Source organism: Stygiolobus sp. CP850M, from assembly GCF_037389425.1.
Lineage (GTDB): Archaea > Thermoproteota > Thermoprotei_A > Sulfolobales > Sulfolobaceae > Stygiolobus.
The window spans coordinates 5,001-60,883 of sequence record NZ_JBBHKR010000041.1 but is presented as its reverse complement, the minus strand read 5'-3'; the positions used below and the strand labels follow the sequence as shown (position 1 = coordinate 60,883).

At 37.3% G+C, this 55,883-nt stretch carries 69 protein-coding genes, 1 rRNA gene and 4 pseudogenes (1 of these 74 only partly in view); 40 read left to right on the top strand and 34 right to left on the bottom strand.

Features of this window, described 5'->3' with window-relative positions:
* Positions 1-9 precede the first annotated feature (9 nt).
* The 3 genes from WIW89_RS02360 to WIW89_RS02350 form a co-directional block, all read right to left on the bottom strand.
* On the bottom strand, positions 10-147 hold the full coding sequence (locus WIW89_RS02360) for a hypothetical protein (protein ID WP_337719621.1): 138 nt from the start codon (positions 145-147) through the stop codon (positions 10-12).
* Positions 148-225: 78 nt separating this feature from the next.
* Positions 226-672, bottom strand: coding sequence for a hypothetical protein (locus WIW89_RS02355; RefSeq protein ID WP_337719620.1), 447 nt, complete (start codon positions 670-672; stop codon positions 226-228).
* A complete protein-coding gene (locus WIW89_RS02350) occupies positions 673-924 on the bottom strand; it encodes a hypothetical protein (RefSeq protein ID WP_337719619.1) in 252 nt (83 codons plus the stop codon).
* 117 nt (positions 925-1,041) lie between these two features.
* On the opposite strand from WIW89_RS02350, the gene WIW89_RS02345 reads away from it, so the two are divergent.
* Entirely contained in the window at positions 1,042-1,302 is a 261-nt protein-coding gene (locus WIW89_RS02345; RefSeq protein ID WP_337719618.1) for a hypothetical protein, read from the top strand.
* On the opposite strand, the gene WIW89_RS02340 is transcribed toward WIW89_RS02345, so the two are convergent.
* Both WIW89_RS02340 and WIW89_RS02335 read right to left on the bottom strand, forming a co-directional pair.
* Entirely contained in the window at positions 1,287-2,084 is a 798-nt protein-coding gene (locus WIW89_RS02340) for an MBL fold metallo-hydrolase (RefSeq protein WP_337709205.1), read from the bottom strand. The genes WIW89_RS02345 and WIW89_RS02340 overlap by 16 nt on opposite strands.
* Positions 2,071-2,784, bottom strand: coding sequence for a DUF3834 domain-containing protein (locus WIW89_RS02335; protein ID WP_337719617.1), 714 nt, complete (start codon positions 2,782-2,784; stop codon positions 2,071-2,073). Before WIW89_RS02335 ends, WIW89_RS02340 begins: the two co-directional genes overlap by 14 nt.
* Positions 2,785-2,818: 34 nt before the next feature.
* Here WIW89_RS02335 and WIW89_RS02330 point away from each other — a divergent pair, with 34 nt between their 5' ends.
* The 4 genes from WIW89_RS02330 to WIW89_RS02315 all read left to right on the top strand — a co-directional run bounded on the left by WIW89_RS02330 (position 2,819) and on the right by WIW89_RS02315 (position 6,530).
* Positions 2,819-3,196, top strand: coding sequence for a thioesterase family protein (locus WIW89_RS02330; protein ID WP_337719616.1), 378 nt, complete (start codon positions 2,819-2,821; stop codon positions 3,194-3,196).
* A 31-nt stretch (positions 3,197-3,227) separates the two neighbouring features.
* Positions 3,228-3,806 (top strand): alpha/beta hydrolase family protein, encoded by a 579-nt coding sequence (locus tag WIW89_RS02325; RefSeq protein ID WP_337719615.1) that lies wholly within the window; start codon positions 3,228-3,230, stop codon positions 3,804-3,806.
* Positions 3,799-4,440 (top strand): maleate cis-trans isomerase, encoded by a 642-nt coding sequence (locus tag WIW89_RS02320; protein ID WP_337702871.1) that lies wholly within the window; start codon positions 3,799-3,801, stop codon positions 4,438-4,440. The genes WIW89_RS02325 and WIW89_RS02320 overlap by 8 nt, the downstream gene beginning before the upstream one ends.
* Positions 4,441-5,549: 1,109 nt before the next feature.
* Positions 5,550-6,530, top strand: a complete 981-nt coding sequence (locus WIW89_RS02315; protein ID WP_337719614.1) for a metallophosphoesterase family protein — start codon at positions 5,550-5,552, stop codon at positions 6,528-6,530.
* Here WIW89_RS02315 and WIW89_RS02310 read toward each other — a convergent pair.
* The 4 genes from WIW89_RS02310 to WIW89_RS02295 all read right to left on the bottom strand — a co-directional run bounded on the left by WIW89_RS02310 (position 6,509) and on the right by WIW89_RS02295 (position 11,234).
* Positions 6,509-6,631: a hypothetical protein gene (locus tag WIW89_RS02310; protein WP_337709201.1), complete on the bottom strand. Its 123-nt coding sequence runs from the start codon at positions 6,629-6,631 to the stop codon at positions 6,509-6,511. The two genes, WIW89_RS02315 and WIW89_RS02310, sit on opposite strands and share 22 nt — an antisense overlap.
* A 223-nt stretch (positions 6,632-6,854) precedes the next feature.
* Entirely contained in the window at positions 6,855-8,129 is a 1,275-nt protein-coding gene (locus WIW89_RS02305; RefSeq protein ID WP_337709200.1) for a TldD/PmbA family protein, read from the bottom strand.
* Positions 8,130-8,131: 2 nt separating this feature from the next.
* Positions 8,132-9,514: a TldD/PmbA family protein gene (locus tag WIW89_RS02300; protein WP_337719613.1), complete on the bottom strand. Its 1,383-nt coding sequence runs from the start codon at positions 9,512-9,514 to the stop codon at positions 8,132-8,134.
* 154 nt (positions 9,515-9,668) lie between these two features.
* On the bottom strand, positions 9,669-11,234 hold the full coding sequence (locus WIW89_RS02295; RefSeq protein WP_337719612.1) for an ammonium transporter: 1,566 nt from the start codon (positions 11,232-11,234) through the stop codon (positions 9,669-9,671).
* A gap of 264 nt (positions 11,235-11,498) precedes the next feature.
* Between WIW89_RS02295 and WIW89_RS02290 the strand changes: the two genes are divergently transcribed.
* Positions 11,499-12,011: a zinc ribbon domain-containing protein gene (locus tag WIW89_RS02290; protein ID WP_337702880.1), complete on the top strand. Its 513-nt coding sequence runs from the start codon at positions 11,499-11,501 to the stop codon at positions 12,009-12,011.
* Positions 12,012-12,059: 48 nt separating this feature from the next.
* Here WIW89_RS02290 and WIW89_RS02285 read toward each other — a convergent pair whose 3' ends face one another.
* Positions 12,060-12,743 (bottom strand): peroxiredoxin, encoded by a 684-nt coding sequence (locus tag WIW89_RS02285; protein ID WP_337702882.1) that lies wholly within the window; start codon positions 12,741-12,743, stop codon positions 12,060-12,062.
* 145 nt (positions 12,744-12,888) lie between these two features.
* On the opposite strand from WIW89_RS02285, the gene WIW89_RS02280 reads away from it, so the two are divergent.
* From WIW89_RS02280 to WIW89_RS02270, 3 genes are all read left to right on the top strand, one after another.
* A complete protein-coding gene (locus WIW89_RS02280) occupies positions 12,889-13,299 on the top strand; it encodes a hypothetical protein (protein WP_337702884.1) in 411 nt (136 codons plus the stop codon).
* Positions 13,300-14,051: 752 nt separating this feature from the next.
* Positions 14,052-14,360: a hypothetical protein gene (locus WIW89_RS02275; RefSeq protein WP_337719611.1), complete on the top strand. Its 309-nt coding sequence runs from the start codon at positions 14,052-14,054 to the stop codon at positions 14,358-14,360.
* Positions 14,361-14,421: 61 nt separating this feature from the next.
* The gene (locus WIW89_RS02270; RefSeq protein WP_337719610.1) at positions 14,422-14,745 is read left to right on the top strand and encodes a hypothetical protein; all 324 of its coding nucleotides are present in this window, start codon (positions 14,422-14,424) and stop codon (positions 14,743-14,745) included.
* A gap of 2 nt (positions 14,746-14,747) precedes the next feature.
* Here the strand turns inward: WIW89_RS02270 and tenA are convergent, their stop codons facing one another.
* The 7 genes from tenA to WIW89_RS02235 all read right to left on the bottom strand — a co-directional run bounded on the left by tenA (position 14,748) and on the right by WIW89_RS02235 (position 20,859).
* Entirely contained in the window at positions 14,748-15,413 is a 666-nt protein-coding gene (tenA, locus tag WIW89_RS02265; RefSeq protein ID WP_337719609.1) for a thiaminase II, read from the bottom strand.
* Between the two features lie 873 nt (positions 15,414-16,286).
* A complete protein-coding gene (locus tag WIW89_RS02260) occupies positions 16,287-16,895 on the bottom strand; it encodes a trimeric intracellular cation channel family protein (protein ID WP_337719608.1) in 609 nt (202 codons plus the stop codon).
* A 152-nt stretch (positions 16,896-17,047) separates the two neighbouring features.
* Positions 17,048-18,109, bottom strand: coding sequence for a hypothetical protein (locus WIW89_RS02255; protein WP_337719634.1), 1,062 nt, complete (start codon positions 18,107-18,109; stop codon positions 17,048-17,050).
* Positions 18,099-18,263: a hypothetical protein gene (locus tag WIW89_RS02250; RefSeq protein WP_009071800.1), complete on the bottom strand. Its 165-nt coding sequence runs from the start codon at positions 18,261-18,263 to the stop codon at positions 18,099-18,101. Before WIW89_RS02250 ends, WIW89_RS02255 begins: the two co-directional genes overlap by 11 nt.
* Positions 18,264-18,478: 215 nt before the next feature.
* The gene (locus tag WIW89_RS02245; RefSeq protein ID WP_337719607.1) at positions 18,479-18,796 is read right to left on the bottom strand and encodes a hypothetical protein; all 318 of its coding nucleotides are present in this window, start codon (positions 18,794-18,796) and stop codon (positions 18,479-18,481) included.
* 197 nt (positions 18,797-18,993) lie between these two features.
* Positions 18,994-20,430 (bottom strand): MFS transporter, encoded by a 1,437-nt coding sequence (locus tag WIW89_RS02240; RefSeq protein ID WP_337719606.1) that lies wholly within the window; start codon positions 20,428-20,430, stop codon positions 18,994-18,996.
* A gap of 93 nt (positions 20,431-20,523) precedes the next feature.
* Entirely contained in the window at positions 20,524-20,859 is a 336-nt protein-coding gene (locus tag WIW89_RS02235) for a zinc ribbon domain-containing protein (RefSeq protein WP_337719605.1), read from the bottom strand.
* A 340-nt stretch (positions 20,860-21,199) separates the two neighbouring features.
* Here WIW89_RS02235 and WIW89_RS02230 point away from each other — a divergent pair, with 340 nt between their 5' ends.
* Positions 21,200-21,832: a hypothetical protein gene (locus WIW89_RS02230; protein WP_337719604.1), complete on the top strand. Its 633-nt coding sequence runs from the start codon at positions 21,200-21,202 to the stop codon at positions 21,830-21,832.
* 100 nt (positions 21,833-21,932) lie between these two features.
* On the opposite strand, the gene WIW89_RS02225 is transcribed toward WIW89_RS02230, so the two are convergent.
* Positions 21,933-22,358: a PaREP1 family protein gene (locus WIW89_RS02225; RefSeq protein WP_337719603.1), complete on the bottom strand. Its 426-nt coding sequence runs from the start codon at positions 22,356-22,358 to the stop codon at positions 21,933-21,935.
* A gap of 242 nt (positions 22,359-22,600) precedes the next feature.
* On the opposite strand from WIW89_RS02225, the gene WIW89_RS02220 reads away from it, so the two are divergent.
* A complete protein-coding gene (locus tag WIW89_RS02220) occupies positions 22,601-23,173 on the top strand; it encodes a hypothetical protein (protein ID WP_337719602.1) in 573 nt (190 codons plus the stop codon).
* A gap of 18 nt (positions 23,174-23,191) precedes the next feature.
* Here the strand turns inward: WIW89_RS02220 and WIW89_RS02215 are convergent, their stop codons facing one another.
* On the bottom strand, positions 23,192-24,559 hold the full coding sequence (locus tag WIW89_RS02215) for a dihydrolipoyl dehydrogenase (protein WP_337719601.1): 1,368 nt from the start codon (positions 24,557-24,559) through the stop codon (positions 23,192-23,194).
* A gap of 32 nt (positions 24,560-24,591) precedes the next feature.
* Positions 24,592-26,307: a serine/threonine-protein kinase gene (locus WIW89_RS02210; RefSeq protein WP_337719600.1), complete on the bottom strand. Its 1,716-nt coding sequence runs from the start codon at positions 26,305-26,307 to the stop codon at positions 24,592-24,594.
* A 22-nt stretch (positions 26,308-26,329) separates the two neighbouring features.
* Between WIW89_RS02210 and WIW89_RS02205 the strand changes: the two genes are divergently transcribed.
* Together WIW89_RS02205 and WIW89_RS02200 are read left to right on the top strand one after the other, a co-directional pair.
* Complete coding sequence (locus WIW89_RS02205) at positions 26,330-26,482, top strand: hypothetical protein (RefSeq protein ID WP_337719599.1); 153 nt, start codon at positions 26,330-26,332, stop codon at positions 26,480-26,482.
* Positions 26,483-26,709: 227 nt separating this feature from the next.
* Positions 26,710-27,873: a family 1 glycosylhydrolase gene (locus tag WIW89_RS02200; RefSeq protein WP_337701219.1), complete on the top strand. Its 1,164-nt coding sequence runs from the start codon at positions 26,710-26,712 to the stop codon at positions 27,871-27,873.
* Between the two features lie 312 nt (positions 27,874-28,185).
* Here WIW89_RS02200 and WIW89_RS02195 read toward each other — a convergent pair whose 3' ends face one another.
* From WIW89_RS02195 to WIW89_RS02180, 4 genes are all read right to left on the bottom strand, one after another.
* Positions 28,186-29,184 (bottom strand): zinc ribbon domain-containing protein, encoded by a 999-nt coding sequence (locus WIW89_RS02195; protein ID WP_337701217.1) that lies wholly within the window; start codon positions 29,182-29,184, stop codon positions 28,186-28,188.
* A 73-nt stretch (positions 29,185-29,257) separates the two neighbouring features.
* Complete coding sequence (locus WIW89_RS02190; RefSeq protein ID WP_337701215.1) at positions 29,258-29,833, bottom strand: hypothetical protein; 576 nt, start codon at positions 29,831-29,833, stop codon at positions 29,258-29,260.
* Positions 29,834-30,066: 233 nt separating this feature from the next.
* Entirely contained in the window at positions 30,067-31,974 is a 1,908-nt protein-coding gene (locus tag WIW89_RS02185; RefSeq protein WP_337719598.1) for a protein kinase domain-containing protein, read from the bottom strand.
* Positions 31,975-31,982: 8 nt separating this feature from the next.
* Positions 31,983-33,275: a cryptochrome/photolyase family protein gene (locus tag WIW89_RS02180; protein ID WP_337719597.1), complete on the bottom strand. Its 1,293-nt coding sequence runs from the start codon at positions 33,273-33,275 to the stop codon at positions 31,983-31,985.
* Positions 33,276-33,479: 204 nt separating this feature from the next.
* Here WIW89_RS02180 and WIW89_RS02175 point away from each other — a divergent pair, with 204 nt between their 5' ends.
* From WIW89_RS02175 to WIW89_RS02165, 3 genes are all read left to right on the top strand, one after another.
* Positions 33,480-33,755, top strand: coding sequence for a DUF4898 domain-containing protein (locus WIW89_RS02175; RefSeq protein ID WP_337719596.1), 276 nt, complete (start codon positions 33,480-33,482; stop codon positions 33,753-33,755).
* An 84-nt stretch (positions 33,756-33,839) separates the two neighbouring features.
* Positions 33,840-34,505: a hypothetical protein gene (locus tag WIW89_RS02170; protein ID WP_337719595.1), complete on the top strand. Its 666-nt coding sequence runs from the start codon at positions 33,840-33,842 to the stop codon at positions 34,503-34,505.
* 103 nt (positions 34,506-34,608) lie between these two features.
* Positions 34,609-35,139 carry a hypothetical protein gene (locus WIW89_RS02165; RefSeq protein ID WP_337719594.1) on the top strand — a complete coding sequence of 177 codons (531 nt, stop codon included), beginning with the start codon at positions 34,609-34,611 and terminating at the stop codon, positions 35,137-35,139.
* On the opposite strand, the gene WIW89_RS02160 is transcribed toward WIW89_RS02165, so the two are convergent.
* On the bottom strand, positions 35,117-35,443 hold the full coding sequence (locus WIW89_RS02160; RefSeq protein ID WP_337701204.1) for a hypothetical protein: 327 nt from the start codon (positions 35,441-35,443) through the stop codon (positions 35,117-35,119). The two genes, WIW89_RS02165 and WIW89_RS02160, sit on opposite strands and share 23 nt — an antisense overlap.
* A gap of 125 nt (positions 35,444-35,568) precedes the next feature.
* Between WIW89_RS02160 and WIW89_RS02155 the strand changes: the two genes are divergently transcribed.
* Both WIW89_RS02155 and WIW89_RS02150 read left to right on the top strand, forming a co-directional pair.
* On the top strand, positions 35,569-35,874 hold the full coding sequence (locus WIW89_RS02155) for a DUF4364 family protein (RefSeq protein WP_337701202.1): 306 nt from the start codon (positions 35,569-35,571) through the stop codon (positions 35,872-35,874).
* A gap of 129 nt (positions 35,875-36,003) precedes the next feature.
* Positions 36,004-36,399, top strand: a complete 396-nt coding sequence (locus WIW89_RS02150) for a helix-turn-helix domain-containing protein (RefSeq protein WP_337719633.1) — start codon at positions 36,004-36,006, stop codon at positions 36,397-36,399.
* An 11-nt stretch (positions 36,400-36,410) separates the two neighbouring features.
* Here WIW89_RS02150 and WIW89_RS02145 read toward each other — a convergent pair whose 3' ends face one another.
* On the bottom strand, positions 36,411-36,623 hold the full coding sequence (locus tag WIW89_RS02145) for a CDGSH iron-sulfur domain-containing protein (protein ID WP_337701197.1): 213 nt from the start codon (positions 36,621-36,623) through the stop codon (positions 36,411-36,413).
* Positions 36,624-36,690: 67 nt separating this feature from the next.
* On the opposite strand from WIW89_RS02145, the gene WIW89_RS02140 reads away from it, so the two are divergent.
* Positions 36,691-37,011, top strand: coding sequence for a winged helix-turn-helix transcriptional regulator (locus WIW89_RS02140; RefSeq protein WP_337719593.1), 321 nt, complete (start codon positions 36,691-36,693; stop codon positions 37,009-37,011).
* Here the strand turns inward: WIW89_RS02140 and WIW89_RS02135 are convergent.
* Positions 37,000-37,221, bottom strand: a complete 222-nt coding sequence (locus WIW89_RS02135; protein ID WP_156005822.1) for an LSM domain-containing protein — start codon at positions 37,219-37,221, stop codon at positions 37,000-37,002. The two genes, WIW89_RS02140 and WIW89_RS02135, sit on opposite strands and share 12 nt — an antisense overlap.
* Positions 37,222-37,386: 165 nt before the next feature.
* On the opposite strand from WIW89_RS02135, the gene WIW89_RS02130 reads away from it, so the two are divergent.
* Entirely contained in the window at positions 37,387-38,478 is a 1,092-nt protein-coding gene (locus tag WIW89_RS02130; protein WP_337719592.1) for an RsmB/NOP family class I SAM-dependent RNA methyltransferase, read from the top strand.
* Positions 38,475-38,735: a zinc-ribbon domain-containing protein gene (locus WIW89_RS02125; protein WP_337701191.1), complete on the top strand. Its 261-nt coding sequence runs from the start codon at positions 38,475-38,477 to the stop codon at positions 38,733-38,735. Before WIW89_RS02130 ends, WIW89_RS02125 begins: the two co-directional genes overlap by 4 nt.
* Here the strand turns inward: WIW89_RS02125 and WIW89_RS02120 are convergent.
* Complete coding sequence (locus tag WIW89_RS02120; protein WP_337701189.1) at positions 38,718-39,338, bottom strand: stage II sporulation protein M; 621 nt, start codon at positions 39,336-39,338, stop codon at positions 38,718-38,720. The genes WIW89_RS02125 and WIW89_RS02120 overlap by 18 nt on opposite strands.
* Before the next feature lie 166 nt (positions 39,339-39,504).
* Here WIW89_RS02120 and WIW89_RS02115 point away from each other — a divergent pair, with 166 nt between their 5' ends.
* The gene (locus WIW89_RS02115; RefSeq protein ID WP_337719591.1) at positions 39,505-39,894 is read left to right on the top strand and encodes a hypothetical protein; all 390 of its coding nucleotides are present in this window, start codon (positions 39,505-39,507) and stop codon (positions 39,892-39,894) included.
* Here WIW89_RS02115 and WIW89_RS02110 read toward each other — a convergent pair.
* A complete protein-coding gene (locus WIW89_RS02110) occupies positions 39,891-41,324 on the bottom strand; it encodes an elongator complex protein 3 (RefSeq protein ID WP_337719632.1) in 1,434 nt (477 codons plus the stop codon). The genes WIW89_RS02115 and WIW89_RS02110 overlap by 4 nt on opposite strands.
* An 83-nt stretch (positions 41,325-41,407) precedes the next feature.
* Here WIW89_RS02110 and WIW89_RS02105 point away from each other — a divergent pair, with 83 nt between their 5' ends.
* The 14 genes from WIW89_RS02105 (at position 41,408) to WIW89_RS02040 (ending at position 50,645) form a co-directional block, all read left to right on the top strand.
* Positions 41,408-42,733 (top strand): MFS transporter, encoded by a 1,326-nt coding sequence (locus tag WIW89_RS02105; RefSeq protein WP_337719590.1) that lies wholly within the window; start codon positions 41,408-41,410, stop codon positions 42,731-42,733.
* Between the two features lie 219 nt (positions 42,734-42,952).
* Positions 42,953-43,489 (top strand): peptide-methionine (S)-S-oxide reductase MsrA, encoded by a 537-nt coding sequence (gene msrA, locus WIW89_RS02100; RefSeq protein ID WP_337719589.1) that lies wholly within the window; start codon positions 42,953-42,955, stop codon positions 43,487-43,489.
* Between the two features lie 972 nt (positions 43,490-44,461).
* A complete protein-coding gene (locus tag WIW89_RS02095) occupies positions 44,462-44,752 on the top strand; it encodes a hypothetical protein (protein ID WP_337719588.1) in 291 nt (96 codons plus the stop codon).
* Positions 44,753-44,964: 212 nt separating this feature from the next.
* Complete coding sequence (locus tag WIW89_RS02090) at positions 44,965-45,252, top strand: hypothetical protein (protein ID WP_337719587.1); 288 nt, start codon at positions 44,965-44,967, stop codon at positions 45,250-45,252.
* 143 nt (positions 45,253-45,395) lie between these two features.
* Positions 45,396-45,737: a hypothetical protein gene (locus WIW89_RS02085; RefSeq protein WP_337719586.1), complete on the top strand. Its 342-nt coding sequence runs from the start codon at positions 45,396-45,398 to the stop codon at positions 45,735-45,737.
* Positions 45,709-46,893, top strand: a complete 1,185-nt coding sequence (locus tag WIW89_RS02080) for a hypothetical protein (protein ID WP_337719585.1) — start codon at positions 45,709-45,711, stop codon at positions 46,891-46,893. Before WIW89_RS02085 ends, WIW89_RS02080 begins: the two co-directional genes overlap by 29 nt.
* A gap of 241 nt (positions 46,894-47,134) precedes the next feature.
* On the top strand, positions 47,135-47,539 hold the full coding sequence (locus WIW89_RS02075) for a HEPN domain-containing protein (protein WP_337719584.1): 405 nt from the start codon (positions 47,135-47,137) through the stop codon (positions 47,537-47,539).
* Positions 47,527-47,853, top strand: a complete 327-nt coding sequence (locus WIW89_RS02070) for a nucleotidyltransferase domain-containing protein (RefSeq protein ID WP_337719583.1) — start codon at positions 47,527-47,529, stop codon at positions 47,851-47,853. Before WIW89_RS02075 ends, WIW89_RS02070 begins: the two co-directional genes overlap by 13 nt.
* A gap of 370 nt (positions 47,854-48,223) precedes the next feature.
* A complete protein-coding gene (locus WIW89_RS02065; protein ID WP_337719582.1) occupies positions 48,224-48,448 on the top strand; it encodes a HEPN domain-containing protein in 225 nt (74 codons plus the stop codon).
* Between the two features lie 172 nt (positions 48,449-48,620).
* On the top strand, positions 48,621-48,944 hold the full coding sequence (locus WIW89_RS02060) for a nucleotidyltransferase domain-containing protein (RefSeq protein ID WP_337701164.1): 324 nt from the start codon (positions 48,621-48,623) through the stop codon (positions 48,942-48,944).
* A gap of 219 nt (positions 48,945-49,163) precedes the next feature.
* Positions 49,164-49,391, top strand: a complete 228-nt coding sequence (locus WIW89_RS02055) for an AbrB/MazE/SpoVT family DNA-binding domain-containing protein (RefSeq protein ID WP_337701162.1) — start codon at positions 49,164-49,166, stop codon at positions 49,389-49,391.
* Complete coding sequence (locus WIW89_RS02050; RefSeq protein WP_337719581.1) at positions 49,375-49,767, top strand: PIN domain-containing protein; 393 nt, start codon at positions 49,375-49,377, stop codon at positions 49,765-49,767. The genes WIW89_RS02055 and WIW89_RS02050 overlap by 17 nt, the downstream gene beginning before the upstream one ends.
* A gap of 475 nt (positions 49,768-50,242) precedes the next feature.
* Positions 50,243-50,440, top strand: a complete 198-nt coding sequence (locus WIW89_RS02045; protein WP_337719580.1) for a HEPN domain-containing protein — start codon at positions 50,243-50,245, stop codon at positions 50,438-50,440.
* Positions 50,394-50,645: a HEPN domain-containing protein gene (locus WIW89_RS02040; RefSeq protein WP_337719579.1), complete on the top strand. Its 252-nt coding sequence runs from the start codon at positions 50,394-50,396 to the stop codon at positions 50,643-50,645. Before WIW89_RS02045 ends, WIW89_RS02040 begins: the two co-directional genes overlap by 47 nt.
* Positions 50,646-50,685: 40 nt before the next feature.
* On the opposite strand, the pseudogene WIW89_RS02035 reads toward WIW89_RS02040, so the two are convergent.
* Positions 50,686-50,886 (bottom strand): annotated as a pseudogene (locus tag WIW89_RS02035) (RNA-guided endonuclease TnpB family protein); the annotation flags it as partial.
* 214 nt (positions 50,887-51,100) lie between these two features.
* Here WIW89_RS02035 and WIW89_RS02030 point away from each other — a divergent pair.
* From WIW89_RS02030 to WIW89_RS02015, 4 genes and pseudogenes are all read left to right on the top strand, one after another.
* Positions 51,101-51,556: a hypothetical protein gene (locus WIW89_RS02030; protein WP_337719578.1), complete on the top strand. Its 456-nt coding sequence runs from the start codon at positions 51,101-51,103 to the stop codon at positions 51,554-51,556.
* Complete coding sequence (locus tag WIW89_RS02025) at positions 51,553-52,008, top strand: hypothetical protein (protein ID WP_337719577.1); 456 nt, start codon at positions 51,553-51,555, stop codon at positions 52,006-52,008. Before WIW89_RS02030 ends, WIW89_RS02025 begins: the two co-directional genes overlap by 4 nt.
* Positions 51,981-52,406, top strand: coding sequence for a hypothetical protein (locus WIW89_RS02020; RefSeq protein WP_337719576.1), 426 nt, complete (start codon positions 51,981-51,983; stop codon positions 52,404-52,406). Before WIW89_RS02025 ends, WIW89_RS02020 begins: the two co-directional genes overlap by 28 nt.
* Positions 52,407-52,645: 239 nt before the next feature.
* Positions 52,646-52,738: pseudogene (locus WIW89_RS02015) on the top strand (IS1 family transposase); the annotation flags it as partial.
* 35 nt (positions 52,739-52,773) lie between these two features.
* Here the strand turns inward: WIW89_RS02015 and WIW89_RS02010 are convergent.
* From WIW89_RS02010 to WIW89_RS01995, 4 genes and pseudogenes are all read right to left on the bottom strand, one after another.
* Positions 52,774-52,955, bottom strand: a pseudogene (locus WIW89_RS02010) (RNA-guided endonuclease TnpB family protein); the annotation flags it as partial.
* A gap of 169 nt (positions 52,956-53,124) precedes the next feature.
* Positions 53,125-54,606 (bottom strand): hypothetical protein, encoded by a 1,482-nt coding sequence (locus WIW89_RS02005; protein ID WP_337719575.1) that lies wholly within the window; start codon positions 54,604-54,606, stop codon positions 53,125-53,127.
* 296 nt (positions 54,607-54,902) lie between these two features.
* Positions 54,903-55,265 (bottom strand): annotated as a pseudogene (locus tag WIW89_RS02000) (restriction endonuclease); the annotation flags it as partial.
* A 198-nt stretch (positions 55,266-55,463) separates the two neighbouring features.
* A 23S ribosomal RNA gene (locus WIW89_RS01995) occupies positions 55,464-55,883 on the bottom strand (it continues 2,609 nt past the right edge of the window).

Genomic DNA, 55,883 nt, shown 5'->3' with positions numbered 1-55,883 from the left:
TTATATTTTTTACTGTTTCAAACGGGTTATAGCAAAGATTAAAGACGCATGACCTACAACACTCGAAGCTATTACTGCAGCATTATAACCTACTATTAGATGAACTGTAGACCATATTGCTGCTGAAACACCTACAATTATCCTCAATATCTTTTCATTACGCTTCCTACTCGGTTGGACATTAAGGGGATTTAGAGCTTAAATATTATTAGACTATTTCCCAACTCAGGATAACCTAACTTCATACTCTAAACTTCCACTTTTAACCCTTAACCTATCTCCCTTTTTAACGTTAGTGGGTCCTACAAACACTCCTGAAGATACATAACCGTTTATGTAACCTACCCTCCTCAATAACCACTTCACCATATCATCTACAGTTCCGTAAATATATCTAGGTCTGCCCTTGCCTACTTTATGACCGTTAAGGTAAAGCTCCACTTCCTCGTTGTAGGGAAGTTTAATACCCTCCCCGACGAATAACCTACCAGCAGCACTATCATCTGCTAAGATCTGGTAAGCCTTCAGATTCCAAGTGTCAAACCTCGTAGCGGGTAATTCAATACCGAGGTAGACACCGTTTACACAAGTTGGATAAGATTCAACAGTGCAATGATCCATCTCGAAGACAATTTCGACCTCAGCCATATGATTCTCGAACCATAACTCCACTTAGCTATCAGTTTCAATCATTGGTTTAGTTAATATCCCATATAACGGTTCAGTGGAACCGAAACGTTTAAGTGTTTCTTCAGTAGTGAGGGATATTTTATATCCTCCAAATCCCTCTGATTGAACTAGCATCGAAGAAAACACGTTAAAGACCCTTTTTGCTTGGGCCATAGTCACTTCGAAGGGTTTAACAGATTTCCTCTCTTGGTATGCTTTATAAAGCGTTTGGGCTAGAACATCTTCCAAAGACATGATATATAGTGATAAATATTACATCTTATTAAGAATAACTATACATTAATTTTACTTCGAATTATAAACAAGCGTAATAACTTAAACTTAATTATGCGTACTGATTATTCCTTTATTATGGGTTGGAAATTTAAGGTCGGTAATAAAGTGGAAGCAAAGAAGTCCATTTGTACCGTTGACGAGTTAGCTGACGAAATAAACAAAATAGTAGGGAACGCTGAATTCTCTCAACAACTGGCTACCGAACTACTGGTTAAAGTCTTCACTGAAAAGAAGGAAACTTTAGAGGAATTTAAGCAAAAACACAAAGATTTAGGCCCAGATAGACTTCAGAAGATTATTAACATAGCTAACTCCAAACTTCAAGGTGATCTGTAAGCATACACGATCCCTTTTTCACTCACTTTCACTTCATTTGCTATCCCCATCAATATGCTCTTCACTGTTACGGAATTTAGCATTATGTTTGTGATCTCTTTAGATCCTGAAACTAAGTAAGTCACTTCCTCTGCCGTCCTCTCTTTATTGGTTATCAATTCCTTAATTTTTTGAACAAGTTTCAGATTAAATTGTATATTAAAATCTAATAATTCCTCCATTTTCTTTCTATTGTTATACACGGGACCATGAGAGATAACTACTTGTTCTACACCTTTTATTATCTCCTTTAAGGACTCAAGTGTGTCCGTAGCCTTCCAAAAGTCGCTGTAGAAAGGTACGCCGAAAGACTCTAAGACCTTTTGGCCGAAAAAGGAATCACCCGCGTAAAGAACTCCCCCTAAGATATAACCAACTTGACCCGGCGTGTGCCCCTGCAATTTAACCTTTTCTACCTCAGTTTCACTGAACTCATCCCTTAAATCCTCTTTAACCAGATCAAAAGTAAAGTATCTATCTTCCTTAGAACTAAAGCCGTAAATCATACACCTCCTACCCATTAAAGTCAGAGACCAGTAGTCTTCTTTAGGTAGATACTTAATTTTCGCTTTTTTATCTAGTAACCCGGCAATGTGATCTGCGTGCCCATGGGTTGCAAGTTGAACTTCAGCGTTCAGTGTCAAGTTAGCGTTTTTCCCTCCTTGATCAACAACCACTCTTCCTTGGTAAACAAGGGTGTTAGGACTTCCCGGGATAACTTCAACGTCTTTATTTAGCTTCAATTTTCAGATCCCTCACGTTTGGTTCAACAACACTATAAACTCTTATTGCCTTTTCCAGTTCTTCCCTGGAAGTTGTTAGCATATGTGAATAAATGCCTATTATCTTCCTCATAATATCCAACGAATAGTACTTACTAGCAGAAGAAATTATCATTGCAGCTTCTTCCGGTTTTTCCCTAATCATTTTTATGCCCTCTGAATAAGCTTTGAGAACTTCAGAGGCATTAATTTTTGCATAAATTACGCATTGGGGTACTAAGTAACCTAACGTCTTCATCTCGTCTTCAAAGATCTCCCCTAATTTAACTTCTATCCCTACAAGACCTATTCCTTTTCCAGCTTCAGCCATTTTCACAGCCTCATCTGCAGTAGTGTTAATTACCTCATTAATTCCTCTTATAACAGCGTAAAGCCTTGCATTATAATCTGCTAGAGTCCCTTGCTTGATCGTGAAGATCTTTGAAGGCCTCTTAGTCTTATCTCCTATTAAAGAATACATCCTGATGTAAACTCCCGCAACTATCGAATAGCCCTTTACATTAAGTTTCGCAACGTTAGTTATTGAGTCGAGAACTACTTCACTAAGTTGAGGATTTTCACAACTGTTTCTTAACTCGAATGAGGACTTTCCGCCGCTCAATACTTTATAAACCAATAGAGGGAACGATACTGGTCCGGCAAATGGTGCACTAACTATCATAAAAAATATTTGGCTTAATGACTATAAATATTGTATGCAAGTAGGAGAGACACTAGAAAAAGTATTTAAAGTTCTTCCAGAACATTCTGCATCATCAATCTCTAGCGGTGCTGTTTATGTCCTTTCTACTCCATGTATGATAGGCTTTATGGAAGACGTTTCTTTCACTCTATCTCAAAAACACCTGGAACAAGGACTGACTACTGTAGGTTATCACGTAGACATAAAACACTTAGCACCTGCACCAGTAGGGGGCGAAGTAAGAGTGAAATCAACTCTTATCGAGATAAACAAGAGGAGGTTAAAATTTAAGGTCGAAGCATATTATAAAGACGTCAAAATAGGGGAAGGAATTCACGAGAGAGTTATTGTAAACGAGAAGGAATTCATGGATAGAGTGTCGAAAACTTGATTTTTTAATTTCGAGATGTAGTGTAAACTCTATGAAATCCCTAGTCTTACACGGTAAAGGATCGTCGCCAGAGAAAGTAGAATGGTTAGCAAAACCTTTGCACCAATTCGGAGAAGTAATAATACCTGAGTTCGAGATCGAGGCTAAAGAAGGTGTTCAAAAAGCTTTAACTTACGACTTTGACCTAATCGCAGGTCATTCTAGAGGAGGCTTAGTAGCTCTAATTGCTGCGGCTTTAAAGGGAAAAAGTGCCATAGCTGTTTCTGCCCCCTCGGATAGGAGAAAACAAAAGGAATACCTTTCGAAATTCCCGCCCGGCACTATTCAACGTAAGATATACGAGGACATAAAGAACTTACCTGAGGAGGAGTTAGAGTGGTACCCGTTAAAGTACGCTGACAGAATTAAAAATGCGCTGTTAATACACGGAGAGAATGACGACATAGTATTGAAAGAGCACTCGATTATTTTGTGCGATGAGATACGTAAATACGGAGGTAAATGTCAACTATATATAATAAAAGGAATGAAGCATTCGCCTCTAGGACAACACTACAACGAGATCTGGAAGATAATAACAGAGTGGGTTAAGGCGAATAACTATGCCTAAGACGGCTTCCCTGATAATATCTGAAGAAAACCCGACATTACCAAGGGACGTTAATTACCTCTACCCCGGGAGGTTTAATATCTTTAATATGAAGTTCTACCCCGGGCACGGTATAAGGAAGGACGAAATGGAAAGGATGTATAAAGAATTAAGCCAGATCAAACATGAAGTCGAAAAGAGCGACGTGATCTTCTATGCTAGATCTTACGGAGTCTTCTTCAAAAATCAGTGGGAAAGAATGAGGAAGTTCTTCTCCAAACCGACGATAATCGCAACAGAAGCGATTATAACTAGGCTCAGGGAGTTAGAAGCTAAAAAAATCTACTTGGTCACACCTTATAACCAGAGGAGGCATGACTACGAAATAAAGTGGCTTAAAGATTTCGGATTCGAAGTGATTGGTTCAATAGCCCTCGGAAGGACTGGAGGGAAGGAAATAGCTTCTACACCGCATGAACTCACGTTACAAGCAGTTAAGGTAGCTCAACAGTCTTCAGCTGATGCCGTTTACATCGCTTGTACCATTCTTTCTACTCTTCCAATACTTCAGGAAATGGAAGGCAGACTTCCCGTTATTACCGCTTCCGGTGCTATGTTTGAAGTCGCAAGGGAAAAGGAGTTGATTGATTTCTAACAATATCATTAAAAGATCCCTAGCCCACACGGTAAAAACTTTCTCTTTGGGCAAATCCGTAAACCCGTAAGGGTGTAAAACTCGTGACAAATTAGCGTAAATCTTGAGGAGGGAGTTAGGTTTCTTGCCTACCGTTTCGCAAGCTAGAGCTATTAACGCACTAGCTTTAGGCATTGCCAACGTGAAATACTTAGCCTCTTGTTTACAGTATTTACACTTTATATCCTCCTTGCCCTTCTTTTTCTTAAAACCTAGTTCTTTATACAATTCATGGATTGAAAGCGAATATCCATCCCATTTCAAATGTTTTTCACACACAGGTTTCCCGGCAAAATAGATAGTTATACCGTTGACCTCCCTGCCTCCAGTGAACTTCCTTATCCTAGTTAATCCTTCTCCTCCAGACCTAATTATAAAACCGTCATCGACTAGTTTGTGCCACTCCCTTCTCTCCAACGCTCTTTTGTAAGCCTCGGTAGTATTTTTCACAAAGACCGAAAGAGAGGCCCTCTCTATAAGAAACCTGTTATTTTCCTCAGCAGAGTGGAGATAACCGAGTATCGCGGTCTTGTACCCAGCCTTCATGGCGGTAACCATGTCATCACCGAATAGAACGCTATTCAGTCTCTCACTTTCGTCAATAATTATTCTCTTTATTAATTTCCTGAAGGACTCGTCGCTAGGTGGAGCTTTAGTTATGGCTTCTATCGTTCCTGATGTGTTCTTTAGAAATTTAAGTATGTACTTATCCACGCATGTACTCATTGAATCACGGTTTAATATTTATTTACTTAATTACATAATAACTAGTTCATGATAGTGACACGAATTTAAGCCAAATTTTACTTTAACGAAACCCACAGTGTGGAGCTAAGATAGTTATATTCGAGTTATACTTCAAACTCCACGATTTGCAGACTTAACGTAAAACGGAAATAAGTGATCTATGGCTCTCCCGTAGCATTATTAATTGTTTATGAAAATTTAGTGAGAAATGTCCATTAACAGAAGGAATTAAAAGTAGTAGACCTGAGGCAGTTAAGACGAATCCTGAAACATAAAACCTTTAATAGGACAACTTTAAAAACTAACAAACAAATAGTCAACTCGTGGGTCTGTTTAGGAGGAATTCTGATAAGACCATTGACAAGAAAAGCAGCCAAGTTAAAATATTATTTACAAGTGACATTCACGGTTCCGATATTGTATTCAAAAAGTTTCTCAACGCCGGACTCCAATTCAAAGTTGACGCCTTTATAATTGGCGGAGATCTGGCAGGAAAAGCGCTTTACGCAATTGTTGACCTTGGAAACGGCAAATACAGAATAGAAGAAAAAGAGGTAGGAAAAGAAGGTTTAGCACAATTAACAGAGGAAATTAGAAAGAGAGGGGAATATTACACTATAGTTAGTGAAAAAGAGTACGAGGAAATGCAGTATAATAAAGACCTCGTAAACCAGAAGTTTAAGGAGGCTATGGAGAGTGTTGTGAGAGGTTGGATGAAGATTGCGGAGGAAAAGCTCAAAGGGGCTAACATTCCTATTTATGTGAACCTAGGGAATGATGATCCAGAATATTTATTTCGAGTAATAGAGGAGTCTGATATAATGAAGAGATGCGAAGGAGAAATAATCGACATAGGAGGACATGAGATGATCTCGTACGGTTATGTAAACCCTACACCTTGGAAAACACCAAGAGAGAAGGACGAGAACTCGTTATATAAAGACTTGAAGGAAATGGCTGATAAGATAAAAGACCAGAGCAAGGCAATATATAACCTTCATGCTCCCCCTTATAATACTCATCTTGACAACGCGCCGTTACTCGACTCGAATCTGAAACCAGTAGTAAAGGGAGGAGAGATCGTGTTTACTCATGTAGGTTCTATAAGTGTTAGAAGAATAATCGAGGAATATCAACCGTTAGTTGGGCTCCACGGTCACATTCATGAGTCTAAGGGCTTCGATAAATTGGGCAGGACTATGATATTTAACCCAGGTAGTGAATACAGCGAGGGAATTCTTCACTCCTTGTACCTAGTACTTGAGGGAGACAAAGTAAAGACCTATATGTTTAGGCATGGGTAATTAAGTAATGCTAGAAAAGGAATTATATACATGTTATCTTCTACTTTTTGTAATCCCAATAACGTCGTAACGAAGTCCCTATCTTTTAGTTCATCAAACAAAGATTGCGTAGGTAAACTCAAGTTATAAAGCTCAGAATAAGCTACATTCTCTACTTTCTTCCTGCTATTCTTCGCTTTAAATAGTCTGAAGAGTCAAAATGGAAAGAATTAATGTCAATAACAATAAGTTACCACTCAATAAATATAAAATAGCAAGTAAATAAGTAGAATTTCTTCTTAGCTTAAAATTTTAAAAAATAGAAATAGGACGCTAATTCCACCTTTACCAAGCTTTAGTTATGTTAACACCATCTACATACACATACGGCGAGATAGTAGGTATAGGTGCGTCCCACCACCTCACACTATATTTATCCTTTCCGAGTCCTTTGACATTCTTCATCAAGTTAGGGAAGGAGTCAGATATTCTTATTCTACCAGCAACACCTTGCGGTTTACCTTCCTTATAATATACTATTGCATCCCTGCCTACAGTTGAAAATGTTCCTTCATAATAGTTCTGAAACCTGGTATACCAATTGTTATTAAGAAATATCACTTCTTTGCTACTCGCCAATAACGAGTCCAGAGATTGGTCTCCCGAGTTAATCTCGAAAGAATAAGCAATGGGATATATTAACCCTGCATTACCGGTACTCTTTTCTCCGAAAATCTGGGCTAACTCATTGTTAAACAACAGCGAATTAAATACCCCGTCCTTAATTATCTCCTTATCTCTGGTATAGGTAGCCTCATCATCGAATTCTGCAATCCTACCCTTTCTGGGGACGTCGGATATTGTGAGAAGTTCACTGGCTACTTTCTCACCCTTTTTATATTTAGCGAGGAAGGATGACGCTGTCATTACGCTGAAAGCTGAAGCGAAGTCAGCAAAGAACACCATGAAATTAGCCACCACCAGAGGTGAGAGAACAACGTTATACTTTCCGTCGTCTATCCTCACTTTACCAGTTATTGAAGCGAACTCATTAGCCTTTTTCAGGGTTTCGTTAAACTCCTTAAGCGAATCAGAGAAAAATGCCCACTGACCGCTATACTCACCGTTAAAAGACCTCGCATAACCGTCAGCCCTTATTCTGGTCTCCGTTCCTTTAAACCCCTTGTTCGTCATAAGCTCAGTCGTCGTCTCATAAACGTTCACTATCCCAGAACTCGGAAACTCTGACTTCGCCAACACTGAATCTATAAAACTTACGTCTTGTCCTTCTATCACAGACCTTAACTCAGCGTTATCCTCTTTTACTTTCACTTCACCATCGTTTTCAGTCAATTGCGGGACTATATCGCTCTCAACAGTGTAATTAAATCCCTCTTTTACTCCCGTAATTATCTTATCCAGTTCTTCCTCTCCAGAGAAAGTATAGGAGTAAAATCTCTTACCTTTGACTACAGAGACAGAATATTCAACTTCATTTAACCTCTGGACTTCCGCTATTTCGCTTAAAACAAACTTTACAATTAACCTCTTAGTCTTAACTTTCTTTATTATTACACTGTCAAATCCCTTAAGACCGTCAAGTATTTTCTCCAGTTCCACGGTTACTCACCCCTTACCTTTACGGTTATATTCCTCGCCCTCATGTTAGGTCCACCAAACCACACGGGGATCGGTTGATCAGGGTCCCCTTTCCCACAAGTCCCTCTATAAAAGGAGAGAGTATTGTCCACCGCGTCTATCGAAGACAGAAGCTCAAAAGTAGTAGTCTCTAAAACGGGGAAGAGAAGTGGCTCCCCAATCTCCCCGTTTTTAATCTCATAAGCCTCAAGCCCTACGTATCTCTCCCCTACCCTCAAATCATCAATATTCCACTCCATATAAGATTTGAAGTAAACCCCATCCTTTACGTCCTCTATCAACTCCTCAAAAGTAAAGTCGCCAGGTTTAAAGAACGTATTCGACATCCTTACTAGGGGTTCTCTGTCATACGCTGAAGCCCTTGCAGATCCGTTACTGTTAACACCGAACTTATAAGCAGAGAACCTATCCTGAAGAAGCTCATTAATTACTCCTTCCTTTATGAGATATTTAGGTCTTGCTTCTATCCCCTCGTCATCTATAAGGTAGTAACCAGAACTACCGTAGATCGTAGGATCGTCTATTACAGTGACTTTATCGCTAGCTATCTTCTCTCCGAAATTCTTCCCTACTAAATAACTCAGCCCAGCTTGTGCTCCCTCCCTCCCTAAAATCCTGTCCGCTTCGAAGGGATGACCTACGGACTCATGGACAATTATCCCCGCTAACTGATTACTCAGGATTACGTCTTTTCTACTTGGCGTTACCGCTTTTCCTTTTTCCAGAACTCTATCAACTGACTCCAAAGTGCTCAGGAGGAATTCCTCAAGGTTCCAATTTTTAACGATTTCAAACCCTCCGCTACCTCCTAGATCTCCATTAGCAATAGTCGCGGATCTTTCGCCGTTCTTCAACGTTATAGAAAAGTACAGACTGACCCTAGGCACATAACCCTTTACTTTAACACCGTCCTCAAACATTATCTCCTTTTCCTCCTTTGACTCCGTGTAATAGAAATTAACTGAGACAACCTTAGACTTAAGGTTCTTATCTGAGTAGATTAATTTAGAGAGGTCTATTAAGAGTTTGACCTTCTCTTCAGTCGATATGTTGTCTAATTTTATTTTCTCTTTTACTGAATACTCTCCGCCAACCCTTTTATCAGAAGAAATTCCTTTCTCCCAACTCCTAAACCGTAAACCTTTTAGTTCTAGACCTTCAGGAGTAGGTGAAGAAGAGAATAGAAGAGATGAACCGTCAAAAGCCCTAACACTGTACCCTCTTTTAGACCATTTGTAAAGACCACTAGGTTTTCCATTAACTATCGCTATATTAAGATAAGAATTAGATTGGTATCTGAGCTCTATCTCCTTAAAGGTTGAAAAATTTCGTAGCAAATACTCCATAGTATAACTAATATGCCTAAACCTAAAAATCTAAAGTAATAAAGCAAAGCACAAATAGATATAATAGAAAACAGATAAGGTCTTAAAAAGATTTGTTGTTATTATTTATTTAATTTTAATTACTATATTTTTACTTAAATTATCTAACACTAACTTATTTCTTTTCCTTTTCTTCTTCTTTCGCTTCTATTTCTTCTTCTTTCGCTTCTACTGTTTCCTCTTTTTCTTGTTTAGCAGACTCAGGTAAGGTTGCTAATAATTCGGAGTATGCCACCTCACCGTGCATTGCGTAATCTCCTACAGCAAGCTCAGTGGGTTTGGCTTGAAGCGGTATGAACAGACCTATGAGTTTCAACAGACCGAACGTCATTGTGAAGTCATATGCAAATACTACTGCAACTCCTAACGCTTGAACAGCCAATTGGTACCAGTTACCATAGAGTGCACCAGTTAAGCCTGGATCTACGTACTGTGTGACATTAGGGTCTGCAAATACACCAGTAAGTAAACCACCAAGTATTCCAGCAATCCCGTGTGTGGAAAAGACTCCTAATGTGTCGTCTACCTTTAGTTTAGGCTCTAATTTGTATAAGGCAAGCCATGGTACCGTTCCAGACGCAATTCCTATCGCCATTGCCTCCCAACCATTCACGTATCCTGCTGCTGACGTTATAGCTACTAAACCAGTGATTGCACCTGAAGTAGCACCTACTAACGTTGGCTTCTTGAAGAATTTCATATCCATAAGCATCCATGCTATGGCACTTGCTGCAGTAGCTATGTTAGTGTTTAATACAGCTATCGCAGCATCTATTGTAGCTCCTCCGGGGTCACCACCGTTAAATCCGTCCCATCCTAGCCATATAAGCCCCGCACCTGCCAAGACTAAAGGTAAACTGTGAGCCTCTAACTTTCTCTCACTAGCTAATCTAGGACCTACAGCTAATGCAGCAGCTAGAGCACCCACACCAGCATCTACATGAATTACATAACCTCCACTGAAGTCTACAGCCCCTAACTGGTTTAGCCAACCTCCTGCGAATAACCAATACGCTACGGGGCTGTAAACAAGTAAAGACCATAGAGGTACAAACACCATCCATGCCTTAAAGTTCATTCTTTCGATAATACCACCAGCGAGTAATATTGGGGTTATAGCAGCGAAGACAAACTGGAAAAATATGAAGGTCGATGTAGGTATATCAACTAGACCGCCCCCTGGTCCGAAGACTGTCTGGTGGGCTTCATAACTACCTAACCAAGCCGGTAACGGATAACCCATAATACCGTATTTTCCAACGTGAATAAATGCAGGATAACCGAAACCTGCATTATAACCAGCGATCATCCAAACTATTAGGACAGCAGCAAATGCATAAAACACCATTAAAGCGGAATTAACAGCGTACTTCTTCTTAGAAAGGCCTGCATAGTAGAGTGCAACACCAGGAACACTTTGAAGACCTACGAATGTAGCCGCCGTAAGCATCCACGCATTACTTCCGGTGTCAAGCCAAGATGGTACCGCTGCAGAAGGATAGTCTGCAGTGTGATTCTCTAAAGCTAAAATGGATTGGTTTAAAGATTGAATTTCAGCTGTAATATTGCTAGTGGTTTGTGCTGAAGACGAATGTGAAAAAGCTATTACAAAAATTGTTAAACTTAAGATTATTGTTAACTTAATTAAGCACTTTTCATCGAACCAGATCTTTTTAGGCATCAACACCTATTAAACTTAAATTGGTTTTAAATATTTCTGAGATTTACACTTAAGGTTTTTAATTTTTTATCGACAAACAAGAAAACAGTTAAGATATCGTCAATTATAAACTAGTTGGACTTTATGAATATTTTTTATTTCAAATGTATTATCTAAAAAAATTCTCGTTGAAAAGTTTAAACCTTATAAGAAGTCCTCTCAGAATGCCGTTTCCAAATCCTAATAACAGCAACCAATATAATCATGTGAAAATAGAGTTATACTATGCAAAAAACATATACAGGGAGATATGTAAATATACCGTTATTAGTCCAAGAGATAAATAACATGTTCTTAAGCGAAGGTTGGGAAAGCCAAGTCCAACAATTATCAATGGGAATGATGCAACCAACTATGCCACAGTATGCGGATTATGAGATAAGGGCTATAAAAAGAGGACATTTTCACCACGTAGAAACCGTAATTGTAAGGGTTAAGGGTTATCCTAACGATTTCACCATAATTGTAGAAGAAGAGCATATAGGACCCATTGGTAGAGAATTGATTAACAGAAGATTATTCGGTAACATAGATAAACAGATAAACGACGGTCTCTTTGACATGCAAATGCCCATGGGAATGCAAATGGGACCACAGCCTGGAACGATGCAATCACCAATGGGACAACCAACACCTCAACAGCCAATGCCTCAAACACAAATAAGATGCCCCCAGTGCGGATATATGAACCCGCCCGGGGCTAAGTTCTGCTTAAATTGCGGAACAAAGTTAATGTAAAGAAATTAAATAAAGGCGGGGAAAATATTTTTCTTTTTGTTTAATCGTTCAGATGTATTTAGCTGTCTCCTCAGCTTCCTTCTTATCTATTTCTCTGTAAGTTAACCACCATGCATAGCCTTTATATTGCCCTAACCTCAGCTTAGCGTCTTTAACAGTTCTTGGAGGAGGATTCAACACGTTATCACCAATTATCTCGTTCTTAGGCCAATTTGCCGGCATAACAGCTCCGGTCTTGTCTATTAACTGTAAAGCTTTTATACTCCTCAGGATCTCGTTAATATTTCTTCCCAACTCGAGGGGATAATACATTATAAGCCTCACTGTGCTCTTGTCGTCAATTATGAATACTGCCCTTACTGTAGATGTGGATGACTCGGCATGAATCATTCCTAGTCTTTTTGCAACTCTGCCCATAGGGTCTGCTATTATAGGGAAAGGTATCTCCACCTTCAGAGTACTTTCTATCCAGTTAACCCATTCTATGTGGCTGATGTTAGTATCTACGGAAAGACCTATTAGTTCTGTATTTAACTTCTTAAACTCTTCATACTTTTTAGCAAAAGACACGAACTCGGTAGTACATACGGGTGTAAAGTCTCCAGGATGGCTAAACAACACAAACCATTTACCCTTGTATTGGTCTGGTAGCTTTATTCTTCCATGAGTTGTTTCAACCTCTAGTTCAGGAAACTTTTCACCTATTAAAGGCATTCTAAATTCTTCTTCCATTTTTCTTTTACCTACATTAAATTAGACTTAGTACTATTTAAAATTTATGATTATTTCTAATTTGAAGTTATTCCGATTTAAAGCTTCTTTATAAGATTGGCTTATGAACAATCTTAATAAAAGAGGAGTGTAATAACACCCTGAAATGAAAGGAGCTATAGCAGCTATCGTAATCCTACTGATATTGGCAGGTGCTACATATTACCTCTACAGTAACGGGTACTTCTACACCGTTAACGTACAAGGCATTTACGTGGAATACCAGAACAGTTTCCTGATCAATACGATCCACACGTCGTATAGTAACTCTTCCTTAACTCTCCACGGCGGTCAAACCTTTGTTATAACGCTGACTATGGCAAATAACGGCTTATTACCCACTGAAATAACCGGGATTAACGTATCAGCTCCGTTCACTCTTTTGAGTGTATCGCCATCCTTACCAACCACAATAAACCACGGACAGAGTATGAGCTTCACCTTGACTATAAAGGCACCTATGAAATCCTACACTGGATCATTACAAATCTACGTTAATGGTACCAAGACATTATGATTAAATTCCAACACTAAAAATTAACATTTAATAAAAATTTAAGATAATTAAAATATTTTTTCAAACGAGTAAATACCTGATTGTTAATTTATAATATAGCGGATTTTTAAAATGTTACAGATATTATTTCTATATAGATTTAGCTGACCGGAGATAGCCCAAAGGAGTAATTCTAACGGATAATACGAAAGTGGGGAAATACCATAACGAATTCTATTTTTCTTCAAAGTTAATGCTAAAGACTTATCTTATTTAAGATGTAAATCTAATCTATTTTAACAGTTATTTTATATCTTTTTAAATATTAACTATTATCTTTTAATAGAATTCACTCTAAACTATAAACAAAGTGAATTCTTGGAATGAATTAGGATATCGCGTATTTACAATTTCATAAATACTATTTGTAAAATAATATATTTTTTATATATATTGATATAGAATATTTAATACTAATGAGATATAGCAATCGTGGGCTAGCCCAAACTGGTCAAACTTACTGGGTATTATCTACAGTGTTATTACCCTATACATACGATCTCATTTCTACAAATGAATGCTGTGAGTTTTATATGTAAGTGATGTAAAGGACAGAAATAAGAAGCGTACCGCATTTTGTAAATCAAAGAGTTTTTATTAAGGTAAAGATACATTTACGATTAACACTTATTCAGCTGTAATGTTCAGACAAGAAAGATGATGGAGCTACTAATACAGTAATGCTTTATAACTTTCTCTAGTGATTGTAACTCATGGCTGTCATTGTAAGAAAAGTACACAAGAAAAACGATGGAGGAATAGTGTGGATCTCAATCGACGAGGTACCACCCATTATTAAAGATACTAGCGTAGTAGACGGTGCTTTCTTTGTACGCATAGCAGATGACAAAGGAGACAAGGTAATTAGGTTGACAGACCAAGAGGCGTTAGACATAGCGTATAGAATCATAGAAGCTTATAAGAGACACGTCAACGAGTACCCTAAGCTGAACCAGAGAGCTTATGAAGAGTATAAAAAGAGAAATCCTGAAGAAACGGATTCCTATGAAGACCTTGAGTAAATGAAAATGTTTTTTCATTTTGATGAAAAAATTTTTAATATAGTAAATTCTAAATAATCATATGGTTTGGAAAGAATTAATGGATGAAATGAAGAAAAACGTGAAGGAGATGATAGAGACTGGAAAGGAAGTCGGAAAAGCGTCAATGTCTGCAGCAGCAGGTGTAACTAAAGAGACAATGGAAGTAGGAAAAGACGTAATAAAGGCTTCAATGGAAGTAGGAAAAGAAGCGGAAAAGGAGTTTAAAGGGACTGTGAAGGAAGCTATAAACCACACTAAAGATGTAACTGGGACACTGACCGAAGGAGTAAAGGACGCAATGAAGGGACCTATTAGAGAAATGAAAAAGTTAGGAGGAAAAGACGAAGAGCAACAAAAGCAGTAAGCCTAATACCCTGCCCTTTTTAAGTTAAAGGGAAATCTCTCTAGCTTATATGCAGAGTCCCAGAACATGTACTCAAATATCGAAGCAGTTCTGAAATGCCTCATCATATTCTCCTCTTGTTCCTTAGTCACCTCAAATCCATCTATGATTTGAATAACAGCTCTGACTCCCTTTTCGTACTCCTCTCCGCCATAAGTGTCTATCCACTTCTGATAAAACTTGTTAGCACTGCCCATCCTCTTCAACTCCTTTCCCACCTCCATGTATATCCAATAACAAGGGAGAACTGCTGCTACCCCCTCATAAAAGGGTCTCGAGTATACTACAGATATTAAATAGGACGTATATAAAAGGTTAGTAGGCGAAACCTCATATTCCTCGGGGTTTATTCCCCACTCTTTTGTAAATCCTTGGTGAAGCTCCCTCTCTACATCGAGAGCGTGAGTTACGTGAGTTGCGAATAACTCTCTTTCCTCTGATTTCTCAGCCTTAGCGGAAAGGAGGGCTAATGCCTTAGCGAATTCCTTCAAATAATGGTAGTCCTGAATAATATAATACTTAAACTTTTCAAGAGGTAAAGAGCCATCTGTGAGACCCTTTATAAAAGGGTGAGTTAGGATACCTTCATAAACGTCTCTTATGCCGGACCAGAGTTCGTCAGACCTCATATTATTACCATCATTCTTCACCTATTTTTCTTTTTCAGTCAAACTAGAGCATTGTTAATCTCATTAAATTGAGTGTAATAAATTTGTCATTCTAGCTCTATATTTATTAAATTGTCACAATTTCTCTCCTTTTTCATTTATTTTTATTAGAAGGAGTTTAGATGTCTTGGTTATATCTTCCAATATCGGAGACTAAGGAATACTCAAGGTGTGTATTACTTTCAAATCACGTTATGAATGTCTTTACCCTTATTTCAAGTGGAAGTGACGTCTTTATTGTTCTCTTTATAGGAACCATATAATACAGTGTACAGTTAACTGCGACTTAACTGCACAAATTAACGGGGCTTACATCACTCCATAACTAAACCACGTCTTAACATAGGCATAACAGCACCATCGCGGGAAATAAGCTTTTATGAAGTTCTTTTGGACGTGGTAGTTTGTACTCAGATCTCGTAATAATAATTAAATATTTCTTGTAGTGAGTAGGTTTTACGAATTAAATATTGTTACCTCATTAATTTTTGAAAATAGGTCAGTAAGAGGAAATATAAGCCGTAAGATTTAAGGTAGGTAGACTCTAGAGTTAACAATATCACTACTACTTTACAATAGAAACATTGATGTAAAAATTTTATGATTTTGAAAAATTAGTTGAGCGTCTGATCTAGTAATGTGTATTCATAATCTATAAATAATTAAACCTGTGAAATTCTTGTATCTCATAGATATTATTAAAAAATAGAAGTACTTAATGCTCATATAGTCTTAAAAACTAAATAGAAAATAAACCTAAAAAGCTCTAACTAAGAATTATTGAAATAATAAGAAAAAAAGGATAAAAGGAGAGACCATAGAACTTTACTTAATCTAAACCTTAATTTTAGGCAACTCCCATTTATTCCTTATTGCCATAACCCTTATTACCAGAGCAATGGTGAAACTTACTATTGTCGTTACGAGATCCGAGTATCCTAATTGTCTCAGAGAGAAGTAAATTGCTGAGCCTAGAATAGCTACTGTAGCATAAAAGTCCTTAGTAAGTACCATGGGAACTTCGTTAGAGAGAAGATCCCTGATTACACCACCACCCGTAGCTGTGATAGTCCCAACAGTAATTACTAATAACACGTTTTCAGAAACCGAGTATGCCAGAGAAGAACCAGATACTGCAAAAGCTGCTAGACCTATAGCGTCAGCATAAAGTAAGGGCTTTTGAACATGAGAAAAGACCTTGTAGAACGTGAATGTGAACAAGCTCGATAGTAAGGCAACAGTAGGATAAGGCAAGTACGTTAAATTGGTAGGAGGAGTTTTGCCGAGGAGTAAATCTGCTATTATTCCACCGCCTAACGCTGTAGAGAAGCCTAACACCAGTACACCTAAAAGATCCATGTTTTTCTTAATCCCTTTAATTGCACCAGAAACAGAAAAAGCTACAATACCAATGTAATTGGTGGCATCAAGTACCAAGTTCATTAAGGTCTATTCACTAACTAATTATCGGAGTTTAAAGAGCTTTCTATATCGTCTCGTTGATTTAAATTCTAGTTATCCCGAATTGTTTAGTTGATACTGTCTCCTACTCCTAGCTCCTTCGCCTTCTCATTGTCTGTAACATTTTTACGTAACTACTTATTATTTTTAATTACTTTTAATCCTTTTAACGCTATTAAGTAAGCTGAGGCTGTATGCCTATCAAAACCCTTCTCCCTCATCACCTTGTCGTGTTCTTCCGAGTTTGTAGTACCCTTAGGATTAACTAGAATAACGTCGAAACCCAACCTAAGTGCTTTAACAACACCGTGAATTAACATTTGCCTCTTAGCGAAACGCGAAACCTTCCTATTACCGCTCTTACTCCTAGTGAACCTCCTCCTCTTAACCAGGAACAAGTCCTCAAAAACAACATAATCAACACCAATCCGTGATAGGAAATTGAGAGCTTGTGATAGAGCATTCAAACGTAAAGCCCTAGCTTTCCCTTTAGGAAAACCCGGTCTAGTAACATCCGAATACCACCACGTCTTATTAGCAATAACTTTACCATCCTTGCTAACCACAACAACGTTCAACCTATCACTGTTTAAATCAAAACCGGCAAACAAACCGTAACCCACAGGTTTTGGTGAAGAGAAGTACTTCAGATAAAGCCAGAGCGGGATTTGGAGGTGGATCATAGGGTAATGCTTGAAACTTACTACAGCACCGTAACCCTCCTCCTTTTTACTCGCTAAATCCTCTAACTCTTTAAGCAATGGTAAGTACTCCTTGCCGAAGTACGCCTTTCCGTGAACCCACTTACCCCACGGGTCTTTAACTCTAACTTCCACGTGGTCTTCAAAAACGTGGAACTTAATCCCCCTATTTCCCTTATCGCTTTTATTCCCCCTACAAGCAATCCACTTTTTTCTAACCTCAACCTTATTACCGTTATTCTCAACAAGGGCTAAGACTTGTTTATAAGCCGTTTCAGCGTAAAAAGCGTAAGGGATGATCTTGTATAACTCCTTAACAGCATCATTTAATGAAACTCCTTTTAAAGCCAAGTTAACCCCGGCCTTCACAGCCTTTGAGTAATAATAAGCAATCCTTGAGATTCTTTCGACCCCTTCAAACTCAACCCTACCATTTATAGTCACGAATTGGAAGTTATCAATTGCTTCCTTAGAACCAATTAGCTTACTCCTCATCATCTGGTAGGATAACAATTACTATCACCTCCTTACCGTATAATTCCTTCCCCTTCTCCTTGAGCTTTGAGGGGATAGTTATACCATATCTCTTATTCCCATACTTATCTGTACCATAACTTGAGACGGTTGATTTGAAAACTATTTGCTTCATAAGAGTGTTAGAAGCATTAAAATTTATAAACTTTTATGCTAACATTAAATTGGAGGGTGCCACCATGAAGTCTATGAGCAGTCGCGAGGTGGAGGAAGGCACCCAATGAAACTCCCCATGTCCTTGAAGGGAGTGGTTGAACTACCGCTCCCGTAGACGGCATGGAGAGGGAGAAGGAGTGATGAGGCTAAGTGATTAATAGTCACGAAAAGTGACTATTGGTCACGATGAAGGCCGAACTCTTGTCCTAATTGTACTAACATTAGTATTTCGTTAGTATTACTTTCTGCTGCAAAAGCTAACACCTCTCTGTCAGGGGAGATTCTGTTAAAGACCCTAACAATATTTTCAGCATCTTCTTTAGTAGGTACTACGAATATTATAGTTTTGAAAGGAATTGAATTTAACATTAGTCTGAAAAATTTACCGTAATCACGAATTATTGATTTAGGAATTCGTCTTGATATTAGTTTTCTCTTATCCACGGATAATGTTCTAAGTATTTCATCGATTTCCTCTACTCCAAAAGGCATACTAATATACTCCAGTTACCCTTATATAAAGTTAAATTAAAGAGTGTTAAAAATGAATACTGGATTAAATTTCGCTAGGGGTATTTTTAATTTGTTTAATCTTTTATCTTATATTTTCTATCTTTGGAATATATAGTTATTTTTGTAATAACTAATAAAAGTTAAAGTAATTATTAGGGAGCAATAGAAGGGATTTATCAATTTGCCCTCCTTGCAACATCAACTTGAGTAGTCCTTACTTCCTTACCCCTCACGGCCGATAACACTAACGCAACTACGAGTACTCCTACAGACACTAAAAACGCGGAATGTAAACCGTTTATAAATTTGCCAGCTACACCACCTATAAGGTCAGAAGTGCCCAGAAAGACCTGAAAAGCTACATAACGCGGAATTGTAAGGGATGCCGCTGTAATCGAGATCACGTAACTCATTAAGATACCCGTGTTGCTTAAAGTCCTTAACATACCAGAAATACTTCCATAAGAGTGTTTAGGTGTATTGGCCATTACTGAGCTGTTGTTAGCTGGGTAGAAAAGAGAAGAACCTAACCCACCTATAACGGATAAGCCTACGATATAGATTAGAGGAGTGTCTAAATTTAACGTATAGGAATAAAGGAACGATACTAATATCATCAAACCTATCCCTACTGTGGCAGGAGTTCTAGCCCCAATCTTATCCGAAAGTCTACCAGCTAAAGGACCTACCATACTCGCTATTACATATCCCGGGACAAGCAATAAAGAAGCGTTCAAAGGAGATAAGCCCCTTATTCCTTGCAAATACATGATTAACAAAAAGGCTGTAGACAAGTACCCCGTACTCTGGAAAAACGATGCCAATAAAGAAGCTGTAAGGACTCTATTTCTAAAGACAATAATGTCTATAAGCGGGGCTTTAGCTCTTTTTTCTATCACTATAAAGGGAAATAGAAGCCCTAATCCTATTAATATTAGTATCTCGTTTTTTAACGCTAATCCTTCGCCCGCCATGTCAGCGCTTCCGTAAGTTATCAGAGATAACGCCGTTCCGAAGAGGATGACCCCATATACATCAACGTCTCTTTTTACCCTATTTACGTCCTTCACTACTCTAAACCCTAAAAGGGATGCTACAACACCTATAGGGACATTAATGTAGAATATGTATCTCCATCCTATCAACGTTGTTATTATTCCACCTAGCACTATTCCTAACACAGCCCCTACATTCCAACCTATTGAAGTATAACCGAAGGCCTTGCCTCTTTCATTAGGAGGAAAGTGGTCTGAAATAATCGCTCCACTATTAGCCTGCATCATAGAGGCTCCCAGAGCTTGAATACCTCTAGAGCCGATGAGAAAATACGCTGAAGGAGATACTCCGCACAAGGCAGAACCGATGGTGAAGATAATGAAACCTGAGTTGTATACCTTAGCCCTTCCATAAGAGTCTCCTAGTCTCCCTAATTGGGTAGTTAACACAGCAGCTTCTAATAAATAAATCAATATAACCCAGATCATTGTGAAGAGATTAGAATGAAGATCTGTCACGATTGTAGGTAGTGCTAAGATGACTATAGTAGAATCCACAGCACCCATTAATACACCTAATACTACAACCAATAGAAGCAGTGTTCTGTTTGATACCATACAATATTTTTAACGTATATATTTAAATTATCTTCTGACTACTAACTTATTCTTTAATTAGTTTTATTTCAAATTTTTATTAAAAATAAAAAATTATAATGGACTTCCACAATTAGTGCAGAACCTAGCATTTCCAGGGTTCCGATATCCGCATGAAGGACATACTTTGACCTGGTTAAACTGGTAGGGTTGAGTGTAAGGTTGAGCATAATAAGGCATTGTGGTCTGATACCCATACTGATAGCCAGGCTGTGGCATAGTACTTACGGCACCACTGTTTATAAGCCTCTCTATCTCTTTCATGATTTCATGCTCTATCTCGATATTCCACAGTCCTTCTCCAGCTTCTACTAAGAGTCCTACAGGTCCTAATATTAAGTCACCTAAGAATGCCTCAGTAACGTCTTCAGCTTTCACCCAGTTAGCCACTCCCGTTTCTGCTTCAAGGTATCCCTGGCCACCAAAGAGCTTGACTGTGAAAGCCCTATCCGCAGCAAAAAAAGGCTCAAAAAACCTTCTTTTTTAGCCTGAACTATATAGTAATTCCCTGCACCGTAATACTGAGACTGATACCCTTTAAAACTAAACCACTGAAAAAGCTGTACAGCTAACATTTGAAGGTTTACATTTACACCTTGAAATACTTTCTTCATTAGCAAAATTTCCTATTTTCAAATCTATTAACTTTATCCGAATACAGCAAGGAGAAAATATTGTCAAAACTTAATATTTATTAGCGTTAGAGCTAAGACGATTAGATAGTATAAAAATGAGCTATAAAACAAGTAGTGGCAAGAATACAGTAAATATTATACTCTCTTTCGTAATTTCTATTCTAGTTATGATATCGACGTTATTCTTAGCTCCGACGCTTATCTCAATACCAATTCCACCCTCTATTAACACCGGTGCACTTAACGTAATTACGCAAGGTAACTGGACTCAAGTTGTTAGTGCTGTAGTATCTCGACAAGACTCTATGTTTGTAATTACATTTTCTAATGGGACTTCATTAACCTTAGAAAGGAATAATTTCCTCAAATCAAATTTAGGAGAAATATTTCTGAATAGTTCTAATAATCGTGATGCCATCGAGTTTACCAAGGCTTTCGTGTATTTTTATGAAGATAATTACAGTGGCAAAACCACTTTACTTATAATTAAGGCTTATTATACTCAACCTAATTTCCAAGTCCCTTACGAGATCTATTCAAGTACTCAGGGCTTCAGCGGCACTGAAGGACCTTTCTATTGGGTTGGAAATTCAAGTTATTGGGTTGGTTACTCTAACCAAACTTCCAATCTATCCGTCCTAACTATAGTTAAAACCGTTAGCTTTAACATAACTGTATATCAATATCTGTCTATTCTTCAGCTTATAACGACCTCGAACAACTTATAGCATTTTATACAAAGATATTTTAGCGAGATATGCCTTAACAAGAGCTAATTTCATTACAACCAGATTATCTCTAAGTTAACGATATTCTCCATTTAAGTTGTTATTTTAAACCTTTCATCATTTGGCATTTAATCATCTTTATTCTATCAACTTGTTCATACGTGAGATATTGTGAAACCCATTCATAGTTTAACGAGACCAGAAGTAAGATTATACTTTTTTTATCCACTTTGTTTTCCTTATATTGTTCGAATAAGGATAGAGCCATCTCCGTAAACTGATATATATTGCGATAAATTTTATCCAACTGTTTCGATACTTGTAACATTTCCTTTTTTGGCACTGCACACTTTGTATCTTTTCTATGAAGATTATGGCGCATAGCTAATGATTGTAACAGCCTCCTCTCTGCTTTATACGCCCTAAATGCTGACAATCTTAGATCGCCTTTCTCTAATCTGTAATAAGACGCAATAAAGTCGTTGTAGCTTATTCTGGCATACGTAATTTCATCCCTGATAGTCATTATGATTAATTTACCTTATGGAGGTTTTTAACTTTCGTGAAGCGACTTCTTAGCAACTTACTTTCTATGACGAACTGCTGAACCCTACGTAATTATTTAAGTGTTATAGCTCTACACTTATATTTAGATTATAATAAACTCTAGAAGGATTCTCATAACCTACAAATGAACTTTTGCAAGATTCTCAACTAGGTTTAAATTATTCGAATAACTTTTAAAGTAAGAATATTGAGTGACTACTCATGGATATAGGGTTAATAATAGGAATATTAATACTAATCTTCGATTTTGCAATCTCTATATGGAACAGTTATAATGCGGGGAAAATATCTAGTTACAGAAAAGGATTAGGAACTTTAGTATTCTTTTTGGGAGGATTCTTGCCAGTAAGTTATGTAATCGCGACAATAATCACATTTATACTAGCATACTTAGGTTACATCTCAATATCAACTACAACATTCATTTTAGGATTCGACTTCCTATTTTTCGGACTAGCAATAATAATGTGGGGAGTAATAGCTACAACCCTAAGCGTTGTAGCCACAGTAAGGGGAAGAAGCTGGACAGCTGGAATAATAAGCGTTTATAACGCCTTTGCAACTATAGCAGATACGTGGGAATATATCACGGGCTTCCTTTCAGCTTGGAAAAGCATAAGGAGAGCCGTAGATTCCAGTGACTTTTCCATTATAGACGTAATAGCCATCCTAGCTATAGCACTCGGCATTGGGTATGTAATCTCTTATGTAGCGTACAAAGAAGGTCTTAAATCTGAGATAGGATATTCTTACGCTTCAAGGAGAATTTTTTAAAAGTATTTAAAAAAAAAGTCATAGAACTTTTCTTGCAGTATATGCTATAAGTTCATTCGTCGTAGGGTGTTGGTCTGCGAATTCAGCCAAATCCCTAGCTGTCAATCCGTGGGCTACAGCTTGTCCTAACTCGTTAATAGCAAACCCTGCATGAACACCTACGATCCAGGCCCCTATTAACCTTAAACTACCACGTTCAAAGTACAGTTTTAAAACTCCGCCCATCTCGTCATACATTTGTGCCATAGGATCATTCTTTAACTCGTAAGAAGCCTCAATGAAGCTGATCCCCATTCTTTTTGCTTCGGAAGGCATAATTCCTACGTAAGAAGCTGGCGGAATTGTGAAGATAGTTACTGGAATACTCTTGAAGTCCACGTAGTCCACTGGCGTGCCATTACTCATAATATTATAAGCTGCTGCAATCGACATCCTTACAGCAGCGTGAAAATATGGAGCCTTTCCATTGACATCACCAGTTGCAAAGACATTAGGTAAGTTTGTTTTCATGGAGTCGTCGACACTTATATGACCTTTACTATCTAGTGCTAAAATTCCTCCAGCACCCTCGGGTAAAACGGGTTTCCTACCCGTAGCAAGCATAACTAGTCCAGTTTCTAAACTCTTCTTATTCCCCTTACCGTCACTATAGAAGACCTCAAACTCTTGTTCCCCTATCTTTTTGATTTCTAGGATAGGGGAGTTATACATTATTTCTAAGCCTAATAGAGGTAATAACGTGTTTACTATTTCGCTTTCGAAACCCTTGAGTACTTTATCGCTCCTTACTAGCAGTCTAACGTTGTAGCCTAACGCCTTAAGGATGGTAGCAGTCTCGAGTGCAATGTAACCTCCTCCTACTATTGTTATATCGTCAGGAAGTCTTCTCAAGGACGTTCTGTAGCCATAAAGATCGTCACTTGTTATCGAGAATTCAGACCCAGGGAATTTCGGCTTAACAGGTTCACTTCCAGTAGATATGACTAAGTACCTACCCTTAACCTCGATCATTCCATTCTCGGTTTCGGCTTCTACTGTCTTATTATCTATTAACTTTGCCTTTCCTCTTATTAGCTCTATATTGTCTCTGAATTCCTTTAATTCCTCTCTATGCTGCATATACCTTATTTCCTGAACACGATCCTTGTGATCCTGAATTAGGGAGAAGTCCGGTTTTAAATTAGCTTTCAGAATTCGGTTATTTCTCCAGACTATCTGTGCTAGTTCTCTAATAGTCTTTGACGGGATACACCCTGAAAAAAGGCAGTTACCTCCTAGTTCTCCTTTAGGATCTATGATTACTACTCTGTACCCAGATCTGGCTAGTCTGAATGCACCCGGATATCCTCCACCACCCGCCCCTATTATTATTACATCTGTTTCCATAAAAGTATGTAGAATCGTATGTGTTTAAAAAATCATTTAGAGAGAAGATAAGCGACTTGTTCACTCGTATACCTCTTCGTGAAATCGGTACTTATACAACCGTAAATAACGTTGACAAGCTCTTGAGGAGTATTAGGAGGCAATTGAGGGCGCCAAGAGGCTAGAACAACCTTAGCTTGGTTAATGTAACCCAGTGCCTCGTTTATTCTACCACTGATAAACAGATCAGAGGCTTTATTAAGATAGGGAATTGCAGGGTTATCGTTATGTAGTGTCAGGAGATAGTAAGCTGTAATCCCTAAGGAAAATACGTCCATAGACGGATTCGCCCCTTTTCCCAACACTATCGCTTCTAATTGCTCTGGAGGGCTATAAGCGGGAGTTGCTTGGTTAAACTTTTGCCCGGCTTTTACTGCAGACCCTAAATCACCTAACTTCACGTTACCTACTACGGTTAGATTCTTCAAGACCTCGTCCACTTGGTTTCCAACCTTTTTTGCGAAAAATATATTTTGAGGCTTGACATCTAAGTGAACGTACCCGTTTTTGTGTAAAAAGCTCAAAGCCATAGCTATTTCCCTAATAATTAACTTAACAATTATGGGCCATTGCGGGTAATTAACCAATTGAGTCTTTATCAGATCTGCGGCAGTACCACCTTCCATAAATTCCATAATTATTGCAGGTGGATATTTGAAGTAGGCTTCACTATTCCCCCTTAAGGCTGATGTAATGTTATTTATATCAACATATATACCGTAAATTCTCACAAACCGTGGGTTCTTAGACAACTCTTTCAGGTTCTCCGACTCACGAAATAAGTCATCAAAAGACGAGAAACTTAGCGCCCTTGTTTGTGAAGACTCATTTCTCATACTTAATACTTTTATAGCGTAGTATGTTCCGTCCTTTTCAGCCTTTAGAACGTACCCGTTTCCCCCTACCCCGAGGACGGAAAGAACATTATAACCATAGATATCATTACCGACCCATACCCTTGGATCCCACTTATCCAAAGGAGGCAATATAATGGGCCTCTTAGGCTCTACAACGCTTGTGTATGGTATAATAATCTTTTCTCCTCTGTTTATTACTCCGCTTTCTACATTAGGTTTAAAAACTACTTCACCTATTCTGATCTCTTTCGCCTTCCACGGAGCGTTTTTTGAGCCCAATATAGGAACTAAGATAGGAGACATTGAACTACTCGAAACGTAATCATAACCTCCTACGTTAACGCTCCACTGGATATTGGAAGGAAGACCCGTTACTAAAAAGGTAGCAAAACAGTGAGGATACTTATCGTATGGTATTGTACCGCTGGTAACGAAATTAATTTCAATCTTTCTCCCCTCTTTCACGTTCCCACTTATCTTGTCTGGCAAATAGTATTTACCTTGCACGAAGGAGGGACAGAGATGAAACTCTACCCTTTTCTCGTTCAACACCAGCATTCGTCCGGTGACTTTTCTGACAACACCGTTAATCTCTATCTCCCACTGAGAACCATCAGGTATACCCTTTTGTAAAATTACTATAGGATATCCTTTACCGCTAGCTGCGATTATATTTGCAAAGGCTAAAGTAGTAAATGTAGACGATAGTAATAGTAATGGCAATGTGAAATCATTAATTAACGGTTCATAAGAGGACAGCTCGTAAGCCACTAGGGCTGAAGCAATAGTAATAACTTCCCAAGCACATGGTATCGCTAAACCGGGTAAACCTAATATTACTGCAAGTAGCACAGACAGAAAAGGAATCCCTAAAATGCTCGTGTTCCCCGATGAAATAATTAAGAGAAGTGATACCGAAAATGATAGTATAAAGGCTACATACGTTAGATTACGATTAAAAGATGCTAATATAGAAATCAATGACGTTATTATTAACAATGTAACATATAGAAAGGAAAACGACTGAAAAAACAAGAGTAATAGTATAGGGGTGGAAATACTGACAATGGACGCCTTAATTAGTCTTCTATTATAGTAAGGCATAGTAGATAATACTTTTACTCGTCATAAAAAATTAAGTGATGTTAAAATACCCGAACTGAGTACATTATTAAATAGAAAATTTTCATTGTCTTCCTTAACTTTAGTCGAGTAATTTTAAAACGTTAAATATTATGAACGTTTTTATAATTTGTGAAATTCGGATTTTCTACGTCAGCTTTTCAGTTTGAAGAGACAAACACAAATTCAGACTGGTACGAATGGTTAACCGACGACGTTAACTTATCCACGGGTAAAGTGGTTCCCTACTTACCTTACATGAATGCTTACTTATCAAAGTACTCCGTTATACACGACTTAGCCTCAAAACTTAATGCGAGTATTTGGAGGTTTAACCCTAGCTGGAGTAGGCTTTTTAAAGTAGAAGATAAAATAGATAACGAAACTGTCAATAAATACAAGGAAATCTTGAAAGACTTAAAAGACAAGGGGTTTACAATCATTCTTTGCTTAAATCACTTCGACCTTCCTCTATGGATACATCAGCCCATTATCGCACGCGACTATCTTCTTACCAAAGGAAAGCTGGGTTGGTACGACGAGAACACCGTAAGAAAATTCCTATCCTTTGCAAAGTTTATCCGTGACACTTATTCAGAATATGTTGATTTGTGGTGCACTTTCAACGAACCCAATATACTGATTAACTTCTCTTATCTTAGCGGAATATTCCCTCCGGGTGTAACTAGCAAAATTGCCTATCAGAAAGCGTTATTAAACGTTATAACAGCTCATAACTTAATATATGATGAATTTAAGGGCTTAAAAGTAGGGCTTGTCTACAACTTTCCATATGTTCAGGGAAACGACAGAATGGAAGAAACTGTTTATTCCTTCCTAGAGAAGGTCAAAGTAGATTGGATAGGAGTGAATTACTACTCAAGAATAGTCTATGATAAAAACGGAAGCCCCAAGAAGGGATATGGTGTATTTTGCCAACCTAACTCAACTTCCCTAGACGGTAATCCGACCTCGGATTATGGATGGGAATTATATCCTAAAGGCTTAGAAGAAGTATTAAGAAAAGTAAGTCGATTTTACAAACCTATATATATTACCGAAAACGGAATAGCCGATTCCAAGGATAAACTAAGACCAAACTTCCTTCTTCAACATCTGGAGGCAATAAAAAATTCCAGGGTTAAAGTAGAGGCTTACATGTACTGGTCTATAATAGATAATTACGAATGGAACTTTGGCTATGAAATGAAGTTCGGCTTATTTGAATTGGACTTTAGACCCAGACCAAGTGCATTTTTGTTCAAAGAGTTGGTGGAAATCTACTCAGATATTTGAGTAAAAACAAGAGACGAGATGATAAGAAAATAATTATTACACGGTAAAATTATTTATACTCCCTTCTCTAGCTTAATAATTACATTGTTTACAAATCAGCCTTCTTCTACAACAAGTAACAACTAAGGCTAATACCAGATTAGTCCTCCTTATCCCCTACAAGCTAACAAGTTTAGGAAACTCTAAAACTGTTATTTTATAACAATCTAAAATTAACTTGAGAACTAGCGATCAACTTTTAATGAATTAAGAACGTAGCTTATTTTTATGCCCATTATAATAGTGGAAGGAATTATAACGAAGGAACACGGCTTACAAAGTTTTAGTTACTTCCATATCGGCGATTAAAGAGCTTAACTGTGAGCTAGAATAGCTTAACATAATTGAAGGAGAGGAATATATTAGCACCATCACTACCCAATTTCCGAAAGCGGTAACACCAACTAATAAGTTTCCGCCTTTTGCTATATAAACAGTATATCCATTAACTAGGGTAGTATATTTTAATGTGTTAGGAGAAGAATAATAGAGCCCATTAGATGTTACATATGCCACAATATTTTGTGCAGCTTGGTTAGTAGACGCATTAAGGTAGATGGAATAAACGTTAACTTCAGAGTTACTATATTCAACTAAACTACCTGCAATTACCCCTTGCACAGACGAAGTTTGATGACCTATGACGTAATAATATATTGTAGATAAATTACTAGTGTTCATAATTATTGACCAACCAGAAGCACCTAGTACACTGTCCAACTGGAAAATGGTGAGATTGTGCACTGAGATAGCAGGAGGAGGTATGTAAAGAGGTGGAAGTAAAATTATGTCGAAGAAATACGGTAACACAACTGAAAGGAGTAATAGCGCTATAGATACGACAGCGACGTCGGCTATTATTGCCTTAACGACCTTTTTCCTCCTATTCTTAGTAGTTTTTACACTCTCTTGATATGAAGCAGGAGCTTGAGTATTAACTGGCAGAGGTGGGGAAGGTACTTGGGGAAGAGTTTGTTGTGGTGGCTGATAAGATATTGTCTGTTGTTGAAGTGATTGGCTCTGTGCTTGTCGTGGTTGCTTTAGAGGAAATCCACACTTCTTGCAAAAGTTAGCATGAGGAACATTTAGAGTACCACATCTAGGACATTGAATTAGAGAGGAAAAGTTTACGGTCTGAGAAGAAGAATTGTCAAATTTCATAGTGGTTGGTGTGTTTTGCTGTGGAAAAGTTACAAGAAGATATCCACATCTGGGACAATACAAGGACTCGTCGTTATTTGGATATCCACATCTGGGACAATACTTAACCATAGGATGAATAAAAACAACATATTATTAAAAATTGTCCGAAGGTGTAAGAAAGTATAAGATACACAAAATCAGTTTAAATCTCTAACTCCTTACAGCTTTTCTTCAATTGTCTTCTTATATAAAACCAATTTATTAATATTAAGTAAAAGATAGCCAGAAGGTCACTTCCTATTGTGAAAGAGAGAATGTCAACTTTATAACTATCAAACTCTGGATAGAAGTTTAAGATTGAATCTGCTAGTGGTAAAGAGAATAACAAAATAGAAATGATTCTCAATTGTTCAGAAAAGATCGAAAGCTCTTTTGCTATATTGTCTATCTTAATCATTAACCTCGACAAATTATATATTTTCTTTATCTCTTCATTCATAACTTTTGCTTTATCTACTACTTCTTTCTGTATATCATCTAACTTTATTTCTTCTTCTACTCTACTAGCTATCAGTATTTCTTCCAGTAATTCTGATAGATTACTTTGAGAAAAAAATTCTACTCCTTCTTCCAAGAACTTTAAGATCAGTTTACTTTTCCCTTCTCCTAATAAGTAATTTGTGTGTCTTTTTAATTTCTTACTGAAATTGTATATAATTACACTATTAGCTAATGTAAATGTTGTGAGCCCTAATAGTGATATAAAATTTTCACTCAAACTGGTTTACCTCGTAGAATTGTTTTGTTTTCATAAACTTAATTAATCCTACTACTCTTAATTTCTTTATATTTACATAAAACGACATTGAGTATAATTCACGCCCCATTATACTTATTTCCTCTTAGGATCTATTTATACCTTATTTAGTAAATTATGTTTCTTGCTTAATTATATTTACGTTGATAAAACTTATTTTCACCTAAAATTAAAATATGTTAAAACCGCGTAAATCATAGATTTTTAATTAGATTAAACAAACTCTTTACATTATATTTTATAGAGGTTTCTATAAAGTTTCTTAAATTAGACGGTACATTAGATGGAAGGTCTATATTCCAAGATCTTAGAACAATCTTGGCTTCGTCGATACGTTTCAATGCACTACCTACATCATTTCCGTTATAAAGGTCTATTGCCTCATCTAAGTATCTACTAACGGGGGACTCCCTGCCCGTAAGCATATAATATGTGGTCATTCCTAGACTGAAAATATCAAATTCTACCTTAGCGCCTAAGCCTAATATAGCATACTCTAACTGCTCAGGAGAACAGTATGCAGGTGTAGCTTGAAAGAACTTTTCTCCTATTCTCACAGCAGAACCTAAATCACCTAGTTTAATTAAGACTTTTCCAGAACTCAACACTTTTGCTATATCATCTAAAGTTCCGCCAACTTTTTCTGACAAGAATATGTTCTGAGGTTTCACATCTAAGTGAACGTATCCGTTAGAGTGTATATAGTCTAATGCTATTGCTGTATGCTTTACGATAAACCTAACGATCTCGTACCACTCTTTGGAGCTAGAAAAATAAATTTGAAAAAGGTCTTTAGCAGTCCCTCCGTCCATAAACTCCATAACAATAGCAGGAGGGTATTTCAAATAAGTCTCAGTATCGCCCCTTAGAACCGAGCCTATTTGGTTAACATCTGCAAAGATCCCTGAGATCTTAACGAGGTAGGGACTGTTATTACTTAACTTAACTAGGTTGTTGGACTCTTTGAACAAGTCCGTAAACTCCCTAATCGCTACGGTTTGAGACCTCGAAAAATTCGGCTTAAGTATTTTTACGGCATAATACTTTCCGTCCTTTTCAGCCTTTACGACGTAACTACTACCGCCTTCGCTAACCGTGTCTACTACACTATAACCGTAAAGCATGGAGCCTACCCACGCCTTAGGATCCCAATTTTTAATGTCTAATGACCTCTTATCTATTTTCGGTTCGAACTCTAAACCTACAACAGAGCCTCTGATAGCTGTACCGGTTTTTTGTTTAGGCTCAAAAACCACGTCACCGTAGGCTATACGGTCCACTTCCCATTTAATAAATGTATGGTCAAAGACCGGGACCGTAATCCTCTCCCTTCCGGTATACTTATGGCCGTTTACTAAGATAAAGAAGTTTAACTCCTTAGGTAAGTTTACCGGAACAAAGACGACCACACATTCTTCATATTTATTCAAAGTACTCGCATCTGTAACTTTTTTGAATACGATTTCGACAGAGTCTCCAGCCCTTACAAAACCCTTGTAATTTAACGGAATATAATACTCGTTACCGTCTTTTACGGGGCATGTGACCCAAGAGCCTCCCTCACTGATTATGTTTATCTCCGAATCGGATGTAGGAATTACACTACCGTTGAGATCTACAAACCAAGATAGACCTTTAGGCAAGCCATTAGCTTTAAACGTTACAACTGTGAAGTCCTTACCTCTATATGCCCTCAAATTCATAACGGTTACATAAGTCAATGGTAAAGAAGTCACAAGACCTATAATGTAAAACGGAACCGTATAGGGAGGAATAACAGCGTATAAAGTTGATATTGCTATTAGGATAATCTCAATTATCCCAGCTATAAGAGAACCGGAATAATACTCATAAAAAGCGTAAACTACTACCAAAATAGAGAACACAAGTAAAGGACTGGGGAAACTGACAAAGCTTGAAATTGCTGATGCCAAGAACGTGTATTTCGAGAATTTTCTTTTGTAGGCAGATCTAAGACTGAGTACTACTGCTATTATTCCGGGGACCACGTAAATATCCTTGAATATCAAGCCATAAGACACTAGGATTGGTAACGAAATAAGACTAGAAATAAAAAGTTTCACATTCCCAGGTTTTTCCATAAATTGTACTATTGTTCAAATCTAAAAACTCTTTTTACAAACTCTACTCTTTCTCTCCAGTCAACAATAGGTTTAGGATAAGCTGGTATATTATACTCATATACCTTATGTATAACCGAAGGGGGGTAATCCCTTAATTCCTCTATCCACTCTTTTATAAACTTTGCTTCGGGATCAAACTTTTCTTGTTGTTTCCATGGGTCAAAAACCCTGAAAATATAATCCGTTCCGGTAGACGCTACCCATTGCCAATTCCCGTTGTTAATCGCTGGGTCATAATCGATGAGTTTAGTTGCGAAATACTTCTCCCCCCACCGCCAATCCACAAATAATACCTTCGTCAAGAAGAATGCAACTATCATTCTAAGTCTACCGTTGATAAAGCCAGAATTATTTAAAGCCCTCATAGCAGCATCGACTATTGGATAACCGGTTCTACCTTGTTTCCAAGCTTCAAAATACTCTTCATTATTCTCCCAATTTATCGAATCAAATTCCCTTCTGTAACAGTGTCCGAAAATATAAGGGTTATAATAAGCTAAGAGCGTGTAAAAATCCCTCCAATATAGCTCCCTTATAAACGCAGGATCATCCCTCTTCTTGTAATAAGTTTCCCTAATAGACAAAGTTCCGAACTTCAAATGGGGGGACAACATAGTGTAGTTCTTCTCCGCAGGATAATCCCTCCTTTTAAAATCCACCTTTCTCTCAAGTAACTTTAACCCTTCAGATCTACCTCCTTTAAGTAGTGGAGACTCAACTTTTATGAAAGATTTCAAAAAGTCCACATCCATGCTGTCTTCCATAACGGTAAAATTTACTCCATCCCTAACATCTCTAGGCTCTCTAACCTTATACTGTAATGCCTTTTTATAAAATGCTGAAAAACTCCTAGTTGGCTTTAATTCTTTAGGAGATAATAACACATCGGTAAATGAGAGAAACTTTATCCCTTTAGACAAAGCGTTTTCTCTCATTTTTTCGTCTCTTTGTATAGCAAAAGGTGTGTAATCCTCATTCACGTAGATTGCGTTTACGTCTAACTTCTTTATAACCTCTTCAGCATTACCAAAGAACACGTTTAATTTTGCATCCCATTTAGTCCTCAACTCTGTGTCAAGCTCTATCAAGGAGTTTATCATAAAAGATGACGCAAACTCCGATTTGTAATTGTTGTGTAACATTTGCCTAGGATCAACTATGAACAAAGGAATTATCTCATCGCAATCATAAGAAGCTTCAACCAACCCTGTATTATCATATATTCTTAAATCACGCCTGAATACGAACGCACATTTCACGTTACTCCTATCTCGTTCTCAATTTAAATGAGTTTGTCCTAAAACATCATATATCAGTCCGGTGGTCCTATAATCACCGCTCAGTATCCCAGCGTCTAACTAATTTTACTTATAGACAAGTTAAAATTTAGCTACCGCTTTTTATAAAAGATTTATGGAAAATACTTATATTGTGTAAACCGCTTATGTAATAAGACTACAGAGATGGAGATACTAGAAGTCATAAAGAATGACATGATTAGGGAACTCATTTCGAAATTTAATGTCACTCATGAACTATCTGTGACTATTTCACTGGTAATTGATTGGGGGAAATTCATAAACTTCATTATTCCAAAAGACGTAAAGAACGTAATTATAATTGTTCCGGAAGATTTTGATTGTAACATAAGGAGTCAAATTAAGAGTGTTAGGAGAGAACTTTCTGTAATAGTAATGAAATTGCCGGAAATTAAAGGTAAATTATACGTGCTATATTAATTTTACTATAATAAGTTAAATATTGTTAGTGTAGAATATTATCGTAAAAATTAAATACTAATATCCTAGTTAATATTATTGTAGATGCAGATTAGTAAGTGCCTAATAAAGAGAGACATTCAAGACCTAGAAATCTTTACAGTATTAAATCTAGACGATAAAGGTAGGAATAATAAATTAAAATCTCTCATAGAAAATGGACGAACCATAAACGGAGATTTACTAAGATTAAGCGATTATATAAGGATTGAAGAGGAGTTACTCTCAGAAGTAGTTAATTTAATTAAGAAGAAATATAACATCATAGGGCTTAAGTCTTCAATATCTCTTGTGTTCTTACTCTTCGGTATTGGTCTTGAAAAAAGAGATAAGTATATGAAAGAGGTAGGTGAAGAGTGGGAAAAAGTGAAAAACACAATAGGGCTATTCCCTTATGAGAAATATTTTGATTATGAATATAATGCTTACGAGTATAATATCAATACCCTTAAAAAATTAGAAGGGAACTCTGAGATATTAGAGCTACCTAAGAACGACTTCGTCCACTTACAGACATGGATAACTGCGATATTACTATCAGAATTTAAAGAAAGAGGAATAAAATTCAAGACTGTAAAGGAAGGAACAGAACTAACGGGAATAAAAGTAGAAAGCAGATATAAAGACGTTGAAGATGTATTAGAACGTCTTGAAAAGACTTACGGGAAAATAATAAAGCTTTATACAGGATGGTTTATATTCAACGAATGATACTGAAAAGAACTTTTCCTTTTCCTTATTATTTGAACCTACAAGAAATTTACAGTGTCAAGTGGTAAAATGGGTTTAAAAAGATATATTCAAAATAAGCCATATGGAATGCGAAAAAGAAGCGTTAACAGTACTTGACATTCTCTTTAATAGTAACTTGATCAAAGGGAAGGTTGTATTTGAGGATGATATAAGACATTTAATAAAACACGAGAAATTTATTTGTAAAGAGGAAGAAATAGTAAAAACCTTAAAAATATATCTTAGACCTTTAGGAATAATTATCATAAAAGGTAGCTTTGATAATTATAGAAAAATATTGAAAAACTTTGATGACGGAAGCAAGTTAATTGAGGGAGTATACGGAGTCGAATACGACTTGATAGATGAAAATGAATTGCTATATTTACGCATTATACTTTATAACGATTCAGTAATATTACTGAGAGAAAAAGAAGAGAAAAAGTACAAGATTGCTAAAGTAACTGCAATAAGAGCAATAAAAGACATTTCTGAAAGGACTAGGACAAAAGAAGATTTCACTAACATATTCGTAAATTTCTTAGAAAATAATAATGACGATAAAACTATAGAGTGGCTTAAAGACTTCCTTATTCATAAATCCTCTTCCTAAGATAGATCTTTTCGTAAAGATTTACGACCTTATCTATTAACTCCTCGCTTATATCTACGTCTTTAACTACCGGCAATCTAATCACTACTTTCGTCTTATAAAAGAATAAATAACCTACGAAACCGTCAACTTTATTATCAAGAGACCTGAACAACCAAACCTTAAATCTGTAAACCTTTCTTCTTACATCCTCAGCCACCTTGACTATATAGAAGTCATTAACAACAGAGTTATTATCTAGGAAATACTCTTCTAGTAATAACTCTACAAATTTGTTATCTATTAGCCTGAGATCTGATAGCATATAATGCACGATGTTTAATAAAGCGTTAGAGTTAATCAAAAGTAATTAATTACTATTAATACAGTGATATAATTTTGATAGATGTTAGTTTACTTTATATTATTGATCTTTCTATCACAAAACTAATGACTAAGAAAAGGAGCACAGCTGAGATAATATATAGTATCCTAAACGCGTGCAGAGAGAGGACTAACAAGACAAAAATTATGTACGCTTCGGCATTGAATTTTGCAGAGCTAAAAAAATATCTTGAAATACTTGTGAGAAACGGATATTTGAAGGAAGAGCAAGAGGGCAAAAGCTCGTATTACAGTGTAACAGAGGAAGGAAATAAACTTCTACAAATTCTTGAAAAATATGTAAATGTTATTCATGAAAAAGAAGAGCTAGAGACCAAACTACAAGACGTTCTATCAAAGTTTAAAGAATAAAGCCTATAAATTAATTTACGAAAAACTTGTAACGCTCCCTTAAACTATGTTAAAATGTACACAAATGTATATTTTTAAATATATAGTGTTTTTTAGTTTCTGAATGCAAAATAATCATTTGTGGAACAAATGGCAAGTAAGATAAAATTCCCCGATGGAAGAGAAGTAGACATTCATGAAGTAATTTCGTTCATGTACGGACTCGGAATAGGAGAAGTAGAAGTATTGCACATATTGTTAAGCAGAGGACAAGAGTATTCGGCAGACGAACTAGCGGAAGTACTAAAAGTAAGCAAAGCCTCGGTTAACAAGGCACTTAACACCTTGCTAAGTAAAGGACTAATCGAGAGAGAGAAGATAATAACTGATGGTAAGAAGGGAAGACCAGTTTATATGTATAGGGCTAACAAAGAATTAGTAAGCAAAAAACTCAGTGAAGATGTATATAAACTCATACTGAACACTAGAGATACTTTAAAGAAAACTTTAGTTGAGAAAAAGAAAGTTATTTTAGAAACTGCTTAAACATTTTTACCTTACGTCTGCGGGTAAGAGGTGGAGATTTTTACTCTATTCTCGTTGTCATATACGTATATTTCATTAGGATTCTCGTCTTGCGTCCTTTTATGAGAACCGTCACAGAAAGGCTTATTCTTAGACAAACCGCACGCACATATGTAAAAAACCTCTCCATTACTAGCCTTTACTTGATAAGGAAAGTTTTTGTCATGCCTTACTAACCTAGCCATTGCAAGTTATAATAGATAAGGAAAAATATTTATACAGTGAGTGATATACAAATAACTGACTTTCGAAATGAAAGTAAGTGAAAAAAGTAAATTATGTCCCGTAATAGAGTCAATTAAAATTTTCGGAAACGAGAGAAAAATGATAGTAATTTATTACCTATTCGACGGAGGTAAGGGATTTAACGAACTGGAAAAACTAACTGGACTAAATTCAAAGACACTTTCAACTACCCTAAAGGAATTAGAAGAATCGGGTTTAATAAAGAGAACCATAGTCAGTGATAGACCCTTTCGGGTTAAGTACGAACTAACTGAAAAAGGTAGAGAATTGAGGAGCATTTATGAGGAACTTAGAAGATGGGGAAGCAAATATGCCTTAAATGGGTGACACTAGAATAACGTTATCTCCCCTTATTATTATAGTTCCGACCTTTCTAGTACTTCCATCACTCATAACCTCTTCGGAGTTTTCTAACACCAAATTCATATGCATATCGTAACTTTTCAATGTGCCCCTCACTACTTTATCACCTTTTAATTTCACAAGAACTGTTGAACCCAAAGATTCGGCTAGCACCTTATGAGCAGTTTCCGCCAATATAACACCCAAGTTAATCACCATCGATTAGGTATTTAACTTTATCTTCACAAAGCCAAACGTCTACAATTATTAAACATAGAAAAAGGCCTACACTCGTTAGCTCAATAATAAAGCTCGGCAAAAATAATAAGAGGACCGGGAAAGAATTGTAACCATCATAAAATGGAAGAAAAACTTTACGCTAAGGCTATAAGCCTTATACTTAAGAATAAGATTTCTCCCGAAAGGGCTTTTGATATAGCTTATAAATCGCTCGGTGTAAGGGGAGAGAGAACAAGTTTATACAGAAAATTTCTGGAAGTTCTTAAAAAATATTACTACTTTTCCTACTTATTTCCTGGGAGAGACGTCTATGAAATAGTGAGAATATTACTCAATGACGATAAAAACATAACCTTTAAACTGCCTGAATGGGCGGAACTAAGATTGAAACTTGTAACCGGTGTAACGTCGAGTAACGAACTACTCGTTAAAGACACTTGGATTAGAATAAACACACTTAAAACAGATATCAAAAGCACAATAGAAGAACTTAAAAGAAAAGGCGTAACTGTCGAAAAAGATACCTTTGATTTCCTATATAAAATTATCAAAACGTACAAGAGGATCTCAGATCTCAAAGAGTTTAAAGAAGGGAAAATCGTCATACAAGATAAAGCCAGCGTTTACCCAGTGATAGTACTAGACCCTAAGCCCGGTGAGAGAATCCTTGAAGTAGGTAGTGCCCCCGGGATGAAGACTTCGCTTATCCAGCAACTAACTAACAACAAGTCCTATGTAATTGCCGTTGACATTTCACAGAAGAGGATCAACACACAAAAACAACTAATGAGAAGACTAGGAGTAGAGAACGTTGAGTTAATTATTGCTGACGGCGCTAATTTACCGGTGAAAAAAGCTGATAAAATCTTGATCGACGCACCATGTACTAACAGCGGAACCATTGCCTCCGACCCTTCAGTATTTCTGAGGCTAAATAAGAGCGATATGTTAAGGCTCTCAAGATTACAAGCAATAATCTTAGAGGAGGCTAGAAGGTTGAGAAAACCCACTGTGTTCTCCACTTGTTCTTTATTCCCTGAAGAAGGCGAAAGACATGCAGAGAGATACGAAAAATATCTAGTTCCGCTAAAATTAGATGAAAGTAACTACGGTTACAAAAAGAGTAGAGTGTGGATGAGGGTAGTTAGATTTTATCCTAACGTACACCATACGGAAGGATTTTTTATATCGAAGTTCGACTTTAGCTTATGAAACAATGTCCGAGATGTGGGCATATTAACAAGGATATAGCAAACTATTGCGCGAGGTGTGGGTATCCGTTATACATTCAGCCCACTTTTCCGAGTCTTTACCAACCGACTTATTACTTCTCTCAGCCTCTACCAACATACTACTATCCTCAAAGCCTTCCTACTTCAAGGGCACAAAAACCGGCTTTCCCGACTTACGCTTTAATTTTGGGGATAGCTGCAGTCCTTACGGCTGTTTTATTAGCTACAATCCGCTAGCTTTTGAAAGTACTTGTAGAAAGTTATAAGAAAATAAAATGCAGGCAAAGCCGGGATCCAAAACAAGTAGGGTAATAGACCGTAAGGCTTGTCTACTATTTCCCCAGCTTCAAAGCTCGCAGCTACGAAAAGTTCTACCGCTACCATTAAGTACATGTAGAATAACCTAACCAGAGCCTTTCTTAAACCTTTATCAGCCGCGTCAAATAGAAAATAGACACCACTAGCTGAGGCTACTGCATATGCCGGCAATTCTAACCAAGAGTGCGGTAAAGTTAGGAGATAAAGAGATATAGTTAACCCTGGAGTACCTATAATAGAACCGCTAATCGCAACAACCAATCCCGTCTCAATTATACTAAATACCATCATCGCGACTCCCATTAACGGTATAAAATCCAGTGTAGCTACTGCTAAGTTATGGATAAAGATGGTAAAGAGAACGATAAAATAGGGCTTATAAACCAACCCGTTATAAATTACAGTAAGTCCTCCAAACTCAGAGGCAAGGGCAGGGTTATAAAATGAAGAAAACAAGAGGAAGAGTCCTACCTCGCCGACAAAGGTTATGATGAAAAGGAATAGTGGACGTACTATTTTCATAGTTTGACTAATTCGTTACCGTCTAAAAAACTTTTTTCGTAAAGGTTAAAATTATTATTATTACTTGTTACAATTATTATATTCTTAGCTTTAGTAATTTATATTATTATTATAGTAATTAAGTTCTTATGAATAAACTTTTTAGTGAGAGAGACTGTATAATCGTATGGGAATCTTTAAAAAAGAAAAGGTATATACTACACAAAAAGACGTGGGACAAATTATAAATCAGTTCGTAACATATCTGCAACAAAAAGGCTTTAAAACACAGTATAGGGAGGAAAACGGTAAGGCAATAGTCCAGGCTCAAAAGGGAGGAATTCTTAGGGATTTAATAGCTGCAGATAGAGCTTTAACATTTACCTTCGAGAAGATAGGAAATCAATTAAAAGTGACAGCAGGCATAGGAAAATGGATACAAAACTTAGCTGTTACAGCTGTAGAGACTATAATACTCTCACCCTTATTCCTTGCCATAGACGTTCCAGAAATGTTATGGACAGAACATGTAGAATCTGAAATTATGAAAGGACTTGAACAAATTGTATCATCCTAAACCAACTCTTTTTCCATGTAAGGATAAGAGTTATGATACCCCTTCTTCCTATAATACTCTCTAGCACCTATACCAGAAAGGACTAAGATCCTTTTTGCGTCAAATTCTTCGGAAGAGACTCTTTCAGCCTCAGCTAAGAGCTTTGAACCGTACCCCTTGTGTTGAAAACTTAGGTCATCCCACAAACCCACCGGAGTCTCAAGACCGTAGATATGGAGTTCTCTCACTATAGTAACCTTTTCGACATCGGAGGGCTTCCTCAACCTTAAATATCCGACTAGCGTACCGTCATCATATTCAAAGGAGAGGAAGACCTCCGTCCCCCTGCTCGCTTCGTAAACATATTTCTTTAACTTAGGCTCTCCTTGAGGTAATTTACCCGTGTGTAACCATTTAATCCCCACTTCCCTGAACCTTATCTCATTTATCTTAATACCTTTCTCCAACGACCTCTCCTCCACTAACTCCCTCAAATTACCCTTCTTATTACCGTCTAAGATTATCGGAGCAGGGATGTCCCTCTGTACTCTCATTACCCTAACCCACGGGGGAATATATCGATACATTTCGGAAATCAGTTCCACTAGCGTATCAGTGTCGTAAGGCTTGTAGAGCCCCCTCTTCCACAGCTCAGCTAAAGGTGCTGTCTCGACCACTAAAGTAGGGTAAATCTTCAGCATATCTGGCATGAAGTCCGGATCTGAAAAAAGCCTCTTGAACCCCTCAAGATCCTTATCGGGGTCAGAACCAGGTAGACCTAGCATCACATGATAGACTATCTTGAAACCTTTATCCTTTAGAATCCTTGTAGACTCTATTGAGTCTTTTACAGTGTGACCCCTATTACTCTTCATCAAAAGTTCATCATAGACAGTTTGAACTCCCAGTTCCACTTTAGTAACTCCCAACCTTAGCATCTGCTTAGCCTCTCTCTCCTTTCCCCAATCCGGTTTCGTCTCAACGGTCATCCCGACACATCTGACCGTAGCAGTCTCATTCCTTACCTGAGCATCTTCCAAATACACAAACCCAGGCTTTGTGGGGTTCGGATATCTGTTCATTCCCTCTAACGCTTGGGTCACAAACCACTCTTGGTAATCTAAAGGAGTAGCTAAAAAAGTCCCTCCCATTATTATAAGTTCTACTTTACTCGGGGTATGACCGTTTAACTCATACTGCCTTAAACGTGATTGAACTTGGTAAAACGGGTCATAGTTGTTCTCAATAGCTCTCATCAAAGTCGGTTCCTTACCGTAGTAGCTTTGAGGCGTGTTATACTCAACGCCCCCGGGACAGAAAATACACTTACCGTGAGGGCATCTGTGCGGAGCTGTCATAATCGATACGATAGTAACGCCAGATAACATCCTGACGGGCTTCCTCAATAACATTACGATATTTGATCTCGCGTGAGTATTTAAAATAGTCAGATATTCTCTCCTACTATATAACGAAATATGTCTAAAAGTAAATAATCAAAATTTTTAACTGTAAGTATATACTAAATCTACTCATGAAGCTGACTTGGAGATCAGTACTCATCTCCGGAATGGGGGTATTTTCAGACGGTTATAACTTATACTCATTATCATTAATGATCTACACAATCTCTGCATTTATACCAATGAATAAGTTATCAGAGGGCTTACTGGTCGCGGGATCTTATCTCGGTGCGGCGTTCTCCGCGTTATTGTTCGGTTTAATTTCCGATTTAGAAGGAAGAAAGAGAATGTACGGAATAGACGTCACTCTAATGGCAATAGGAGCCGCACTACAAGCCTTCTTACAAAATTATAATGAACTCTTCTTATCGAGGCTATTACTCGGTATGGGGGTCGGTGCAGACTACGTACTATCACCGATAATTGTTGCTGAAAACGCCGATAAGGATAAGAGAGGAAAGGCAATGGTAATAACTTTCGCCGTAATGTGGGGTCTGGGAGCAGTACTGGCAGCGTTCGTAGACCAAGTCACCTTACCATTACCATCCTCAATAGCATGGAGGATAGTATTAGGCTTCGGAGCAATCCCTGCACTTTCCGTCATATTCGCCAGAAGAAAGCTGAGCGAAACTTTACTTTTCCTTTCAAGAGTGAAACCGATAGAGAAGGAAATCAAGAACTTAGAGAAAGAAGGGGTGAGCCTACGTGTTAACGTTGATACTGAGAGCTTCAAACAGAGGTTTGCGTCCTCTCTTTTCCTAATAATAGTATCTGCAATATTGTGGTTACTTTACGACGTTTACTCCTCCACCTTTGCAATTTACGGTCCTATAACCATTGCCTATAACTTGGGAATAACACCTATAATGTTCACTTACATCGCCCAGTTCTTTGCGGGAATTCCGGGTCAATTACTCTGCATACTCTTGATAGACAAGATAGGGAGAAAACCGCTTATAATTATAGGCTACACCGGAGTTTCAACATGGTTAATCCTTTATTCACTACTGCTTTTAGACCCCTCTATTTTCGGCTTGCCTAAGGCTAACCAACTCACCGGAGAAGGAGCGGTTTTAGGTCTGACTTTCTACATGCTAAACTATCTATTCTCCGCAATGGGGCCTGCGTCAATAATAGGCTCAGGTATGGTCACTCCAGAGCTGGTCCACACTAAAGTTAGGGGGACTTCACAAGCTATTAGTGTAGCTGTCGATAGGACAGCTTCGGCCACTGTAATTTCGCTCTTCCCTTCACTAGTTTCGATTATAGGATTAGGTGGAATGGTAGGAATTTACGGTTTAGTAGCGTTGTTATCAGCACTGATAACACTATTTCTAGTACCAGAAACGAAGGGACAAGAACTGGATAAAATCGGAAATTTGGTTTCCAGGGCTTAGAATCCTAGAGATAATGACTAAACCTCTCACCCTTAACTATATAACTGAATAGCATAATTCTTGCTTCAGATCGTTATTCCTAGCTAATACCAAATCGGGAAAATAAGAAAGCATGTTCTCCTGCTAATATCTTCATTCTCGAAATAGTCAAAAAACCCTTTTCCAAGCGTAAAATTTTTCCTAACAATAGTTTAATACTGTAAACATTGACCAGAATTTATGGAAAAAGCTACACTGGGCGGAGGGTGTTTTTGGTGCACAGAAGCGGTTTTTTCAAGGGTAAAAGGAGTAATAGACGTTAAGCCTGGGTACGCCGGAGGTTGGATGCATAATCCCACTTACGATGACGTTTGTACAGGCTTAACAGGACATGCGGAAGTAGTCCAAATAACTTTCGACCCCTCTGTCATAAGCTATAGAGAACTCTTAGAGATCTTTTTTGAGATCCATGACCCTACAACTCCTAACAGACAGGGGAATGATGTAGGTCCTCAGTACCGATCTATTATACTTTACCACAACGAGGAGCAACGTAAGATAGCAGAAGAAGTTATTGAAGAAGTAGAGAAAAAACTCGGTAAAAAAGTAGTAACAGAATTAAAGCCGTTTGACGACTTTTATGAGGCTGAAGAATACCATCATAAATACTTCGAAAAACACCCTAATCAACCATACTGTAGGTTAGTTATAAGCCCAAAAGTGAAGAAGTTTATGACTCACTTTCCAGATAAAGTATCGCTAACCGCAAAGCCCTAAATTAAAAGAGTAACCAATTAGACGTTTTTTTAATTTAAGTAACAAGCTAAATTTCATTGGCGATAATTTTTAATCTCAGATAATAGAAACAGTGAATTTAAGTGTAAACATTCTGAAAAATGAATTTAATTTTGTGGTATAATTATAAATGTTACATATGTTTATCTTTTATGTATATATGCGGGATTTGAAGTTAGTTGGATAGAATTATTATGAAAAACATAGTTTTAGTCCCTTAACCCCGGTTTGTCCTGCTAACCTAGTCTTGCTTACCTTGCTTGCCCTCCTTACCTACTAACTAACCTCCCTTACCTCCCTAACCTAACTTACCTCCTCCCTAATTCATTAAAGTCTTCTAGTATAAGGGCTTCGCCCCTTAACCCCTTTCTTTGTAAAGTAAAAGAAAATAATGAAACAAAGGAACTGTTATAATATTCATATTGTGATAATAAAAGGGTGAAGATAAAAAACAAAAAAGTTTTTAAAAATGTTTTAACAGAAGTAGAAATCGGGGATGAGGGGATGATGAACACGACACGAGTTGACCTATGATAGGACGCCGTGGGTCTGACCTGACCCCCTCATCCCTAATTCATTACTTATCTTTTCAACTATTAAGCTTTTCTTCTCATCCAATTTTGAAAAATTGAGCAAAGAATGAGGTTGGATCCTAACGTTAAATCTACAACGTGAGAATAATTGTATAAACTCCCCAGTTTACTGAGAAAAAAATCAATCTGTATGTATAACTACTACTAAGAGATCTAAGAATGAAAAACAGAAGAGTGAAAGTTTAAGGCCCAAGGTTCTTTTGATGTGTAAAAAACCCTTCTTTCTCTTCATATTTTTCTAAAAATAAAAGTAAAAATTCAATTAGCTATAATTTAGCGTAAAATTAGCCGTTGACAACAGTTTCAGATAAACCGTGAATTTTACGCCATTTGATATTATTTAACATTCCTAGCTCTTCTCATGAGAGTTTATAAATTTTGTAGTTACGTACTATCATGTAAAAGAGAGCCCTACAGTGAACTCGATGAGCAATGTGAGGGGGAGGATGGGTTTGATGAGGCTCCCCATATCCTTGAAGGGAGTGGTTTAACTCCCGTAGACGGCATGGGGAGGGAAATAAGGGGAATGAGGACGAGAGGTTGGATACAAATTCATGAAGCCTCAATGAAAGTCCGACCCATAATAACACATATATGTAAGTTAGGTGAGTGGGATGATAGAAAAATACAAGATAAGAAAATTTTTCGATAACTATCATTCCATCTAGTTGGTGTAATTTTAGATGTGTGTACTTCTACGAGAATGACCATAATAAAATTAAAAATATAATAACTACATCAGGGATGACAAAAAGGATAAAATTATTTTTAGAAAATAATATTAAAACTGGCTTTTTCAGAAAAGTTCATATCAGATGATATGGAGGAGAGCCGTTACTAGATTTTAAAACTATTATAGATATTGTGGATTTCACTAATTCGATAGCGAAAATGTATAAAATAGATACAGTTGGTAGGATTATAACTAATGGTTACCTCTTATTAGATACAGTGAAATTCAAGGTCTTGTTAGAAAAAGGTGTAAAGATATTTCAGGTGACAATAGACGGTTATAAAGATGCTCATGATAAGCTTAGACCATTATTAAATGGTAAGCCTACGTTCGATAAAATATTTAAGAATCTTATTCAAACAAGAAATGTAACTGATAATTTCTTTATGTTTATTAAGATCAAACGTAATGCCAGATAATTTAGACTCAATTAAGAAATTCTTAGACTTAGCGTCGAATTACTTTAGCACAGATAAAAGATATTACTTCACTTTTTCCCCGTGACTAGATCTGGTGGAGACAACGATAAAAATCTAAAAGTCATAGAACCTAAAAAAAAGATATGGAAATAATTCAAGAATTATATATGTATGCTACGCAACTAGGCTTGAACATTCCAGATAAAGACACGTTACTTCAAATTGATAGTGTTCCAGCGATGGATGATTTATGTCAGGCGCTGTATCCGTTTTCTACAATTATAAGAAATGATGGTAAATTATTCAAATGTCCTCTAACTGTAATAATAGATAATGAATCAGTAGGCTACATGGAAGGAGATGGAAGCATAGTACTTGATGAAAGTAAAATCAACAGATGGGCTAAATATATCCTTTCACCGTTGAGTAGAGGCTGTCCTAAATTACACGAGTTAGGTGAAGTTGTTGGAGTCGAAGCCGAGTAAAATACTATCTAATACTAACGTCAGGCTTTACCTTTTACAGCACTTTCTACAGCCTGTAATAATCATCTCGGCAGTATTTCCAGCTTACCTTTTCTTACAGACTAAAAACCCGTTACTGGTAGGAGCTTTACTTAGCATTTCTTACGTTCTGGGGCATTTGAGCGGTATAGCAGGTTTCCTAACAGATTATATAGTAAACACTAGGAGGTATGATCTAATACTTTCACTGTTAAGCGGAACTTCTTTTTTACTATTTTATTTCCTTTACCGTTTTGAACTAGGTTTTATTTTCCTAGCTTATACTGTGATTGTCACTATACACTCTTTTAAGGGGACAAACCACGTAAAGGTATTAAGGAATTTGGTAAATTCTGCCTCAGAGTACAGAGTGGTGTGGATTACTGTAAACATTGTGAGAACCGCTTCGGCGATCGTATTCTTGTACCTAACCTTTTTCATAATCGGACTAAGATCACTACTTTTAGTCCTCGGCTTATTCATGTTGTTAATACATACTCCTTTAATTTTCAAGATTAAATACCCTAAAGGCACTGGTAGTGCTAAACTCCCCTTCTCCCTTTCAATTTCAGCGTTTAAAAAGGATCGGGCGGTGACGTTCTTCCCTATAGATACACTTTTCGCAAACTTTATAGGCGGTCTATTACCGACCTTTCTAGTGTTTTTTGCACAGTCCTATTTCGTCCTCAACTACATGATCTACTACTCGATGACAATAGCGTACAGTAGTGTTTCACTTCTAATTTTTACTAAAATTAAGGTAGAAAAATACAGAAATAATCTATATTATATCTTTATATTTTTCAGGGGTCTTATCCCCGCGATACTTTTGGTTTCTCTAGCTTTTGTCCAGCCTCAGTTTTCTTTAATCCTTATAGTTTTTTATTGGCTTTCCTTGACCCTTTACAGCTCATTTGCAAGTCCTATTTTCCAGATGAAGTTACCTAAAGAAATTATTGCGTCTTATAACGGCATACTCGCAACCCTAGGCAGTATTTTCGGTGCTTTGGGGAATATTTTGTTGTCTTACCTGGAGCTATTGGTAGGACAAAAGGACGTTGTAATGGTCGTCTCAGAACTCTTACTCGGTTATATTGTCCTCGCCTTGTGGGTGTTTAAGAATGTGCTTAAGCAATAAAACGTATAACCTCTCAGGCAATTTACTTCATGTTAGCTTTCTACTTCGAGTATGTCCATACCGTACCCACTAAGCATCGCTCACTAAACTTAGAAAACGTTCTAGTATCGTTCGTAGCATTTTATGATAGTCCGGAAACCACTTCTGTATTTCGTAGGATATAGTGCCTAAATTGGGATGGATCTAAAAAGTGCATGAGGACGAATGTAAAAGTTAATAATTTATAATGTGATGGTTTCATGTGCACGAGCTTCATATATCACTTTGTAAAAGGTCGTTAGAATACATTCAGGCTTCTGAGGACGCTTTCAACAAGGGTCTTTATAACGCTTCAGGTCTCATGTCACAGATATCCGCTGAGTTGGCAATTAAAGCGACTATTGCGTTTTTAGGTTATTCATTTCCTGAAACCCATGAGATAAGGAAACTCTTATCGACTCTTTCTTCGCTAGCTTTAAAGGACAAAATAGCTACTTTCGTTAGACAGAAGAGGAGCGAGTTGATTTTATTGGAAGACGCAAGACAAAGGGGACAATACTTCTCTTACGGTTTAGAAAAAGAGGACGCAGAAATTTGCTTAAATACGGCTAAAAAAATAATTGAGCTTGTAAAGGAGGTATGGGGAGACAAGTGGTGTTCGGGCTAGAGAGGATAAAGTACTTGGAAGAGAATTGGAGGAAGATAGCTTCACTAACTTTGAATACGGCACGTAAGTTCGCCGAAGTAAAGGAAGCTATAGTGTACGGATCTGTGATAAAAGGTAAGGCAATGGGGAGTAGTGACCTCGACATAGCGTTAGTCGTTAAGGGGTTAGACATCACTCGCGTAAGAGACTTGCTGGTTAAAATCCACTTATCTCTGCCTGAAGAGATTTCAGAGATTTTAGACTTAAACCTGATTGACGAGAAAGATGAGGAGGAGTTCCTTAAGTTCGCTGGTATATATGAGGTAATTAGGTAAGTAAAAAGTAATTATCTTTCTTCATCTTCTGGTAAGCTACACAGAATCTATTTATTTCCAATCTAGATCAGTCTCAACACTTACGCCATTGTTTCGCTTTCTTCTCTTTATCACACGGATGCAATTTTAAGAGTTCTTATCGGGGACTCCCTCAGCGAAATCACTGAGGCACAAATTACGCAATTAAATAATTCGAATACCGAGACAGACTAACAGTATTTTAGACACACTAATCATAAGATTAACGGCTTTATTCGCCGCTTTATGATCCCTTAGAAAGTGCAAAGGATAAAAGAAAAAAAAAGGAAGGTAAGTTACACAGCAATAAGGCGATCTAGATATTATAAGTTAACTTTGCTACATTTAATTAATGTTCTCAATAAATAACGCAAAATTACTCTGTGAAAGAGCGTTAAAATACTTGAGGATTGCAAAAGAGGCGTTTAATGAAGGATTGTACGACGTTTCCGCTACTAACTGCCAGATATCAGCCGAACTGCTTATAAAATCCACTTATCTTCTCTTAGGTTACTTGTTCCCACAAACACACAATATAAGGAAATTACTCTCAGTACTAGCACAACTGACCAGATAATAAAGAAATTGAAAAGTTAGTAAAAGAAAAGAGGAAAGACTCAATCTTGGTTAAGCAGGGCTGAAGGACAATATTCATTAGTTGATATTGACTCAGAATTTGCGTCCGACTGCTTAGATACGGTCGAAAATTATATTCTTCCACTCATAAAAGATATTTGGGGAGAAAAGTGGTGCTACAAGGGCTAGAGTACATAAAGTACTTAGAAAACAATTGGAGAACAATAGCACAGAGGGTTAAGGAGGTTGCAATAACGTTGGGAAAGGTTGATAAAGTAATAGTCTTCTGCTCGGTCGTCAAAGGTGGAGTCACGGGCAGCAGTGATTTAGATATTGCAGTAATCTACGACGAGAAGTTAAGCAGCAAGGAGAAAATAAGGAGGACTTTAGAAATACTCGATAAAGATGATGAAGAAGTAGAATTAGACATACACATACTTAGTAAGGAAGAAGAAGGATATTTTCTTAAATGGATCGAAGAGTACGTAGAAGTGTAATCATTACACAGTGAAACTATTTCGCAATTATTTTAGTTAGAAGCTACTGTGACTTGTTAATTATACGCACCAAGATCTGACACCTCTTCAATCTGGTTTCCAGAGAGCTCATCCGTTTACCCCCAACTTTGTAAATATCTAATCACCCGCATACATAAAAGTCCGGTGTAGAGTATGTTACTAGAAATTTTTATATATAACTAGATCAAGTAGTAAGTTGTGGAAAGGGTAAAGGTTACCAGAAACTATCAAGTTACAATCCCCGCCTCCATAAGAAACAGGCTAGGCATACATGAGGGAGATATTTTAGAATTTTACATAGAAGAGGATAGGATAATAATAAAGAAAGTCTTAACTGTAAGACCGAGAATCAAATTGGGGAGGAAGTTAACTATCGAGGAGATTGAAAGGGACATAGAAAGGGGTTTAAATGAAAGCAGTCATTGACACAAACATATTAATCTATGACCTAGTAGAAGATTCGGAGTTTCATAAAGAAGCCGAAGAATTATTAGACAGCCTTGAGGAATGGTTAATCCCCTCCTTAGTTATCCATGAGTTTACTTGGTTTCTGAGAGCTAACAACATCGACAACGTAGAGTACGTAAAAAGTTACGTGGCTAATGAAAGGGCTAAAATCCTGTGCGACAATGATAACATTATAAGTAGAGCTTTAGAAATATTAACCAAAGAAAGGTTAAGCTTATCCAGATATAACGACGTCGTAATTTTAGCCCACGCTATAGAAAATAAATTACCTTTAGCTACTAAGGACAAAGCCCTGAAGAGCCTCGCCAAAAGACACGGAGTAGAGGTGGTTTAACAGATTGACAAATTAAAAATGCCCTAAATTCTAGTGGTAGGAGATTCGTTCTATAAGGGATAAGTTAAGCTTTAACGTAGAGTTTAACTAGGTGTCTTCCTAGCGTCACTGTCTTGATCCACGCTCTGGAAGTACATAATAACTGACCTTGGATTTTTCCAAATAAATACTGTACTGGTTCAACTACATCATCCGAATGATATTAAAAAAGGATGAGTTAACGAAAGTGTTCACGCGGGAAAGTAGGGTTAAAGTGGAGTACTCTTTAACTCAATAAAAGTTAGTCTTCTAGCTAATCGTCAATTATTCTTCCTTCTCTATTAATAACTCAAACGATCTCTTCATAGAACTATTCTAATCCCTTACATCATCCAATTAGAAACTTCAGTTTATATTACAATACTTGAATTTTAGAAATTAGTCAACTGACATTTTTGCAAAAATCATTATTCATTATAATACTCTACAAGTAATTATGGTCTCAAGTGAGGCTAATGAGCTTATAACTAAGGCTAAGAGATACCTCGAGCTAGCAAAAATATCCTTGGAAAAGGGTTATTATTGTGAAGTCTGTTTTCTCTCGAGTTTAGCTTCGGTTCTTTACTTGAAAGGGGTTAAGTATAGCTTTGACAGGAAGTTTTCCTACCGTTCACGACTTGAGGATCATACTTAATCATATAAAGACTGTCACGAATGATGAGAGGATTGATCGTTTTGTCAGGGAGAATAGGAGTAAGTTAAAGTCTTTAAGTGACGAGTATCTGGTGTCAAGGTATAATATGAGTATAAGTTACGGGAGAGATGACGCAGAGGAATGCATTAACGTTGCTATTGAGGTGATCAATTTTGCAGAGGGACTTCTTCGTAAGGTTAGCTGAGGAAATTAGGCCCGGCTTTCGGAAAGGTGGGGTTTGGGCTTCATTGAATTTTCATAAATTTGTATTCAATTCTCAGCCCTTGGGCTTCACCAGAGTCACGGGGCATTGTCCCGTTCATACCCCTCCGCCCCTTTAGCGGGATAATCCCGACCCACCTACTCCCAGTGGAAGTAAAAAAGATGTGGGGGAACCCGCACATCTTGAGGTATATGTTTAGAGATGCGTTCAATTGCTTATCCAGAAAACGCATTATTAAACAACTCGGTTAAGGAGATTGAGAGAATAGCCCTTGAAGAAGCAGAAAAATAAGCCCGAGTAGCATTTATTGGAAAATCCTTGTAGTCTGAGGGAAGCTTGAAAAACTTTTTAAAAACATCCCTAGAACTATCTCGTTTAAATTAGGAAATAGCTTTTTATTATTATGGTAAATAGTAAATTGTTGACAGCTGATTATGATGAGCACTTTACTAAATAATATAAGTTTTAGGAACTCAGTTAGAGGTTATGTGAAAGTCAGTGATGGTAGTATGATTATTTTGCGTGCAGCAATTGTAGACGTTATACCTTTGCAAATATCTTCGCCTTTTGGTGTGGAATTTAATGTTAATTTTATCGTTGGAATATCTGTGCATCCTTCTGAAGGGGCCCTAAATGAGGTCAAGGATAAACCTATCCTAGAGCCAGGTAAACAAGTTAATGAAGGCTGGATAGAATTGGAAATAGACGATAAAGTCTCAGCTTATGAAGAAGTAATTTATAAAGATGCGAAAATTGGTGAATATTTAATTAGACTTGAGATAGAACCAATAATGGCGTCTAAAAATACTCAATTTAAGATGCGACAAGAACCTCTATATACGTTAAGATGGACCCCAAAGATAAGCTGGCACAAAATAGGTGAGAAAACATGACGGAGAATTTCACTATATACTCTAACTTGGAGCCAACACAAATCAGTATTTCCTCTAAGTATATTCCAGTAACCACTACTGCTGAGACCTATAGTAATTCTATCCGTAGTATTTTTAATATGATTGATAAGAAAGAAGCTCTTGAAATATTGAAAACTTATATTGATGAGGATTGCGTGAACAGTATCAGTAATTTTATAGATCTTAGGAGTTTAGCATCAATAGTCTTATGGCTGAGTAATACATTTCAAATTAATATTTCTAGCATTAGTATTACAGAAGACGTAGAATCCTCGCAACCATTATTCATAGAAATTCGCATAAACAATTGTGATTGGGAAAAATGGAAGTACCTAGCAAAGTATACTAAAGATACTCTAAATAGAGAAGGTCTAGGTGACATTGCAGGTAAAGTGGTATTAGTATGCAACCAAGCAATGCAAATAAGTTAAACCCCCATAAACTGTTAAATTATTTTGAGAGTCTTTTGAGCAATAGTTTAGATGAGGTATTTATAAGGAGAATAATTAACGCAGTGTATTTCTCTTTATTTAACTATTGGTCTATAAAAAATATTTGTAAAGGGAATAAGGGTAAGGGTAACAACAATGATAGTTTTCCTCACACTCAATTTATTCAAGACTTAGCCAGTAGCGGACTCGATCCGCAAATATACCTCTTATATGTTTATCGTGTAGCAGTAGACCATTATACTTTAAACCCGACCGAAGTAACATTGACTAGCCATCCCTATAAAGGTCGCACTCAGAATGTTAAAATAGATGTAAACATACTAAGAAAAATTTTAGAATCAGCAAAAGATGTACTTAGCTTTCTTGATAATTATTAGTTACAAAAGTTTCTATAATCTTTTCATGACGAAAGCTAATGAGAAGGGAATAAATTATATATATTTAAAAACTTTAGTATAGTTATTTTGAACGCTTCTAAACGTTGTTTTTATTTAATTATATTATTATGAGATTATCCAAAAATTTTCCTTTAATAATATTTCAAATGATAACTCCGCTTATGAGTAAGTGACGTTTCCCTCTACTAGCCCCAATGAATGACTATGTATGATCCCTTAAGAGGGCTACTAAGGCTGTTAACAGGAGTTTAGAGATGATTAAATATTCCATAGCCTTAGTCTTTTGGGAGAGAAGGTTAGTTCCAGGTTAATTGTTTAGGTCAAGTATGAGTTAGAGGTTTGGGCTTCATAGGATTTCATAATATTTAATATCAATCCTCAGCCCTTGGCTTCACCAGAGTCACTTCCGTTATCCCTCCGCCCCTTTAGCGGGATAACCCCAACCCACATCCGCGGAATATCACGGATGCGGAGAAACCCGCATATCCTGAGGTTTATGTTCAGAGATGCGTTTAGTTGCCTATCCAGAAATGTTGAATATAATTATAAATGCTATTAGAGAGAGAACTCACTTTATTACTTAAAGAGTTATCTCATAAATAATTTCTTGTCTTACATCCGAATGATATTCAAAAAGGAAGGAGTTTACAAAGTTTGTTCACGCGGTAAAAGAAGGGTTGAAAGGTCATATATTTCCTTATTCTATTATTTGGTATCCTCTTATCCTGTGCTCTAACACGCAATTCAGCGAGGCATAGTATAACTCGTCCTCATTCAACGATTCCTCTCCGAGCTCACTAATCGAATCAGCGACACACTCATCAACGTAACTCAACAACTCGTACTGACGAGAGGAGTTCAAATAATTTCTAATCCTCTCCACAACATTCTTAGCCACCTCAGCGTACTTTTTAGCCTCATCATAAGTCTTCTGCCAATCCTCATACCACTCAACCAAACTAATAATTGCAACAGCAATACCAGCTGAAAGACCTAATGCAGTGATAATCTCACTCTCAGCTCTATTAGCACTAGATGTGTAACTCTTACTTAGAGATAACAAATCACCGACACCGAGCAAGTTCGCATACTCCTCTATCGATTGATCAGTGTACTCACCGTTAACAGTACTTGGACCAGGCACAAAAAACAGAGGAGCTAAGGGGAAATTATTGTTACTAAGCTTCTCAAACAAATTCTCGTTTATTGAGTACACGAAACCCACAAGTCCTACACTCTTACATCCACTAGGACAAGAATAAGCAGAGAACATCGGAGCACCAACAAGCATCTCCTTATAAGAAGAATCAGTTGCCAAGTCATTACATAGTTCCTGAGAACCAATTAAGATAAATTCGCACAAGTCTTTATCCAGGCTTGCAGGGAATACTGTGAAAAGTATCCTAGCTATATCATAAATATTTGGAGGAACTGCGGTAATACTAGGCGGTATAGGAGTAAGTATAGCAAAGTAAGGATAAGGTGGAGTTAGCGAAACACTTCTCATTATCGTTAATAAAGGGTCAGCAGTTAACTTTCCACCAGATTTATACACAAATAAACCTGGTATTTTTGTATAAAGACTACTGAGTGTTGTAAATGCTGGTGTGTAGTTGGTTATTATTGCTCCTCTTCCTTGGCTTTCTATCCAGTTTAGTAGTGGTCCTACTATTATTGCTTGGCAATCTTCGGGTGGTTTTGGGTTAACCCATTGTGTGGAGAGTCTTGTTGTTTTAACTTGTAGGACTATGATGTTTGAGTTTGCTTCTCTAATCTTTTGCCATATTGGTGAGTCCTCTTTTCCTTGGGGGTTTAGTGTGAATTCTGTTGATCCTTGGTATGCGTGGAATGATCTACCTCCAGCCCAGTAGTTTGACTTACCGCCAACGTAATAGTAGTTTCCCTCTTTTGTGCGTATGATTACACCGTGCCTGATAATTTGGAAGATGTTGGTTGCGTTTGATAGGATTCTGTTTGTTGCCGCTAATGCTGGATAGATCTCGTATTGTTGTACTCCTTCTTGTAGCAGGTTCTTCAGTCCTACTGCTGTACAAGTAGTTGTTTCCCTCACTATGGCATATCCTATGGTTATCGTTATTGGTAGTCCTAGTCTACTTAATAATGCTGATAACCTATCGAGGATTCCTTCATCTACTGGTGTAGGAGGATATTGAGACATACCCTTTCCACTACTTACTACTTGATCTAGATATATATGAAAATTTCTAGTCCATATTAATGATGGCTGATATAGACATATATGAAACTGCAAACCTTTTTAAATATGATACACGTTGTAGAAAGGGATGGGAACTAGATTGGTGATAAGTCACATCATTAGCCCGAGGATAGAGTACATGACATATATTACGGCATTTTTATAGTCCTTAATGCATAGATGTTTAACACCGCTGTGTAATTGCTAAAAACATCATTATTCTAGGTATATTTCAGTCGAGGACATAAAATTCTTTCCTAGTACGGGATCAAATAATTAGGCTCTAATAAAATATCCGTGACAAGCCTTCTTAAAAACGAGGAAAATGATAACTCAATATTCTTAGATTTCGCTCTACTTATTGCTTCAGGTGAAAAACTTGATGTAGTTATTATTAGCCCCCTATCACACCTATATACATCAATCCCGTCAATCGCTTCCCTTATATCATTAATTCCAACCCTTGTTGTCTTACTATATCTCTTTATCTGCATACAGTACCTATAGTGAGAATAAACTTCATCCTTAATAGCTATAGCGTCACAACCTTTATCATTAGGACCACCAGTTTTCATTATTTTTGAAAAGCCTAACTTGGGTAAAACATTAGTAATGATGAAATCTTCAAATTTACTTGTCTAACCTATACAAAAGCCGAATAATCTCCCCCGCCATAAATTGTAATACGCATTATAGTTTGATACCTTTTCTATCTCCTCTATTAAGTATAATCTTTAACGTGTACTGTGAAAAATAGTGAAATGGAAATGTAAAGGGCTCTCGGCTGGTACCAGACGACTTTCGCATAACCGCCTAGGGAAACTAAGGGCTGGGCTGATTGGGAGTGGCGGGCTGAACCCCTCGGCGAAAGCCTTGGGGCTTACACCCCCACCCCATCAACCCCCTCTTCTAGGGGAAGCCCTGGCGGTAACCCGCCTGACCGCCTCTTTTAGGGGAGGGGTTCCCGCTTAGATGCTTTCAGCGGTTACCCCTCAGGGCGCGGCTGCCCGGCAGTGCCCTACCGGACAACCGGTAAACTGGAGGCCCCGGAACCCTGTTCCTCTCGTACTAGGGGTTCCTTTCCCGCAGGCGGTCCGCACCCCCTACCCTTAGAGTCCGACCTGTCTCGCGACGGTCTAAACCCAGCTCACGCTCCCCTTTAACGGGCGGGCAGCCCTACCCTTGGGGGCAGCTGCACCCCCAGGGTGGGAAGAGCCGACATCGATGTAGCAAACCGC

What these genes read in the sequence shown, in the direction of transcription:
- WIW89_RS02350 (WP_337719619.1), bottom strand. Translation starts at nt 924, where the DNA reads ATGTCTTTGGAAGATGTTCTAGCCCAAACGCTTTATAAAGCATACCAA.
- WIW89_RS02345 (WP_337719618.1), top strand. Translation starts at nt 1,042, where the DNA reads ATGGGTTGGAAATTTAAGGTCGGTAATAAAGTGGAAGCAAAGAAGTCC.
- WIW89_RS02335 (WP_337719617.1), bottom strand. Translation starts at nt 2,784, where the DNA reads ATGATAGTTAGTGCACCATTTGCCGGACCAGTATCGTTCCCTCTATTG.
- WIW89_RS02330 (WP_337719616.1), top strand. Translation starts at nt 2,819, where the DNA reads ATGCAAGTAGGAGAGACACTAGAAAAAGTATTTAAAGTTCTTCCAGAA.
- WIW89_RS02325 (WP_337719615.1), top strand. Translation starts at nt 3,228, where the DNA reads ATGAAATCCCTAGTCTTACACGGTAAAGGATCGTCGCCAGAGAAAGTA.
- WIW89_RS02320 (WP_337702871.1), top strand. Translation starts at nt 3,799, where the DNA reads ATGCCTAAGACGGCTTCCCTGATAATATCTGAAGAAAACCCGACATTA.
- WIW89_RS02300 (WP_337719613.1), bottom strand. Translation starts at nt 9,514, where the DNA reads ATGGAGTATTTGCTACGAAATTTTTCAACCTTTAAGGAGATAGAGCTC.
- WIW89_RS02295 (WP_337719612.1), bottom strand. Translation starts at nt 11,234, where the DNA reads ATGCCTAAAAAGATCTGGTTCGATGAAAAGTGCTTAATTAAGTTAACA.
- WIW89_RS02290 (WP_337702880.1), top strand. Translation starts at nt 11,499, where the DNA reads ATGCAAAAAACATATACAGGGAGATATGTAAATATACCGTTATTAGTC.
- WIW89_RS02285 (WP_337702882.1), bottom strand. Translation starts at nt 12,743, where the DNA reads ATGGAAGAAGAATTTAGAATGCCTTTAATAGGTGAAAAGTTTCCTGAA.
- WIW89_RS02280 (WP_337702884.1), top strand. Translation starts at nt 12,889, where the DNA reads ATGAAAGGAGCTATAGCAGCTATCGTAATCCTACTGATATTGGCAGGT.
- WIW89_RS02275 (WP_337719611.1), top strand. Translation starts at nt 14,052, where the DNA reads ATGGCTGTCATTGTAAGAAAAGTACACAAGAAAAACGATGGAGGAATA.
- WIW89_RS02270 (WP_337719610.1), top strand. Translation starts at nt 14,422, where the DNA reads ATGGTTTGGAAAGAATTAATGGATGAAATGAAGAAAAACGTGAAGGAG.
- tenA (WP_337719609.1), bottom strand. Translation starts at nt 15,413, where the DNA reads ATGAGGTCTGACGAACTCTGGTCCGGCATAAGAGACGTTTATGAAGGT.
- WIW89_RS02260 (WP_337719608.1), bottom strand. Translation starts at nt 16,895, where the DNA reads ATGAACTTGGTACTTGATGCCACCAATTACATTGGTATTGTAGCTTTT.
- WIW89_RS02255 (WP_337719634.1), bottom strand. Translation starts at nt 18,109, where the DNA reads ATGAGGAGTAAGCTAATTGGTTCTAAGGAAGCAATTGATAACTTCCAA.
- WIW89_RS02250 (WP_009071800.1), bottom strand. Translation starts at nt 18,263, where the DNA reads ATGAAGCAAATAGTTTTCAAATCAACCGTCTCAAGTTATGGTACAGAT.
- WIW89_RS02245 (WP_337719607.1), bottom strand. Translation starts at nt 18,796, where the DNA reads ATGCCTTTTGGAGTAGAGGAAATCGATGAAATACTTAGAACATTATCC.
- WIW89_RS02240 (WP_337719606.1), bottom strand. Translation starts at nt 20,430, where the DNA reads ATGGTATCAAACAGAACACTGCTTCTATTGGTTGTAGTATTAGGTGTA.
- WIW89_RS02230 (WP_337719604.1), top strand. Translation starts at nt 21,200, where the DNA reads ATGAGCTATAAAACAAGTAGTGGCAAGAATACAGTAAATATTATACTC.
- WIW89_RS02225 (WP_337719603.1), bottom strand. Translation starts at nt 22,358, where the DNA reads ATGACTATCAGGGATGAAATTACGTATGCCAGAATAAGCTACAACGAC.
- WIW89_RS02220 (WP_337719602.1), top strand. Translation starts at nt 22,601, where the DNA reads ATGGATATAGGGTTAATAATAGGAATATTAATACTAATCTTCGATTTT.
- WIW89_RS02215 (WP_337719601.1), bottom strand. Translation starts at nt 24,559, where the DNA reads ATGGAAACAGATGTAATAATAATAGGGGCGGGTGGTGGAGGATATCCG.
- WIW89_RS02205 (WP_337719599.1), top strand. Translation starts at nt 26,330, where the DNA reads ATGCTCGTGTTCCCCGATGAAATAATTAAGAGAAGTGATACCGAAAAT.
- WIW89_RS02195 (WP_337701217.1), bottom strand. Translation starts at nt 29,184, where the DNA reads ATGGTTAAGTATTGTCCCAGATGTGGATATCCAAATAACGACGAGTCC.
- WIW89_RS02185 (WP_337719598.1), bottom strand. Translation starts at nt 31,974, where the DNA reads ATGGAAAAACCTGGGAATGTGAAACTTTTTATTTCTAGTCTTATTTCG.
- WIW89_RS02175 (WP_337719596.1), top strand. Translation starts at nt 33,480, where the DNA reads ATGGAGATACTAGAAGTCATAAAGAATGACATGATTAGGGAACTCATT.
- WIW89_RS02170 (WP_337719595.1), top strand. Translation starts at nt 33,840, where the DNA reads ATGCAGATTAGTAAGTGCCTAATAAAGAGAGACATTCAAGACCTAGAA.
- WIW89_RS02165 (WP_337719594.1), top strand. Translation starts at nt 34,609, where the DNA reads ATGGAATGCGAAAAAGAAGCGTTAACAGTACTTGACATTCTCTTTAAT.
- WIW89_RS02160 (WP_337701204.1), bottom strand. Translation starts at nt 35,443, where the DNA reads ATGCTATCAGATCTCAGGCTAATAGATAACAAATTTGTAGAGTTATTA.
- WIW89_RS02155 (WP_337701202.1), top strand. Translation starts at nt 35,569, where the DNA reads ATGACTAAGAAAAGGAGCACAGCTGAGATAATATATAGTATCCTAAAC.
- WIW89_RS02150 (WP_337719633.1), top strand. Translation starts at nt 36,004, where the DNA reads ATGGCAAGTAAGATAAAATTCCCCGATGGAAGAGAAGTAGACATTCAT.
- WIW89_RS02145 (WP_337701197.1), bottom strand. Translation starts at nt 36,623, where the DNA reads ATGGCTAGGTTAGTAAGGCATGACAAAAACTTTCCTTATCAAGTAAAG.
- WIW89_RS02140 (WP_337719593.1), top strand. Translation starts at nt 36,691, where the DNA reads ATGAAAGTAAGTGAAAAAAGTAAATTATGTCCCGTAATAGAGTCAATT.
- WIW89_RS02130 (WP_337719592.1), top strand. Translation starts at nt 37,387, where the DNA reads ATGGAAGAAAAACTTTACGCTAAGGCTATAAGCCTTATACTTAAGAAT.
- WIW89_RS02125 (WP_337701191.1), top strand. Translation starts at nt 38,475, where the DNA reads ATGAAACAATGTCCGAGATGTGGGCATATTAACAAGGATATAGCAAAC.
- WIW89_RS02120 (WP_337701189.1), bottom strand. Translation starts at nt 39,338, where the DNA reads ATGAAAATAGTACGTCCACTATTCCTTTTCATCATAACCTTTGTCGGC.
- WIW89_RS02115 (WP_337719591.1), top strand. Translation starts at nt 39,505, where the DNA reads ATGGGAATCTTTAAAAAAGAAAAGGTATATACTACACAAAAAGACGTG.
- WIW89_RS02105 (WP_337719590.1), top strand. Translation starts at nt 41,408, where the DNA reads ATGAAGCTGACTTGGAGATCAGTACTCATCTCCGGAATGGGGGTATTT.
- msrA (WP_337719589.1), top strand. Translation starts at nt 42,953, where the DNA reads ATGGAAAAAGCTACACTGGGCGGAGGGTGTTTTTGGTGCACAGAAGCG.
- WIW89_RS02095 (WP_337719588.1), top strand. Translation starts at nt 44,462, where the DNA reads ATGAGAGTTTATAAATTTTGTAGTTACGTACTATCATGTAAAAGAGAG.
- WIW89_RS02085 (WP_337719586.1), top strand. Translation starts at nt 45,396, where the DNA reads ATGGAAATAATTCAAGAATTATATATGTATGCTACGCAACTAGGCTTG.
- WIW89_RS02065 (WP_337719582.1), top strand. Translation starts at nt 48,224, where the DNA reads ATGTTCTCAATAAATAACGCAAAATTACTCTGTGAAAGAGCGTTAAAA.
- WIW89_RS02050 (WP_337719581.1), top strand. Translation starts at nt 49,375, where the DNA reads ATGAAAGCAGTCATTGACACAAACATATTAATCTATGACCTAGTAGAA.
- WIW89_RS02045 (WP_337719580.1), top strand. Translation starts at nt 50,243, where the DNA reads ATGGTCTCAAGTGAGGCTAATGAGCTTATAACTAAGGCTAAGAGATAC.
- WIW89_RS02030 (WP_337719578.1), top strand. Translation starts at nt 51,101, where the DNA reads ATGAGCACTTTACTAAATAATATAAGTTTTAGGAACTCAGTTAGAGGT.
- WIW89_RS02025 (WP_337719577.1), top strand. Translation starts at nt 51,553, where the DNA reads ATGACGGAGAATTTCACTATATACTCTAACTTGGAGCCAACACAAATC.
- WIW89_RS02020 (WP_337719576.1), top strand. Translation starts at nt 51,981, where the DNA reads ATGCAACCAAGCAATGCAAATAAGTTAAACCCCCATAAACTGTTAAAT.
- WIW89_RS02005 (WP_337719575.1), bottom strand. Translation starts at nt 54,606, where the DNA reads ATGTCTCAATATCCTCCTACACCAGTAGATGAAGGAATCCTCGATAGG.